The following is a 55,727-nucleotide window of genomic DNA, read 5'->3' as shown; positions in this document are numbered from 1 at the left end:
TCAGGCGCACCGGCACGCTCGCGGCGTCGAAGTTGGCGAACACGAAGGCGTCGAGCACTTCCCCCGAGGGGCCGGCGTAGTAGCGCTTGGTGTAGCGGCTGTATTCGTGATCCGTGTAGCTCGGGATCGCCGCGAACGGCGCATTCGGGTTGGACTCGCTGTTGTCGCCGTAGGCCGCGTCGTACCACGCCGCGCCGCTCACGCGAAAGCCGGTCGTGCCTTTGTACACCACGTCGAGCTCGGACAGCAGGTCGAGGCGGTTGGCGACCAGATCGCCCCGGTCGAAGCTGTACGTGCCCTCGTCGGTGAGCGCCGAGTTGCCGATCTTGCGGTCGCGGCTCTCCACCCGCGTCGCAAGGTTGTAGCGCACCGTGTTGTCCCAGCGCACCTGCAGGTCGGCGTTGCCGGTGTCAATCTCGAACGCCTGCACGCCGCTGCTCAGCGACAGCAACGCCACCGCCACCGCCACCGCCGTCTGCCTGCGTGCGAATACGCCCCCTTGTCTCCTCGTCTCCATCGTCTTCAGCCCCTCTTTTTTGGTTGGCTTGATCAATTCCGCTCGTTCGGCACCTGCACACCGGACGCAATTCATTCTGCGCATTGAGGGCTGCACTTTCACCCCCCTGCGAGGAGTGGTGAAAAGCGCCAACAGAGGTCACACGCTTTCGCGGCCGCCTCTTTTTGATCTGTGAAGCCGCTGAGGGGGATTGATGCACCGGGCCCGACGCATTCACCGTCGGGCACGCGCAATCTTTATTCTTGGAGTGAAGGGACTAGTCTTTGGTTATAGTCGCAGGTACGAATCGGCGTTGCGGGACGATGTCCAATCCACGGGATTCGCACTACGCGCCAAGGCACCGCCAGATTACTGCATTGCGCGGACGGATCGAAAGGACCTGCACCAGATCGTGGGCCAAACAATCATGAAACCTCGGGCAACACCCCGGCGCCTGAACCGTTCCCACCCCGCACCAATCCCCCCGTCGGCCGACGCCTGCTCCCCCATGCTCGCGCGAACCGTCCGCGCGCTGCGGACCTTGAGCGCCGGAAACCGGACACTGCTGCGCGCGAACGACGAGGCGGAACTCCTGCACGAAATGTGCAGGGTGATCGTCGAAGATGGCGGCTACCGGGTTGCAACCGTGTGCTACGCCGAACACGACGAACAGAAAACCATCCGCCTGATGGCCTGCGTCGGCATCGACCGCGCGCATCTCGAACGCTTGCCCCTCACCTGGGCCGACAGCGGATTCGGTGAATGGGCGGTTGCCACCGCAATCCGCACCGGCGAACCGTCGGTCGGAAGACACCTTCTCACCGAACCCGCCTACGCCTCGATTCGCGATTACGCGCAGAAGGCCGGCTATGCCGCTGCCACCGCCTTACCCCTTCGTATCGACGGCGAGATCATCGGTGCGTTGAGCATGCTGGCCGCGGACCCCGACGCCTTCGACGAGGCCGAGATGCGGCTGCTCTGCGAGTTGGCTGACGATCTTGCCTACGGGATTTCGAATCTGCGCACCCGCGTCAAGCACCGCGAGGCCGAGAAGACCATCGAGCGCATGGCCTACTGCGACCCGCTGACCGGACTGCCCAACCGGCTCTCGCTCTGCGCCCAGCTGAGCCAGGCCCTCGAAGGCGCGAGACAGGAATTCAATCCGCTCGCCCTGCTTGTGCTGAAGATGGGCCAGTTGCAGGAAATCAACGAAACCCTCGGCTACCGCGAGGGCGAGCGCTTCCTCCGGACAATTCACACCCGTCTGCTTCCCTTTGCCGACCAAGCGAAGATGGTGGCCCGCGTGGGTGAAGACGAGTTCGCCGTATTGCTCACCGATGCGGGCTCGGAACACGCCACCCTGGCCGCGCAAAGCCTGCTGAAGACCCTTCGCGAGCCGGTCGAACTGACGGAATTCGCGGTGGATTCGCGCGCCAGCATCGGTATTGCGCTGTTTCCCGGCCACGGCACCGATGCCGACGACCTGCTCCGCCGCGCGACCGTCGCGGCTGGCCAGGCACGGCACACCGCCTCGGGTCACGCGCTTTATCGGGGCAGTCCCGACCGTGAATTCACGCGGCGGCTGTCGCTGATGGGCGAATTGCGACACGCCATCGCGAACAATCAACTGCTTCTATACTGCCAGCCCAAGGTCCACCTCGGATCCGAGCGTGTCTGCGGGGCCGAAGCGCTGGTGCGCTGGCAGCATCCCAAGCAAGGCATGCTGTCGACCGGCGAGTTCATCAAGATTGCGGAGCATGCCGGACTGATCACCCCGCTCACCCAATGGGTGCTGGAAGCGGCGTTCCGGCAAAGCTACGCGTGGGCCGAGGCCGGCATGGATCTGCCGATGTCGGTGAATCTGTCCGCGCACGATTTGCGCGACCCGCGCCTGCTCGATCGCATCAAGGGGCTGTTCGACACCTGGGGAACCAAGCCGGAACTGATCCAGTTCGAACTCACCGAAAGCGCGCTGATGGAGGAGCCCATTGGCGCGCTGGAAATCCTCACCCGGCTCAAGGACCTGGGCGTCGAACTGCTGATCGACGACTACGGAACCGGCTACTCCAGTCTCACCTATCTGCAGCAGCTTCCCGTCGACACCCTGAAGATCGACCAGTCCTTCGTCGGAAACATGCTTGCCAACGATGACTCGGAAATCATCGTGCGCTCGACGATCGAGTTGGGGCATAACCTGGGCCTCAAGGTCGTCGCGGAAGGGGTCGAGAGCAAGGCCGTGTGGGAGCGTCTCGCGGTTCTCGGCTGCGATTCGGCACAAGGCTATTTCATCAGCAGGCCGATTCCTGCAGGAGAGTTCCCGGAATGGGAAAAACACTCCTGCTGGCATCCGCAAATCTAAGCCCGGAAGGCTTGATCGGTGGCCGGTCCCGTACTTGCGGTCGCCGCCCACCCCCCTTCGCGGAGGGGGTGGCGGGGCATTCCGACGGGATTAGAATCGGCTGCGAATCCTCTCCCGTCGATAAAGGGCTGGATGCGTTCCCGGATAGCAGACGGCGCACCCAAGCTCGTCTGAAACGGGTACGCCACAAGAGCCCGATTCGCCCAGCTTCCAGGAGCCACCATGTATCGCCACCTGCTCGTGCCCATCGACGGAACCGACCTCTCGACAGAAATCTGCAGCAACGCGGTTGAATTCGCCCGCACCCTCGGCGCACGCATCACCTTTTTTCACGCGCAACCGGACTACGCGGCAGCGCTGGACGGCGAGGCCGAAATCGTTCGCCTCACGTCCCCGGCGAAGTTCGCTTATGCCTTCGAGGGTCGCGTGCGCGAACTCCTCGCGAAAGCCGAAGCCGCCGCACGCGCATTCGGTATTCCCTGCGGCTCGGCGACGGCGGTCAGCGATTCGCCGGCACGTGCGATCATCGCCGCGGCGCGGGAGGCCGACTGCGATCTCATCTACATGGCCTCGCACGGCCGGCGAAGCAACATCGGCATGATGCTGGGATCACAGACCCTGAAGGTCCTGGTCAATGCCGGCATGCCGGTGCTCGTCGCCACCACGACCAACCCACCCGCACTGTCGCAGGCGACGGACGCCATTCGCGACGATCACCGCTCGCTCGCAGCCACCCTCCATGCGCTGCTGAACCTGCTCGACAGCGGACGGGAATTGCGCGAGCCCCCACACGCCGAACTCCTGCGCACGATGATCCACTACGTCACGACGTTTTCGGCAACCCATCATCGGCCGAAGGAAGAGGAATACCTGCTGCCCCGGCTGCACGAGCGGTCGTCGCGTTACGACGCGGAACTCGCCGAACTGTGCCGGCGCTACCGGGAGAATGACGGCCTCGTCGAAGAACTCGCGGCGTCCATCGAACGCTATCTCGGCGGCAAGGGCGATCTTGCGGCGATGAGGGACGCGGCCAGCCGCTGCGAACGATCCGTACGGGAACACATGGAACGCGTCGAGCGTGTCATTCTCCCCGCAGCGCAGTGCCATCTGACCCCCGAGGACTGGGACTGGATCAACGCGGCGTTCTCCGAAGACGGCGATCCGCGTTTCAGCCACAACAGCAAGACCGAATTCCGTCGCATCTTCTCGCGCATCGTGAATCTCGCTGCAGATTCCAGATACTCGTGACCACCCGTTCCAATGGACTTGATCACCGAATCCGATTCTTCTCGATCGGTCAGTCCGGCAACATGACCGAGAGAGCGGCATAACGACCCACAAGAGACGATCACCCGAAAGCATGCAGAATGACCGCGTACGGCGGCGAAGCTGCCAACGGTGACTCTGTCCTGCTGGGGCAACAACCCGGCCTTACGTCGATATTCACGCAAGACGCCCCACGTGGGCATCGCAATGCTCTCGGCGATCGCCGCCGCAAACGTTTCTCGCTCGTTTACACCGTTTTTATTGGCGCCGCAGCACAATTAACTCGGCCACCAACCCCGGCCTCCAACCCGTCGTGACGAGTGCCCCGTCACCTGCGGGCGAGGATTCAAAGGCCGAACATGCAAAACGACGAGAGGAAGCGTCTGCCGCCGATCACAAGCCATCTGCTCGCGCTTGCCGCCTGCGGCCTTGCAGTGGCGATCTGTCTGCCGTTACGCGACGTGCTGGAGCTAACCAACATTGCGATGCTGCTGTTGGTGACAGTCGTCTTCATCGCGGCGATGCTTGGACGGTCGCAGGCCATCCTCGCCAGTTTCGTCAGCGTCGCGGCGTTCGACTTCTTTTTCGTCCCGCCCCACCTCTCGTTCCTCGTCAGCGACGTGCAGTATCTCGTCACGTTCGCCGTGATGCTGGCAGTGTCGTTGATCACCAGCCACCTCACGACCAGGCTGCAGGCGAGCGTGCGCGAAGCCCTGGCGCGCGAACGACGCTCGCACGCCCTTTATGCGCTTGCCAAGGCCCTGGCCGGGGCAATGAGCATCGAGCAGGTCGTGGAGCGGGTGGGCGCCTTCGTGCGTGAGCAGGCCGACGGCGACGCCCGCTTCTTCCTGACCGATGCGGCGCAGGCGCTGCACGAGTTTCCGCACCCCGGAGTGCCGCTCGGACTGGATGAGTCGATCGCGGTCCGGGCGGTATTCCAGAGCGCCAGCGGGGACGGGTCCTGCTGCATCGCCAGCCCGAATGGATTGGACATGATGTTTCCGCTCGCCGGCGCGACGCACCGGCACGGAGTCCTGTTTGTCCGGGCGGATGCCGGCGATCAGCCCGATCTGCTGCGGCCGATGCTCGAGGGCGTCGCGTCGCTGACCGCCATCGCACTCGAACGCCTGCACTTTGTCGAGATTGCGGAGGCGAGCCGGCTCGAGACCGAAGCTGAGCGATTGCGAAGCTCGATCCTGTCGTCGATTTCCCACGACATCCGGACGCCCCTCACGGTGCTGTTCGGGCAGGCCGATTCGCTGACGCTCACCGGCGGTAACGTGACCGAGGAAGAGCGCGATGCCGTCCGGGCGATTCGAGACCAGGCCGGCCGCCTGAACCAGATGGTGGAGAAGCTTCTCGACATGGCACGGCTGCAGGCCGGGCAAGTGCACCTGCGCAAGGAATGGCAAGCAATCGACGAGGTGATCGGCGCCAGCATTCAGTTGCTCGACGACGCGCTGCGTGAGCATCCGGTGAAGGTCACGCTGGCGCCGGACCTGCCGCTCGTCGCCGTCGACGCCGTGCTGATGGAGCGCGTCTTCTGCAACCTGATCGAGAATGCGGCGAAGTATTCGCCGGCCGGCGCGGCGATCGCAGTAAACGTCGCAGGCGATGCCGGCGGGCTGGTCATCGAGGTGTGCGACCGCGGCCCCGGCTTTCCGCCGGGGAGTCTGCCGCGCCTCTTCGAGCCGTTCGAGCGGGGCGCTGCGGAGTCGGCAATCGTCGGCGTCGGCCTGGGGCTGGCGATCTGCCGGGCGATCGTCGAAGCGCACGGCGGGCAGATCGGCGCTTCGAACGCGGGCGACGGCGACGGCGACGGCGGCGCCTGCGTCCGCTTCACGCTGCCGTCGGACGGCGAGCCGCCGCGCGTCGAGCCGGAGCTTGCCGACCCGGCCGGAGTCGGGTCATGACCGAGCTTCGAACCAGCATCCTTGTCGTCGAGGACGAACTGCAGATTCGCCGCTTCATCCGGCAGACGCTGGAGCGCACCGCCTATCGGGTATTCGAGGCCGGGACGGTCGAGCAGGCGCTCGCCGACGCCGCCTCGGGCAAGCCCGACCTGGTGATCCTCGACCTGGGTCTGCCCGACGGCGACGGCGCGCAGTTCGTGCACGCCCTGCGCGACTGGTCGCGGGTGCCGGTACTGATTCTTTCGGCGCGCTCCGACGAGGCGGACAAGATCACGGCGCTCGATGCGGGCGCCGACGACTACCTCACCAAACCCTTCTCGGTCGGCGAATTGCTCGCCCGCGTGCGGGCACTGCTCCGACGAGCCGACGGCGGCAACGAGGCGGGCGAGGCGCTCGTGCGTTTCGGTGACGTCGAGGTCGATCTCGCCCACCGCACGGTAACGCGCGCCGGGGAGCATGTGCACCTCACCGCCCGCGAGTATCGCCTGCTCGTCGTCCTGCTCGCCAATGCCGGCAAAGTCCTGACCCACCGCCATCTGCTGCGCGAAGTCTGGGGGCCGGCCTACGTGGACAGCACCCACTATCTGCGCATCTACGTCGGTCATCTGCGGCAAAAGCTGGAGGCGGACCCAACGCAACCGGCGCATCTGCGCACCGAAATCGGTGTCGGCTATCGCTTTAAGGCCTGACGACCGCTTCGGCTCGCCCTTTTTCGAGGAATCACCATGTCTGCAACACAGGATCGTTCGCACAGCAGTCTGGGCGGGCTCGCGCTCGCGGCGCTCGGCATCGTTTATGGCGATATCGGAACCAGCCCGCTGTATGCGTTCAAGGAGGCATTTCACGGCTCGCACGCGCTGGCCGTCAGCGAGACCAACGTGCTGGCGGCGCTTTCCGCCTTCTTCTGGGCAATGATGCTGATCATCTCGCTCAAGTACGTCTGGATCGTTCTGAGATACGACAACGACGGCGAGGGCGGCGTGCTGGCACTGACCGCGCTGGCCCATCGCACCGCGTCGCACGCGCCGCGGCTCGCGACGCTGGTGATCGGGGCCGGCGTCTTCGCCGCCGCGTTGTTCTACGGCGATGCGATCATCACTCCGGCAATCTCGGTACTCTCGGCGGTGGAAGGCCTCGCGGTCGCCGCGCCACAGTTCGAACAATTGATCGTGCCGATCACGATCGGAATTCTGGTCCCCCTGTTCTTGATCCAGAAGCACGGCACGAGCCGGGTCGGCACGCTCTTCGGACCCGTCACGCTGATCTGGTTCGCGACGCTTGCCGTGTTGGGGCTGCAATCGATCATCCAGACGCCGCAGGTGCTCGCGGCGATCGACCCCCGCCACGCGGTGAGCTTCGCGCTGGACCATCCGCACGCGGCCTTCCTGCTGCTGTCGGCGGTATTCCTGGCGCTCACCGGGGGCGAGGCGCTGTATGCCGACATGGGCCACTTCGGCGCGAGGGCGGTGCGCGTTGCGTGGTACGGGCTGGTGTGCCCGGCGCTGCTGATCAATTACTTCGGCCAAGGGGCGCTGGTACTGCGCGACCCGACCGCGGCCGAAAATCCGTTCTACCTGCTTGCGCCGGACTGGTTCGTCTTCCCGCTCATCGGCCTCGCGACCGCGGCGACGGTGATCGCCTCGCAGGCAACGATCTCCGGCGCGTACTCGATGACCCTGCAGGCCTCGCGCCTCGGTTACCTGCCGCGCGTGCGAATTCTGCATACCTCCGACCGCGAACGCGGCCAGATCTACATCCCCAGCGTCAATTGGCTGATGCTGCTGTCGGTGGTCCTGCTGGTGCTGGAGTTCCGGTCGTCGACCGCGCTGGCGGCCGCCTACGGTATCGCGGTCTCCGGCACGATGATCATCACCACCGTGCTCACGATCTTCGTCACGCTCGCCGCCGCCGCTCGCTTCCGGCTGCCGATCGTGGCCGGCCTGGGACTATTCGCGCTGCTGGAGTGCGCCTTCTTCGGCTCGAATCTGACCAAGATCGCCGCCGGCGGCTGGTTTCCGATGCTGCTCGGCGCGCTCATCTTCATCGCCCTCACCAGTTGGAAGGAAGGCAGCCATCTGGTTGCCGAGCAGCGGCGGAAGATCGACGTGCCGATGGACGGATTCCTCCACGGCCCGCATCCGGATGTGCCGCGAGTGGCCGGTACCGCGGTCTACCTCACCTCGGACACCACCATCGTCCCCAGCGCGCTGTTCCACAACCTCAAGCACTACAAAGTCATGCACGAGCAGACGGTGTTCCTGCATGTCATCAATGAGGAGATTCCCTACGTGTCCGATGTCGATCACCTGCGGCTGACCCCGCTCGCGCCCGACACCTATCAGCTCGACGTGCATTTCGGTTTCCGCGAGGAGCCGGATCTGCCGAAGGCGCTGGAAGGGGTCGTCAGATTCGGCCTCACGTTCGATCCGATGTTGACGACCTACTTCGTAGCGCGCTCGGTGATCGTCGATGGTCCCGGCTCGCTGCCTCGCTGGCGCTGCGCGCTGTTTTCGTGGATGACCCGGCAGGCGGAGGGCGCGGCGACCTATTTCCGCCTACCCGCGAATCAGGTGGTCGAACTGGGGACTCAGGTCTTGCTATAGCAGGGCGGCAGGTCATTGCCCACGTCGTGCCGCCGGCATCGTTCGTGAGGCAGCACCGTAGCACTCCATGTGCTCTTGCAAACGTCCGCTGTTTGGGGTGGTGCCGACGTCCATCTGTCTAGCCGGATTTCCTCGGGCGAAGTGTCACGAACGTGCTGCCTGCCGTGAGGCTACGCGGCGCCCGAGCGTTGGTCGTCCTGAAATGCATCGACCGACGGAGCCGCAGAAATTGCATGCGACCCGTCTGCGTGACCGCAGCCTCGCCTGTTCCGAATCGCAGCCAGCGATAGCCCCCCTCTCGCTAGGTGGTGTCCGATTCCGACGACTACACGTTAACCTCTTCCTATGTCGGCAAACCCGGACATGCTTAGGAGGCAGCCCATGCTCAAGGGACTCATGCAGGACGTCCCCCTGCTCGTTTCTTCTCTGATCGAACATGCGGCGAGGTGCCACCCCGAGGCGGAAGTCGTCTCCCGCACGGCGGAGGGGACGATCAATCGCAGCACCTATCGGGACATCGCGCGACGCTCGAAGGGACTGGCCAGGGCGCTGCTCGCCCTCGGGGTGAAGCCCGGCGAACGAATCGGCACGCTGGCCTGGAACGGCTATCGCCACATGGAGATGTACTACGGCGTTTCCGGCATCGGCGCCGTTCTCCACACCATCCACCCGCGACAGTTTCCCGAGCAGCTCGAATACGTCATCAATGACGCCGAAGACCAGCATCTATTCTTCGACGTCACCTTTGCACCGCTGGTCGAACGCCTGGCGCCGATGCTCCGGACGGTGAAGCACTTCGTGGCCATGACGGACCGCAGGAACCTTCCGCTGAGCGACATTCCGAATCTGCTGTGCTATGAAGACCTGATCGCCGGGACCGACGAAGACTTCACCTGGCCGGCCTTCGATGAAACCACGGCTTCGTCGTTGTGCTACACGGCAGGCACGACGGGAACGCCCAAAGGCGTCCTGTACTCGCACCGCTCGACCGTGTTGCACACGTTCGCGATATGCGCAGCCGACAGCATGGCGCTTTCAGCGAACGAGGCCGCGCTGCTGGCAGCGCCGATGTTTCACGTCAATGCCTGGGGCGTGCCCTACGCCGCGGCGATGTGCGGCATGAAACTCGTGCTGCCCGGGCCGGCCAACGACGGCAGGAGCCTGTACGAGCTGATGCGCGATGAACGGGTCACGCTCGCGCTCGGCGGACCCAACGTCTGGGCACCGATATTCACCCATGCGGAAGCCACGCATCGCAATCCCCGGAAGGATCTCCGTCTGCGCCGCGTGGTCATCGGCGGAGCCGTGCCGGGCGGCAAGCTCACCGAACGGTTCGCCTCGCAGTTCGGGGCCACCGTCACGCAGGTCTGGGGGATGACGGAGAGTTCGCCGATCGGCGCGGTGGGCGTTCCCCTTTCCGGGCACGGCGAAGTGGAGGACGGGTCGACGACGGCGCCGGGGGCCAGACAGGGCCGTGCGCCGTTCGGGGTCGAATTGCGCCTCGTCGACGACGCCGGCCGGCGCGTGCCGCACGACGGACATACGCGCGGGCACCTGCGCCTGCGCGGCCCCTGGGTCGCCGCCGCCTATTTCAAAGCGACGGGGGCATCGCCGCTCGACGCGGACGGATTCTTCGCAACCGGGGATATCGCGACGATCGACGGGAAGGGTTGGCTACGGGTCACCGACCGGGCGGCGGACGCGATCAAGAGTGGTGGGGAATGGAAGTCCTCGGGCGAACTCGAAGCAGTCGCAGTCGGTCACCCCGGCGTTTTCGAAGCTGCACTGATCGCGCTTCCCGGCACACAATCGCGCGCCCGCCGGCTCCTGGTCGTCTTGAGGCGCAACAGCTGCGAGGTGAGCCGGGAGGAACTGCTCGACTACCTCGTACAAAGACTGGACCAGCGCTGGTTGCCGGACGACGTGGCGTTTGTCGAGCACATTCCGCATACCGCCACCGGAAAGGTGCGCAAGGGGCAGTTACGGGAAATGTTCGCCGCGCACCCCTGGCCGGCGGAGGCCGCCGCTCCCGTCGTCTGATCGGCCGCTCAGTACGGATCGTTGAGGATACCCAGCATCCGCGCGCGGTCGACCACGTGCCGTCGCGAGCCCGCATTGAATTTGACGAACAGATTCTTGACGTGCCACTTGACGGTCTCGTCGCTGATGCTCAAGGCGCTCGCGATCTGCTTGTTCGACAGATTGCGCCCGAGCAACTGAAGAATCTCTTCTTCCTTCGCGGTCAGTAGCCCGCCCGTCCTGACGACCGTCGCATAGGAGGGGGGAACCGCTGTCCGCCGCTGCGGAACAGGCGGACGTTCCGGCACGAGTTCGTCGCCGGCCACTTCCCCGCTCTCCCACTCGCCGACCAACGGCTTCAGATAGTTGAGCGCGCGCCGCATCCCGAAGATATCGGCGAGGCCAACTGCCTCGTCCAGCCGGGTCTTCCATTCCAGGCCACGATGCCTGCACGCAAGCGCGATGAGGAATTTGGTCTCCACGCCTTCCCGCCCGCGACGCAGCTTTTCCGTTTCGTCGTGCAGGGGTTCGAGGATCGCCAGGGCCTTTTCCCAATCGCCGCTCGCGATCGCACCGTAACCGCGGGCCAGGCCCATGCGCAGCAGCAGCAGGCGCCCAAGGAGGGTGTTCGTCTCCAATTCGGGCGCCATCTCTTCGAGGCGCTCACATGCCTCGAGACAGGATCGCGCGCGTCCCTGCATCATGTGCATGCGCGCCTGTTCGAACAGGCTCGCGACGCAGTAACGCGGCATATTGCGGACTTCGCCGAGGGCGAAGAGATTGTCCAGCAGATCGAGCGCACGTCGATGCTGCCCCTTCATTCGCGCAAGCCGGGCGGCAACCTGGTATCCCATGACGATCGCTTCAGGCGCCGAGACGTGCTCCAGCACGTCCAGCCGTCCCACCAGCACGTCTTCCGCCGCATCCGTGTCGCCGAGCTCCCAGTGGGCCATCGCCAATGCCGAGGCCAGCATCGCGCTCACGCCATTGCGGCGGCCGATCGCGTCGTCCGCGCGCCGCGAAGGTTCGGCGAGCCACTCCTGCGCGAGCTGCACCTGCCCCTCCCACATATAACTGAAGCCGATCCCCCACTCGGCCCAGCCGCGCACCGCATGCAGTCCGGCGGGCACGTCGACGTACGCCGCCCGGATCAGATGTCTCGCACGCTCTGGATTGCCGCGGTAGATCTGGGCAACCGCCGTGCAATTGGCGTAGATCGCCTTGAGGGTCGGCGGCGACGAACCCTCGTGCCCCTTCCATGGGGCGAGAATATTCTCCATCGCGTCGATCCGGTCGGCGAAATAGGCCGCCGCGCCACTGATCAAAGCGCTCTCGAAACGTTCTTCCACCGGAGCAGCGGAAATTCCGCGCACCTTCTCGATCAGCCGGGTCGCCTCGTGGTGCCGCTCGCTCAAGGCAAGCACCCAGGCGGCACCGAGCAGCGTGCGTGGATGGCGCTCGAGCTCTTCGGGCGGCATGCGCTCCAGCCAGTACATCAGACGGACATGGTCGCCTTCGAGTGCGGCACCGTATATGCATTCACTGATCAGGCCGTATGCCAGTGCATCCTCGCCCGCCGCGAGAGCCTGGTCCGCCGCCGCCTCGCGCATGCCATGGTCGGCCAACCAGCGCGCCGCTCGCCCGTGCAGCGCCTGCCGCTCGCCGTCGGGACGCTTGCGCAGCTGCCCGAAGAGAAACTCGCGCACCATGGGGTGAAACCGGATCCAGTCCGTCGTGAGCCCGTCGGCGAAGATCGGCAGCGAATCACGCACGCGCGCCAGCACTTCGGGAGCATCCTCGTAGCCGGAGACAAATGCGCACAGATCGACCTGCAAGGCGTCGAGGAGCGAGATGCGGACGAGGAATTCGACGATGCGCGGCTCCAGATCGCGCAGCAGGCCCTCGAGGAAATAGCGTTCGAGATCACCCGTCGCGGCATCCATCGTCGCGATCGCCGCGTTCAGATCGGCTTGGCGTTCAATGACCACCATCGCCAGCTGGAGCCCCAGCGGCCAGCCGGCCGCCTTTTCGTGCAGGCGCATGCAGGATTCGGCGTCGATCCGATCCTTGAATCGCGCCTTCAGGATCTCGACCGTTTCCTGGCGAGTGAAGCGCAGCCGGTCCGCACCGACGGAGGCATACAGGCCCCGCGCCAGGAAACCCGAAAGCGGCAGCCGCAGCGCCTTGCGGGAAGCGAGGACGACGCGGAGATTCGGCGGCGCGTTGAGGATCAGATAGAGCAGCGATTGCTGAACGGCATCCGAAGCTGCCTGCGCCTCGTCGAGGATCAGTACCGTCTCGGCGCCGAGATTCGCGACTTCGGCAAGCCACGCGGTCAGGCCTTCGAAGTCGCTGCTGCCCTGGCGGATCAGCTGTGCGACGGCCCGCTCGAACGTCGGCCGTCCGCTCGCCACCCTCATCGAATACGCGAGCCCGCCGGTAAAGCGGGCAACGTCGTCCCGGTCGTCGAGCGTCAGCCACGCGACGAGCGCACCGAGATTCAGTGCCTCGCGTCGCCACTGGCCGAGAAGCGATGTCTTGCCGAAGCCAGCCGGGGCGATGACTTCGATGATCGTCTTGTGCCGGAGATCCTCGCCGTCCCAGCTGAGACGGCCTCGCAGCAGTTGGTCCTTGGGCACGCGCGGCGGCGTGCTCTTGAGTACGAATTCGGGATTCGCCGTTTCGGTTGTCATTCCGCAGGTACGCGCAGAGGCTCTTCGGACAGGTGTGGTAGAGACTATCGCAGTCGGTGACGAAACGGAATCACACGTACATTCGCGGCACGGGACCGGTGACGCGGCGCACGGGAGTTGATGCTCCGGTCCCGGTCCCTGCGCGCTACCCGTCCCGGGTCAGCAAACCTCGAACAGCCCCGCAGCCCCCATGCCGCCGCCGACGCACATCGTGACAACAACGTAATTCACACCGCGTCGCTTGCCTTCTATCAGCGCATGGCCGACCAGACGTGAGCCGGTCATGCCATAGGGGTGGCCAACGGAGATCCCGCCGCCGTTGACGTTGTATTTCGCCGGATCGATGTCGAGATGGTCCCGGCAATACAGGGCCTGGCACGCGAAGGCCTCGTTGAGCTCCCACAGGCCGATATCGCCCACCTTCAGACCGTGCTGCTTGAGCAGTTTGGGGATGGCGTAGATCGGACCGATGCCCATTTCCTCCGGGGCGTTGCCGGCCACCGCGATACCCCGGTAGATGCCCAGCGGGGTCAGGCCGCGGCGTTCGGCGAGCTTGCGCTCCATGACGATGCAGGCCGAGGCGCCGTCAGACAGCTGGCTCGCATTGCCGCCCGTGATGCACCCGCCCTCGACCACGGGTTTCAGGCTGGCAAGCCCTTCCAGGGTGGTGTCGGCGCGATTGCCCTCGTCCCTGGCGAGCGTCGCTTCCTTGTACGAGACTTCCTTCGTCTCCTTGTTCACCACTGCCATCATGGTCGTCAGCGGCACGATTTCCTGGTCGAAACGGCCCGCCTCCTGGGCGGCGGCCGTGCGCTGCTGCGATGACAGGGCGTACAGGTCCTGCACCTCGCGGGAGATGCCGAATTTCTTCGCGACGTTCTCGGCGGTCAGAAGCATCGGCATGTAGGCATGGGGCGCGAACTTTTCGACGTTCGGATCCTTGTCCTTGGCCGCCCATTCGAAATAGCCCGCCTGGACCGCCGAGATATTGTCCTGCCCCCCCGCCGCCACGACTTCCATGCCGTCGACGATGATCTGCTTGGCGGCCATGCCGATCGCCATCAAACCGGAAGAGCACTGACGATCGACGGTCTGTGCCCCGGCCGTGACCGGAATTCCTGCGGCAAGCGCCGCATTGCGCGCGATGTTCATGCCGGCAGTACCGGCCGCCAGGACCGTGCCGACGATCACGTCTTCGATCTCGGCCGCGTCGATGCCGGCACGCTGCACCGCATGATTCAGGGCGTGGCCCATCAGCGTCGGCGACTTGGTGTTGTTGAAGGCACCGCGGAAGGCCCGGCCGATCGGGGTCCGCGCAGTGGAAACGATGACAGCTTCTTTCATGATTCAGATCCCAGAACAGGTTGTTGGATGATTCATTCGATACGCCGGGCGGGTCACGCCGGCACGGACGCCCGGGGCATGGACTCACTCGACAGGGGCGGCAACGGGCGCGGCCGGCGCTCGTCGTCCACGGCCACATAGGTGAGCGTGGCCTCCGTCACCTTCACGATCACGTTCTCGGAGAAGTAACGCTGCGCGTACACCTCCACCTCGACCGTCACCGACGTATGCCCCACCCGCACGATCTGCGCGTACAGGCTGACGATATCGCCCACGAACACCGGTTGCTTGAAGGCGAAGGAATTCACCGCCACGGTCGCGGCGCGCCCGCCGGCACGGCGGATGGCGAGGATGCCGCCGGCGATATCGACCTGCGACATGATCCAGCCGCCGAATATGTCCCCGGTGTAATTGACATCCGCCGGCGAGGGCATCACCCGCAGCGTCGGCTCCCGCCCTGCGGGCAGCTCCGTCATTGGCTCTCTTTGCGGCATGGTCATGGCTACTTTCCTCCCACTTGTTTTCCGGGGCCTGCGACCCCTTGTCCGCGGCCGCCCCTCGCCGGGGAGTCGACCGTGCCGCGGGAGCCGTTCCAGCGCTGTCGCCTCCTCGGCACCCCGACGATCCCGCGCCTCAAGCGTCACCGAACTCTCGCTCGGCGACCGCCAGATCCCCCACGAGCCCGGCCACGGTCCAGTAGCCGTAGGCGTTGCCGCGCTGGCCGGCATAGTGTTCGAGGCATGCCACGATCTGCTCGAGGCCGATGACATTGGCGGCATGCATGGGCCCGCCCTTCAGCGCCGGGAAGCCGTAACCGTTGAGCCACACGATGTCGATGTCGCCCGCACGGTAGGCGATCCCTTCCTCGAGGATCTTTGCCCCTTCGTTGATCAGCGGGTACAGACAACGCTCCACGATTTCCTCGTCGCTGACGTCGTTGCGGCGGGCGATGCCGTATTGCTTGGCGAGCCCCTCCATGATCCGATCGACCTCGGCGTCATGCACGGGCGTGCGCCCCTCGTACCGGTAATATCCGGCACCGGTCTTCTGGCCATGGCGACCGAGTTCGAACAACATCTGACATGCAACCCGATAGCCCGGATCGGCCGGAAGCGCCCCATCCTTGCGGCGTTCGAGCACGACTTTGGCGGCCACATCGACGCCCGCCATGTCGATCATGCGGCACGGCCCCATCGCCATCCCGAAGGCCTCGATGGCGCGATCGATCTGCGTCGGCGTTGCACCTTCCAGCAGCAGAGCCTCGCATTCGCGCAGGTAAGGTTCGAGCATGCGGTTGCCGATGAAGCCGAAACAGACGCCTGAAACGACGGCCACCTTCTTGATCTTCCGGGCCAAGGTCATCACCGTCGCCAGCACCGCGGGATCCGTGTCGCGACCGCGCACCACCTCGAGCAGGCGCATCACATTGGCAGGGCTGAAGAAGTGCATGCCGACCACATCCGCCGCGCGGCCACTGGCTGCGGCCAGCACGTCAACGTCGAGCGTCGAGGTGTTGGTGGCGATGATCGCGCCGGGCTTGCAGACCTCGCCCAGGCGGGCCATCACGGCCTTCTTGACGTCCATGCTCTCGAACACGGCCTCGATGACGAGATCGCAGTCGTGCAGGTCCACATAGTCGAGCGAACCGCTGCACAGCGCCATGCGCTGCTCGACCTGTTCGAGCGTCATTCGACCCTTGTTCGCTGTCGCCTCGTAGTTCTTGCGAACGATGCCCAGGCCGCGCTCCAGCGCATCGGGCTTCACTTCCAGCAGGATGACGGGAATACCGGCATTGAGGAAATTCATGGCGATGCCGCCGCCCATCGTCCCGGCACCGACGATCCCGACCTTCCTGATCGGCCGCAGCGGCACATCCTTGGCGATGCCGGGAATCTTGCTAGCATCGCGCTCGGCGAAGAACGCATGACGCAGTGCGGCCGATTGCGGCGAGTTCATGCACTCCACGAAGAGGTCGCGCTCGTACTTGAGTCCGTCGGCGAAAGGCATGGTTATCGCAGCCTCGACGCAGTCCACGATCCGTGCCGGCGCGATGGCGCCTCGGGCCTTCTTCGCCAGCGCGGCTCGCGTATCGGCAAACAGTGTCGGCGAGACACTGGCCCGATCGACCTCCCCCTCACTCGCCAGACGAAGCGGTGCGCGCGTGGCGATCAGTTCCCCCACGAAACGCTGCGCGGCTTCGAGCAGGTTGCCTTCGACGATCACGTCGATGAGATCCTTGTCGAGTGCGGTCTGGGCCGACACCGGAGCGCCGGAGAGCATCATGTCCAACGCATCGGCAGCGCCGATCAGACGGGGCAAACGCTGAGTCCCGCCCCCGCCCGGCAACAGACCGAGCGTGACTTCCGGCAAACCCAGTTTGGCGGTCGGCGTGGCGACGCGGTAATGACAGGCGAGAGCGAGTTCCATGCCACCGCCGAGCGTCGTGCCGTGCAGTGCACAAACGACCGGAATATTCAGGTTTTCAATGGCAGCATGGACGTCGTTCGGATCCGCCTCGGAAAAGGCGTCGGTGCCGAACTCGGAGATCTCAGCCCCCGCGACGAAAGTGCGTCCGGCACAGGCGAGAACCGCGCCCGCAACGCTCGGGTCGCCGGCGAGTTCCTCGAAGGCGTTCAGCAAACCGCGGCGCACATCGGCAGAGAGCGCGTTGACCGGCGGGCGGTCGATGGTGACGACGGCGATGGCGCCGTTCCTGGTCAAGGTAACAACGGGTGAATCCATAAGATTCCCTCTTTCAATCGATCGAACCGGAATGCGCGGCGGCCGGGGGCCCTGTTGCGCCCCCTCCCCGCCGCGGCCTTGAAACTACGCGTCAGCGGGTGGATTTCCCCACGACTGTTCTTCGGAATAGACGCGAACGGGAATGCCGCGCAACTGCACCGAACCGGTCGCCGGACAGTTGGCCCCATCGCCTTCGGTGAGGATGTTGATGTTGTATTTGCGCCAGTCGTATTCGTTGTTTTCCGCCTCGGTATCCCACCACCCGAAAGCAGCAACGATGACGTTAGGGTGCACGTGCTCGGAGATCTTCAGGCGCTGCTGGATGCGCCCCTTGCGCGATTCGATCCAGATCATCTCGCCTTCCTTGAGCCCGTACCGGGACGCGGTCCGCGGATTCAACTCGCAGATCGCCTCGGCGCTGTACTTCTTCATGCCCTCGATGTGCCGGTAGCCGGAGGAGAAATACGCCCCTTCCTTGCCGTTGGTCAGGTGCAGCGGATAGCGCTCCCACTGCTCCTTGCTGAAGCGCTGCGCCGAGACTTCCTTGAACGTGGGCAAGGGGCTGATGCCCAGTTGGGTCATCTGCTGCGAATAGAACTCGAACTTGCGCGACGGCGTCTTGAAGTAGCCGTCCGGGTTGTCCTTGAGGTAATGCTTGGTCGGATGGATGACGCGTTTGTCGGGCGCGCAGAACTCTTTGAAGGTCATGCCCGAGTCGGCCATCATGATGTCGAGGCACTCTTCCCAGTCTTCGAAGAAGTGTTCGCGCATGCCCATGCGTTTGGCCAGTTCGTTGATCATCTTGGCGTCCGGCCAGGCTTCTCCGGGCGGCTCGACGGCTTTGGGCTGGGCACGGATGTGGCCCAGCCAGGCCGGCCAGTAGGCGAGCGAGTTGTGCTCCAGCGGCAAGGCCGCCGGCAGCACGATGTCGGCGATCGCAGTGGTCGAGGTCGGGAAGATCTCGGCGACGACGAGGAACGGCACCTTCATGAAGGCTTCGTAGGTGGCCACCGAATCCGGATAGGTCAGCAGCGGATTGGTGACGTGGCACATCGCCATCTTCACCGGGTAGGGATCCTCGGAAAGGATCGTCTGCACCAGCGACTGCGTCGGCACGTAGGCCGCGCCCATCGCGATGGGGAATTCCTTGCCGATCGACTTGTGGGTCGGACGGGGATGACTGCGGTCGAAATAGAAGCGGCCCGGGCGGCCGAATTTCGCCGGCGTGTTGATCAGCTCGCCGCCTTCGACCCCGACGTTGCCCGTCAGGCCGCGCAGCATGCTGACGGCGCGGCAGATCTGCAGCGCCGCGATCGAGTTCTCCAGCGCGTTGCCCCACATGATCAGGCCGGGCTTGGCGGTGGCGTAGGTACGCGCGACCGTGCGGATCGTCTCGATGTCGATCCAGGTCTCATCGGCCACGTCCTGCAACGTGAAGTTCGCGACCTCTTTCTTCAGTTCCTCGAAGCCGACCGTGTAGTTGGCGACGTAATCCTTGTCGTACAGATCTTCGTCGATGATCACCTTGGCCATGCCCATGGCCAGCGATCCATCGGAACCGGGCTTGAGACGCAGCCAGTGATCGGCCTTCTCGCAATAGCGGTTCTTGCCCGGCTCCATCATGATCAGCTTGGCGCCGTTCTTCATCGCCCGCGCCACATCCTTCTGGGTGAAGCAACGGAAGTTGCTGCCGGTGTTCTGCGGGTTGGAGCCCCAGATGATGATGCATTTCGGGTCATACCCGGTGTCCCCGAGGACGTGCATCGTGCCGATGGAGAACTGATCGGCGTGGCCGGTCTGCACGCCGCAATAGTTGCCCGGCGTGATGACGTTGGGGGTTTCCAGGAAGGTCGCGAAGCGCTGCGCGAACGCGTAGTCCATGCTCTTGGGTTCACCCAGGACCATGGCGATGCTCTCGGGGCCGTAGGTCGCCTTGTAGTGCTTCATCTTCTCGGCGATGGTGTCGAGCGCCTCGTCCCAGGTGATCCGGATCCACCTGTTTTCGCCGCGCTCACCCGCCCGCTTCATGGGGAACTGCAGGCGCTTGCCGTGGCTATGCGCTTCGGGAATGGTGATAGGCCCCTTCCGGCAGTCGCAGATGTCGACATGCTGTCCGCTACCCGCGTCGGCAACGACCTTTATCATCTTGCCGTTTTCGTCGAAAGTGGCTTTTAGCGCACAGTGACTGGGGCAAACGAAGCAATAAATGTCTTTCTTTGTCTCCATGACCGTCGTCCTCTGGAACATTTGATGGAACTGTTCATGCACGATCGGGATTGAGCGGCACCGCCGTCCAACCCCGATCCATGCCTCAACGCACGCCGCTTGGGCTCATGTCCCTCACGACAGCATCTCGACGAAGGCCCGGACGCGGGTCAGCAACTGCCCGGACGGCGCCCCCACCTGCCAGCTGCCTTCCAGGAAGGAGCTCGGCACACCCTTCTGGTGGAAATGGTTGCGGAACAGTTCGACGTGCATGCCGCCATACGGGCAGCCGATGTAGGTGTAGAACAACATCCCCTTCGAACCGGTCTCCTCGATCATCTTCTCGATGTACTTGATCTGGTTCACCGGCGATCCGGTGACGAAGTAGTCGAGGATGAAGCGGGCCATGGACTCGAGGGGCGGAATCTCCTCGTTCCACACGCGGTCGTAGGGGTTCGGGGTGAACCAGCTGAGCAGCGCGCCGCCCATGTCGTCCACCGCCTTGAAGACCCCGAATTCCAGACCCCGGGCGCCGACCCAGGTGAGCGGCACGATTTTTCCGAGGGGAGACTCGACGTAGGGGGCGGTCTTGAGTTCCTCGATCAGCTGATCGAGCATGGCCTCGTACTCGTCCGGCTTGCCGAAGTAGTGGGCCGACCCCATCAGCAGGAAGAGCACGGGCAGGCTCTTGATGTAGAGCGGGTTGCTGACACGCAGCTGGATGATCTCGCGGAATTTGGCCATCAGGCGGTTGAGACGCTTGATCTCGAAGCGCATCTTCTCCTCATCCACCGGCTTGCCGGTCAGGAAGACCGCCACGTCTTCCAGTTCGCTGGCGAGGAACTTGACCATCTGCTCCAGGCGCTCGTCCCCGCCATGGACCGGCCGGATCACCTGCTCGACGCGGTGTATGTCGAAGCCGAACTCCTTGATCATCTCGTAGCCCATGTTGAGGGGCTCGCAGACCGTGGACAGGGCCACCACCTTCTTCATCGAGTTGTCCTTGCGCAGGTACCACTCGCCAAGCAGTGCGGAAACCATGGAACAAGTTTCCTTGGGCATGTCGAAGAGTTCCTCCGCCCTTTCCGCCGCACCCTCCGCCGCGGAGAGGCGCCCGAGGTCGTACACCGCCACCGGAATCGTGTCGCAGGCGTACAGCAGGGGGGCTTCCATCAGGCCGGTGGACCATACGGCCGGCTTGCCTTCCTGGTTGCCCTTTTCGGCGTCCGGCATATAGGAGAGCGCCAGATCGTAGAGCTTCTGGATGCCCTTGGAATAGCCGTGGGCCTGCCGGCTCTGCTCGATGTACTCAAGCTGGTTGCGCGGTTCGTTGGGGACGCTGGGGGCTTTTTCCATCGCGGAAGCCTTTTCCATTACTGCTTGCATGCTTGCTCTCCTTTAGCTTCTTTGAGAACTTCGACGAAGGCCTCGAGGCGGGTCTTGATCTGGCCGGTGTCGCCTTGCGAATAGTCGGTGTCCAGCTCCAGAGCAGGTAGTCCGATCTCGTGGAAGCGGCGCATGAAGAGGCCCTTGGTCTGGGAGAAGGACGGGCAGAACTTGAGGGTGTAGTAAATGACCGCGTCCACCTTGTATTCCTGGGCCAGGTTGCCGGCGAAGTCGATGCGCTTGGTGAGCGGCGACTGGCGGGCGCAGGGGGCCTGATCCAGGTAGGCGTTGGCGAGGTCGCGGTAGGGATCGTCGGTTTCCTCGATGTCGTAGTAGAACGGGGAGAGGCCGGTGCAGTGATCCTCGACCACCACATTGACGCCGATGTCCTTTTCCAGCAGGTCCATCAGCCGCCGGTCGCCGTCGGCCATGATGCCGCCGCAGATCATGATGCGCAGACGGGGCGTGTCGTCGTCGGGAACGTCCGCCAGGCGGTTGTGCAGATCCTCGAGGATCGGCAGCTGCTCTTGGGCCGGAAGACTGCGGTAGGCGCGGGTGATTTCCAGGAAATCGCTGCCTGAAAGCGGCGGACGGTTGCGCTTGCGCAGATCCGAGATCTTGTGGATGGTCTGGCGCAGTTTCCGGTGCAGCTGGATCGCCTCGCGGATCTTGGCTTCTTCGACCGGCTTGCCGGTCAGCTTCTCCAGATCGTTCTTGAAGGCGATCATTTCGCCCCGGAAAAAGTCCCGTGCGCTGGGCTTGTCACCCGTCCGCGGCACCACGTAGCCGTAGGACGGCTTGAAGTAATGGTTGATCGCGTTGGAAGTCGCGCGCATCGTGTCGCAGGTGTAGAAGGTGACCACCTGGTCGAGGGCGTCGTGGAAGGGGTCCTTGGTGCGGAAGTGGCCGATGACGCTCTTGGCCATGTCACAGAACACGCTCTTGACGATCACTTCGCCTTCGGCCACCACCGAGGGCGTGCCGCACTTGTCGATGCGCCCGTAGGCGACGCCGGCGGCGGTCAAGAGCTCGGGCGGCGTGTAGGTGCAAAGGTAGCCGACCTTCTTGACGTCCTTGCGCTCGATCAGGGAGACCTCGGCATCCTCGATGCGGCGGGTCAGGTCCGACACGTCGAACTTCTCGGCCACCATGGCCACTTTTGCCCCGCGTTTCTCGATGGCTAGGCGCTGGGCATACACCGCGGCGCCCAGGCAGCCGGCGAAGACCATGTCGAGCTTGGGCTGCACGATCTTCTGGCCCAGCAGACGCTCCAGGGCGTGCTTCATGCCGACGTTGTTGGACACCCCGCCGGTGAAGACAATGTCGGACTCCAGCGGAATGGCGCGCAACAGGCCGACGACGCGCTTGGCGGAGGCCAGGTGCACCCCGGCGGAAATGTCGGCCGACGTCTCGCCCTTGGCGCGGTGGGAAATCACCTCGGATTCGGCGAAGACGACGCACTGGGCGCTGACTTCCAGGTCCTTGGTGTACTTCATGGACTCGGGCCCCACGTCGAACATCGTGAGGTCCAGCAGGGTCGCTGCCTTTTCGAGGAAGCGCCCGGTGCCCGCCGCGCACTTGTCGTTCATGCGGAACTTGACCACCTTGCCGGTTTCCGGATCCACCTGGATGGCCTTGGCGTCCTGGCCGCCGATGTCGATGATGGTGCGGGTGCCGGCGTTCAGGTAGTGGGCGCCCATGGCGTGGCAGGAGATCTCGGTGAGGATCTCGCTGGGCACCGTGTCGAATTTCAGCGCGATCCGGCCGTAGCCCGTGCCGACGATGAAATCGATGTCTTCCATCGTGATATTGGCGTTTTCGTACAGCTCTTCCAGCAGTTCCTTGGCCGTATCCTGCATGTCGAGGCCGGTGGGCAGCAGGGCGGTGTAGAGGCGGCCCTCGTGCAGCAGCACCGCCTTCGAGTTGCGCGACCCGATGTCGATGCCCATCGAGGTGACCCCGGTCAGCTCATGAACCAGCTTCGGGTCGATGATGTCGGCAAAGGCCAGGCTGCGCTCTGCCGAAACGTTTTCGTGAAGCGTGCTCATGCCTCCACCTCCATTTCCTGCGGGGTTGTATCGAACTGGGCCGTGCCGCAAATCTTTTGCTGGGCGATCACGGCCGCCCCCAGGCATCCGGCGAACACGGCATTGAGCCGCGGCGTGACGAAGGGGCGATTCAAGAGGCTTTCAAGCGCATGCTTGACGCCGATGTTGTTGGCGACCCCGCCGGAGAAGGCTAGCTCCGGGTCGAGGCCGATCCGGTTGACCAGGTTGCAGACCCGGCGGGCAATGGCGAAATGGACGCCGGCCGCGATGTCCTCGCCCTTCTCGTTCTTGGCCTTGAGGGAAACGATTTCCGACTCGGCAAAGACGACACACTGGCTGCTCATCTGGATCTCCTTGGTGGAGGCCATGGCGCGAGTGCCGAGCTCGTGCAGCTGATAGCCAAGCATCTCGGCGGTCTTCTCCAGGAAGCGGCCGGAACCGGCGGCGCACTTGTCGTTCATGGCGAACTCGGTGACGCGGCCGTTGCTGGTGTCGAGCTTGATGGCCTTGCAGTCCTGGCCGCCGATGTCGATGATGGTGCGGGTGTCGGCGTTGAGATAGTGGGCCCCCATCGCGTGACAGGTGATCTCGGTGATCACTTCGGCGGGGATGCCCTCGAACTGCAGGGCGATCCGGCCATAGCCGGTGCCGGTGATCATGGCGATGTCGCTGCGCTCCCGCCCCGACGCCTTGAGCAGCTTGTCGACCAGGCGCTTCGCCGTCTCCGCGGGATGGACGCCGCTGGCGGTAATGGCGGTATGAATATAGTCGCCGCTAATCATCACCGCCTTGGATTGCCGGGAACCGATGTCGATGCCGACGGTGGTCACCGGCTGCACCTCGGGTATTTTCCTCGGGTCAATTACGTCGGCGATCCTGAAGCTGCTCTCGCTCATAATTCGCTCCTCCAACAAAAATTTTTGATTTGGTCTGCGTGGTGCCACATTAAGGACTTCGGGCCCCGCGGGATTGACCTGCAAAGACAGCAACTTGACATTTGGTGACACGCAGATAGAGTTAAATCTGCGTTATTCCTTTCGCGGGCGAATTCAGTAATGGCCATGAAAAAGCTTCATCGCAGTGCGGGCCTGACCAATTACGTCGAGCTGGCGCAATCGCTGAATATTTCGCCGCTGGAGGAATTGCGCCGGGTCAATATCAGCCCGGCATGCCTGTCGAACCCCGACACGAAGATTCCGTTTTCTGCCTATGTACAGTTGCTGGAAAACTCGGCGACGGCAGCCGGGGTGGAGAATTTTGGTCTGCGCCTGGCGGAGGGGCGCCAGCTCTCGAATCTCGGGCCGCTGGGCATCGTCCTGAAGAGCCAACCGACGATGCGCAAGGCGCTCGAGGCGATACGCAACTACTGCCACCTGCAAGCCGAGGCGGCGATGTTCCTGTTCGAGGAGGCCGACGGTGTTCTGATCATCCGCGAAGAGTTGATGCCGGATCGACCGGAACCAATTCGCCAGGCAACCGAACTATCGCTTGGCGTGCTGTACCGAACACTGCGCGTCTTGCTGGGCAACGAATGGCATCCGAATGCCGTGTGTTTTCGCCATTCCGCGCCGAGCGACCTGCGCGTGCATCACCGTGTGTTTGATACGCGGGTCCAGTTCAACAGCAATATCGACGGAATAATCTGCCGCGCGGCGATTCTCGATGATCCACTGCCGACCTACGATCCGGAAACGGCGCGCTACATGCAGAAGTTGCTCGAGGTCATCAACACGGAACCGGCGCAGTCACCCGCGGAAAACGTGCGGCAACTTGTGTGGCTGCTGCTGCCGACGGGTCGATGCTCGGTCGAAGTGGTCTCCCAGCACCTCGGGCTCGATCGCCGCACGCTGCATCGTCATCTGCAAAGAAGTGGACAAACCTTCTCCGAAATCCTCGACGGTGCGCGGCGCGATCTGGCCGTCAAATACTTGAGCAACTCCCAGCGCCCGCTCAAGGATCTGGCGGAATTGCTGGGATTCTCGGAGCCGTCGGCCTTCTCGAGATGGTTTTCCAGCCGCTTCGGCTGCACCGCCACGATCTGGCGCCAAACGCACCTGAGCGACAGACCTGAAGCGATCTAGCTTTCGGCAGACGCACCAATAGCATTCAGTACGCCGGCGTTCGGCCGGCGCCCCTCACTGCTGTTGCTCACCGCCAGCCGTCGAACCAACGACTCGCGGCAAGCCGATCTCGTAGCGGTCGGCGCTCAGGCGCCTGCCCCCCGCTGTCACGGATTGTCAAGTCGATGACCTTGAGCGTCAAACGCTCTTGAGACGCCCACGCGCTAAATACCGCTCACGAGCATCAAGCCGAAAACGTCTCACCGCGGCCACGAGGCATCGGGGACACACGAGGAGGAAGACATGGCACTACTGATCAATTCTGACTGCATCAATTGCGGCATGTGCGAAATGGAGTGCCCGAACGAGGCAATCGCTCCGGGCGAAGACATTTTCGTGATCGATCCGACCAAATGCACGGAGTGCGTCGGACATTTCGCGAAGTCGCAATGCATGGAAGTCTGCCTTTCGGACTGTATTTTTCCTGACCCGAACCATCGCGAAAGCAAAGATCAATTGCAGGAAAAGTCCGTCCGATTGGCCGCCTAGGCCCAAGCGCCCTGCGCTACCCCGAGCGCACCGCCGCGACTCCGCGGGAAGGACGTAAGAAGCGGGGTAACCGACATCGTCAAACTCGCCGAACCGTCGTGATCTCAGCGTCACGATGGACAGGAGGTTTCTTGTCCATGCAAATCGATATCTCTCGGAAAGACCCGGATTGCGGCATCACGTGTGCGGCAATCCGGCTGCTCCTGACGGCCCTCGGTTGCGCTGGCTGGGTGGCCGTCTGGACGGTCGTTTATCGCTCCGCCCTGGGACTCTAATCAGCCCACCTCACCTGGGGGGGTGACCAATCAAATCGGATGCCTGATATTTAGGTCGCAACTTAAGAATCGGAAAAGAGCGAAATCCAATTCAGGACCCAGCCAAGTTAATTGTTCCATTGGCAAATAAGCAGGGCTTCGATGTGTTGGGGAAGGCAAAGACCGAATTCAATTCCAATTGATCGCGATTTCGCCTTTATCGCCATAGACATTGGCAGGACCAATTTTCTAATCCAGCGCGGTGATATATATGTTTGCATTTGACAGAATCCCGAACCCCACGCTCGGCATGGCCGGCCTCGAAGCCCAACTCTCCGAGGAAGAGCGCGCCATCCAGGAGGTCGCACACCGTTTTGCCGAAGAGGTGATGCGCCCGATCGGCCGCAAGCTCGACCACATGACACCGGACGAGGTCGTGGCGGCCGGTTCCCCGCTGTGGGATTACGTCAGGCAGATGAAGGAGATCGGCCTGCTCGACCTGCAGGCGGTCGGCGCGATGAGCTCGGAGCAGAAGGCGCGCATGCTGCCGCTGATCTTCGAGGAACTGGGCTGGGGCGACCCGGGTCTCGCAATCTTCTCGCTCGCCACGGCCTTCCCGGCCTTCGCCGCCTACATGTCGGGCGACGCCGAACTCATCGACCGTTTCGGCAACGGCATCGGTTGCTGGGTCGGCACGCAACCCGACCGCGGCAGCGACTTGGGCGACATCCAGGCCACCCAGGTCCATCCGGGCACCAAACAGGGTCGCGGCAACCTGTTCGCCAAGGTCGTCGGCGACGAGGTCGTGATCACCGGTCAATGTTCCGCGTGGGTCAGCGGCGCCCCGGTGGCCGACACCGGCTTCGTCTTCTGCCAGTGCGACTATGGCGACGGCCTGTGGAACGACCAGGGCGGTCTCAACTACATCGCCGCGCTGGTGCCCTTCGACAAGGGCGTCACCAAGGGCAAGCCGCTGGACAAGATCGGCCAGCGCCCCCTGCCCCAGGGCGAGATCTACTTCAACGACGTGGTGATCCCGAAGAAATACGTGATCGCGGGCAAGGACACCGCGCACGGCGCGTTCTTCGGCGCCCTCACCTTCGCCAACATGGAAATGGCGCTCACTTTCACCGGCGTGGCACGGGCCGCCTTCGAGCACGCCCTGGCCTATGCCCACGAGCGCAAGCAGGGCGGCACGCAGATCATCAACCATCAAAGCGTGCGCGCCCGCCTGTTCGACATGTGGCGCAAGGTGGAGAGCGCGCGCGCCATGGCCCACCGCGTCGTCAACTACAACTACGGCCCCAACGGCCCCCACGTCCTCGGCTCCATCACCAGCAAGACCTACGTCACCCAGGCCGCCTTCGAAGTCGCCAGCGAGGCGCTGCAGATGTTCGGCGGCAACGGCCTGACGAAGGAATACCCGGTGGAGAAGATCTTCCGCGATGCCCGCGCGGCGCTGATCGAGGATGGCGAGAACAACCTGCTCAGCCTCGTCGGCGGCAGCTGGCTCAGCACTTGGTACAAGCAGCAGCACGGACTGTAAGCGCGCCGATCAACCAATTCGAAAAGGAAACAGGGAATGACCCAAGTCGTGATTGCCGGCGTCGGCATGATTCCGTTCAAGAAGCCCGGGAAGAGCGAATCCTACGATGTCATGGGCGCTCAAGCGGCGCGCGGGGCGCTCAAGGACGCAGGCATCGTCTACGACCAGGTGCAGCAGGCCTATGCCAGCTACGTCTATGGCGATTCCTGCTCCGGACAGGCGGCGCTCTACAACGTGGGCATCAACGGCGTGCCCATCGTCAACGTCAACAACAACTGCTCGAGCGGCTCGACGGCCTTCGCGCTGGCGTCGCAGGCCGTCAAGGGCGGCCAGGTCGATTGCGCACTGGCCGTCGGCTTCGAGCAGATGGTGCCCGGCGCCCTCGATTTCATCTTCCCCGATCGCATCAACCCGATCCATCGGCACAACGGTGCGGTCGCCAATCTGATGCACTACACCGACGAAGAGCGCAAGTTGCCGCCGGCCATCCAGCTTTTCGGTGCCCAGGTGGATGCCATCAAGGAACGCTATGGCGTGACCGACCGGGCGCTGGCCCGCGTGGCGGTCAAGGCGCGCCGGCATGCCGCCGCCAGCCCGTTTGCCATCTTCCGTGATCCGTTGACGGAAGCCGACGTACTCGAATCGCCGCAGATCTACCGCGGCCTGCGCAAGCTCTACGCCTGCCCGCCCAGCTGCGGCGCCGCGGCGGTCATCGTCTGCAGCGAGGCCTTCGCCAAAAAGCACGGCATCCGCAGCGATATACGTCTCGTGGGTCAGGGCTGGCGCAGCGACCGGCAGGAATACTTCGACAGCGACAATCCGCTCGACGTGATCTTCCGCGGCGTGAGCCGGGAGACCGCCCAACTGGCCTACGAAAGCGCCGGTGTGGGACCGGAAGATATCGACGTCGTCGAACTGCACGACTGCTTCACCAGCAACGAAATCATCACCTACGCCGCGCTCGGCCTGTGCAGGGACGAAGACATGCAGTCTTTTGTGATGGACGACCAGAACACCTACGGCGGGCGCTACGTCGTCAATCCCTCCGGCGGCCTGCTCTCCAAGGGACACCCGCTCGGCGCCACCGGCCTCGCGCAGATCACCGAGCTCGTCTGGCAGTTGCGCGGCGAAGCCGGCGCCCGCCAAGTGGAAGGTGCGCGCACCGCGCTGCAGCACAACGGCGGGCTCGGCAGCGCGGGCTTTGTGCACATCTTCCAGAAGCAATAACAACGGATTCACACCTGAGTTGGAGACCTCCATGAGCAAGAAACCCGTCGTCGTCTACGGCGCCAGCGGCTACACCGGCCAACTGACCTGCGAATTCCTGCGCCACTACCAGATTCCCTTCATCGCCGCGGGTCGCAACCGCGAGCGACTGGAGGAAGCGATGAAGCGCGTGCCGGGGATCGAGACCGCCGACTATGAACTGGCGGTCGTCGAGCACGACGTCGCCGCGCTGACCAAGCTGTTTTCGGGCGCCAAGGTCGTGTGCAACGTCGTCGGCCCCTTCCTGCTGTACGGCGAAACCGTCGTCCAGGCTGCCCTCGAAGCTGGTTGCCACTATCTCGACACGACCGGCGAACAGGCCTTCATGCTGGACATGCGCGACAAGTACAGCGCCGGGTTCGCCAAGCGCGGCCTCTATTTCGGTCCCTGCACCGCCTACCAGAACGCGGTGATGGACATCGCCTGCCACGCCTGCGCCGAGCATGAGGACATCGACACCATCGAGGCCGTCACGATTCCGGCCGTCACGCCGACGGTCGGCTCGGCCCACACCCTGGTGCAGATGGCGCGCGCGAAGGAATACTTCCTGGAGAACGGCCAGCTGACCGCGTGGCCGCCGGCCTACAGCGCCGAGATGACCGCGCCCTTCACCACCCGCACCGTGCTCGGCATCCCCGGTGCCGGGCTGGCGCCCCCGCTGTGGTTCACCAGCCACCCGCGCATCCGCAACCTCAAGGCCCTGTGCGCCTTCGGCAACCGCCAACTGGCCGAGCAGATCATCGGCATCAACAAGCTGTACCACAACGAGCTTAAGAACCTGCCGGAAGAAGAGCAGATCAAGGCGCTGGCCAAGATCGCCGACGGTGTGCAGAGCGGCATGCCGCCGCGCGAGAACCCGCTGACCGCGCGCAACTGGGACACCGCCACCGGCACCGGTCTCACCGGGCGCGTCCAATACACGATCTACAGCCACAGCGGCTACCAGCAGACCGGCCTGCTGCAGGCCTTCGTCGCCAGTTGCCTGCTGCGCATGACGACGCCCCCCGTCGGTTTCCACAGCCCGTCGCAGGCCTTCGGCTACAAGAACGTGCTGGCCACGCTGGAGCGCTTCGGCTACGCGAAGATGGTGAAGGAAATTTAAGCCATGGCAATCATCGACTTCTTCGATCGCGGCTGCAGCATCGACCCGGACGCCGACTACCTGATCTTCGGCGAGCAGCGTACAACCTACGGCGAAGCCCGGCTCTTCACCAATCGTGTCGCCAACGGGCTGCTGGGCCTGGGCTGCCGCAAGGAGGCCAAGGCCGCGGTTTGGTCCGCCAACGATCCGACGGGCTGGCTGTGTACGCTGGCGATCTGGCGCGCCGGCATGGCCTGGATGCCGATCAACCCGCGCAACGGCGCGGAGGAAAATGCCTACGTGCTGGACACCTTCGACTGCGAGGTGTTGTTCTTCCAGTCGGCCTTTGCCGCCCAGGTGGTCGCGCTGCGTCCGCAGCTGACGAAGGTGCGCCACTTCATCTGCATCGACGGCGACGCACCCGACGCGCTGTCCCTGCCCAAATGGGCCGCGGCGCAGTCGGAAGCGTGCCCCGATGTGCAGTCCGACAACGACGACGTCTGCGCGCTGATGAGCACCGGGGGCACCACCGGCAAACCCAAGGGCGTCATGACGACCCACCGTGCGCTGCAGACCATGGTGGCCAACTACCTGTCGGCGCTCAACTATCCCGCGGACGAGAAGCCCGTCAACCTGGCCGCGGCCCCGCTCACCCACACCGCCGGCGTGTTCTCGCTGATGGCGACGCTGCGCGGCGGCAAGGTCGTGATACTGCCAAGGCCCGAACCGACCCTGCTCCTCGATGCCATCGAAAAGCACCGCGTCACCGAATTCTTCCTGCCGCCGACGGTGATCTACGTGCTGCTCGACCTGCCGGGCATCGCCGAGCGCGACTTCTCCTCGCTGCGCTACTTCCTCTATGGCGCGGCGCCAATGTCCCCGGAGAAGCTGCGCCGGGCGCTGAAGACCTTCGGCCCGGTGATGATCCAGGCCTTCGGCCAGACCGAGGCGGCCGCCAGCATCAGCTGCCTGCGTCCCGAAGAGCATTTCGTCAACGGCGACATCGCGCCCGAAGCACGGCTGTCGTCCTGCGGGCGTCCCTTCCCCTTCCTGCGCGTCACCATCCGTGACGACGACAACAAGGCACTACCCGACGGTCAGGTCGGCGAGATCTGCGTCGCCGGCGACAACGTGATGGAGGGTTATTACCAGGACGCGGCGAAGACAGCCGAAACCGTCATTGGCGGCTGGCTGCATACCGGCGACGTGGGCTACCTGGACACGGAAGGCTTCCTGCACATCACCGATCGCAAGAAGGACATGATCATCACCGGCGGCTTCAACGTGTACTCGTCCGAAGTCGAAGGCGTGATCAACAGTCTGCCGGCGGTGCAGGACTGCGCCGTGGTGGGCATCCCCGACGACAAGTGGGGCGAAGCCGTCAAGGCGGTGGTCGAGCTCAGTCCGGGCAAGCAGGCCAGCGCAGAGGAAATCATCGCGCTGTGCAAAGGCAAACTCGGCAGCGTGAAGACGCCGAAATCGGTGGACTTCATCGATCGACTGCCGCGCAGCGCCAACGGCAAGGTGCAGAAGCGCGATCTGCGCGACAAGTACTGGCAGGGCGCGACGCGGCAAATCTGACAGTCGGACCCTGTCATGAGCTACGCGCCTGCGGGCGCCCTGCACTTCGAAAAGACATCGATAGAGGAAGAAAGGACCATGAGCGTAAAGAATCTGTTTGACCTCACCGGCAAGGTTGCCCTGATCACCGGCGGCTCGCGCGGACTCGGCTTGCGCATGGCCGAGGCTCTGGGCGAGATGGGCGCAAAGGTTGCGATCACGGCACGCAAGGCCGACGAACTGAAGGAAGCCGAGGTCCATCTGAAGACCCTGGGCATCGAGGTCATGACGATTTCCAACGACCTGTCGAAGTTCGAGCTGATCCCCAACATGGTGGATCAGGTGATCGACCGCTTCGGCACCATCGACATCCTCGTGAACAATGCCGGCGCCACCTGGGGCGCGCCGGCCGAGGACTACACGGCGGACGCGTGGAACAAGGTCATGAATCTCAACATCAATGGCCTGTTCTTCCTCACGCAGGAAGTCGGCCGACGCTGCATGATTCCCCGCAAATCGGGCAAGGTCGTCAACATCGCGTCCGTCACCGGACTGGCGGGCGGTCCGGTCGGCACCACCACGATCGCCTACAACACCAGCAAGGGAGCGGTGGTCAATTTCACGCGGGCGCTCGCCTCCGAATGGGGCAAGTACAACATCAACGTGAATGCCATCTGCCCGGGCTACTTCCCGACCAAGATGTCCGCGCGCCATCTCGAAAAGATCGGCGAAGCGCTCATCGCCAGCACGCCCCTGCACCGCCTCGGGGCCGAAGAGGACATCCAGGGAACCGCGCTGTTCCTCGCCACCGAGGCCTCGCGCCACATCACCGGGCAATACGTCGTGGTCGACGGCGGAGCCGGCATCGCCTGCTGATTTACCTTGCCGAGGAGCCGCGCGATGAACACCGACGCATCGATGGCACCGCTCTCGGCCGACGACGTCCGCCGTCTGGCGGAGGAAGCTTCGGCGTCGGGACTGTATTGTGCCGAAGCGGTGCTGACCGCGCTGGCCAAAGCCCAAGGCCTCGAATCGGAACTGATCCCGAAGATGGCGACCGCCTTCTGCGGCGGCATGTCGCGCACCTGCGGGCCTTGCGGGGCCCTCACCGGTGCCATCATGGGCCTCGGTCTGTCGCTGGGTCGCAGCAGTGCGGAACAAACCGCGGATGCCGCCTATTCGGCAACCCGGGAGCTTGTCCGCGCGTTCGAAGCGGAGTTCGGCGCACGCAATTGCGACCAGCTGCTCGGTTGCGATATCGGCACCCCCGAAGGCCAGGCCGTTTTCCGCGATCGCCAATTGCACCGTCGCTGTGCGCGTTACACTTCCCGGGCGGCAGAGATCGCCGCCACCTTGCTGGCCAAGGATGGAACCTGACGAACGCCGAGGGGTTCAGATGCGCAATCCAGATCGACTTCGACGCGTGTAAGGAGGCGCCTAAACCATGCTCGCACTGCCCTCCAAACCGTGGAAGAAAGTGAGAATCGAGGTGTTGGCAGACCAAGGCTACCGTGTCGTCTTCGTCAGCGAAATGGCGTCCGAGGCGGAGTTCCTCGAGACAGTCGAGGAGGACATCGCGGACATCCTTGGTGCAAACGATGAAATCGGACAACCGGACTGGCCGACGCGCAGCTTCACGCTCACCACGTCCGACCTTCCCGGATTCAAGCGCAATCTGGTCTTCGCCTGCATCATGGTCGAACTCGAATGAACGACCGGTCCTGCCAGCCTCCGTCCGACCCGGCCGCGCCAGGCGCAAGCACCCGTATCGACATCCGCGGTGGGCTGCGCTTCGGCCATGACGTCATGAGCATGTGCCCCGAATGCCTGACAAGCATCCCGGGCAGGGTGTCGTCGAGCCCGGCCGGCGTCGTCATGCGCAAGACCTGCCCCGAGCACGGCGCGTTCGAGAGCCTCATCGCGACCGATATCGCCAGCTACGAACGCATGCGCCGTTCGCCGCGTTTCGTCAAACGCCCGGCACGCGTGAGCATGCCCGAAGCGAAGGGCTGCCCGGACGATTGCGGCCTGTGTCCCGCGCACGACCAGCACACCTGCCTGGCGATCGTCGAGATCACGCAGCGCTGCAACCTCCCCTGCCCCGTGTGCCTGGCCGATGCCAAGGCAAAGGGTGCCGAGTTGAGCCGCGAGCAGGTCCTCGGCGCGCTGCAGAGCCTGCTCGACACCGAGGGCCAACCGGTTCCCCTGCAGTTTGCCGGCGGCGAGCCCACTGTCCATCCCGATCTGGTGGAAATCGTCCGTGGCGCCCACGCCCTGGGCTTCACGAAAATGGAAATCGACAGCAACGGGCTGGTACTCGCCCGTAATCCGGGCCTGGCAGTCGAGTTGCGCGCTGCGGGACTCACGGGCGTGTACCTGCAGTTCGACGGCCTCGAGGCGGGCGAAAGCGAATTCATCCGCGGTCGCGACCTGCGCGCCGAAAAGCTGCAAGCCATCGAGCACTGCCGCGCCGCAGGCCTGCAAGTGGTGCTCGCCGTGACCGTGGTACCCGGCATCAACGACCAGGCGCTGTGGCCCCTGATACGGTTCGCCGCCGAACAACGCCTCACCGGCATCAATTTCCAGTCGGTGGTGCTGTCCGGCCGCTATCCCCGCGAACTCGCGCAGAGCCACCGACGCTTTACCGCCACCCACTTCCTGCATGCGATCGAAACGCAGAGCGAAGGCCGATTGCGCGCTGGCGACCTCCTGCCGATGTCCTGTCCCGACCCGCGCTGCGGCTTACTCGCCTATGTCGTCATCGACAAGGACGGGCAACTTCTGCCGCTCAGCCGACTGGTCGGCGACGAGCGTCTGCGCCAGCACGTGGCGGATTTCAGCGACTGGGATACCCTGCTGCGGCAACTCGGTTGCGACAGCGCCGGCTGCGGATGCGGCGACGGCAGCGGCGATGCCCGCCAACGGCTCGCCGAAGCGCTCGAGGGCGCCGACTTCTTCGCGGTGGGCTTTCACGGCATGATGGACGCGCACTGCTTCGACCAGGAACGCGCGCGCCGCTGCTGCGTGCACAAGCTCACCGCAGAGGGCAAGCTGATGCCCTTCTGCCTCTACAACATCAAGTATCGGCGCGCGGAAGGCCAATCGGCCGACTGCGCCAGGGACTCGTGAGCGGCGCCATGGCGACCGATGCCCTGCGTCCGCTGGTGCGCAAGGCCTACGCGGATGCCGCGACCAAGGCGGCTGCGGTGGTTCCCGGCAAAAGGCCACTGGCCTGCACCCCACACAGCGGCCTCGGCTGCGGCAGTCCCACCACGATTGCCGGCCTTACGCCGGGCGACTGGGTCCTCGACCTCGGGTGTGGCGCCGGCTTCGACTGCCTCGCTGCGGCCGTCGAGGTCGGCCGTCGCGGACGCGTGGTCGGCGTCGACATGACGCCCGAGATGGTCCGCCTGGCCTCCCGGCACGCGCGCGATGCGGACGTCCCGACCGTGAGCTTCGTCCAGGCCGAGATCGAATCCCTCCCCTTTCCCGATGCCAGCTTCGATGTCGTGATGTCGAACTGCGTCATCAATCTCTGCGCCGACAAGCAACGCATCTTCGCGGAGGCCTGGCGGGTGCTGAAACCGGGGGGGCGTCTTGCGGTGGCAGACATTGTCGCCGTGGCGCTGCTACCGGTCGAGTTGCACGGAGAGCTGGCGCTCCACACCGGCTGTGTTGCCGGCGCGACCGCATTGGAGGGGCTCGCCGCGATGCTTCGCGAAGCCGGCTTCGCATCCGCGGAAATCGCCATTGCACAACACGGCCGCTCCGTCATCGATTCCTGGGCTCCCGGCCGGGCAATACAGCACTTCGTCGCTGCGGCGAACATCACTGCAACAAAGCAGGCGCGCGACATTTCCCGTTGAGCGTTCGCGCTCCGCCATCGAATATCAGGCCGCCAGGCTGATGCCCGATTCACTGGCCCTCCCTCCCCGCACCCTCCCCTCTTTGGGGGGCGAAAGTCTTGCTGCGCTGGCGTAACTTGACCCTGTGCAAGCCATCCAGGAGGAGACGATCATGTTCAAACGGAACAACCGCTCACGGCATATCGTCCCGCTGGCGCTTGCGCTAGCCCTGCTGGCTACATCGCTCGCCGGGATCCCGACCCAGGGTACGCTCACCCTCGCGTATGGCGATGCCCGCGACACGACGCGAACCGCCCCGGATTTGGCCGTTCCGCATTACTCCCCTGAGGCCTTTCCGGTTTCCCAGTCCGGTCTCGAATTAATCGCGAACCATCTGCGCTGACTTTGGCGGAGTGTGTCACGGGTCTTGCCCCTGACCTTACCCGGACTCTCCTTGTGGTGAATTCACCAGGCCGTCAGCATGACGGTCCTTTTTTTTATGGTTCCGGGAGCGAGATGACTACCCTGCCTTTGCTGAAACCTCTCTTCGAACGGATGAAGCACGAGATGCAAGCCGGCAGCCCGCTGCGGGAGTCCTTCGTCGAGGCGCTGAAGCAGCGCGGAACCGCCTCGGTGTTCACCGCCGTGACGATGACGGCATCGATCGCGACCTGGGCCTTCTCCCCACTCAAGTTCCAGGCCGACATGGGTATCCTGCTGGCCTTCATGTTCCTCGTGAACGTCTTTGGCGCGATCCTGCTGCTACCGGCCCTGGCCGCGTTCCTGATCCGCGAACCGCAGGCCGGGACGAGGAAGTGAGCATGGCCATGCAGAATCGGAATGCCGACGAAAACCTGCCATCGCCCGCAGCGCTCGTCCTGCTGCTGGCTTTCATGACGCTGCTGAATTCCTTTAGCACGGACATGCTCATTCCGGCCTTGCCGGCGATGAGCACCGATCTCGGCATCAGCAGTTGGCAGACTCAGCAGACGATATCGCTGTTCTTCGTGGCCTGCGCCTTCGCGTCCCTCTGGTACGGCGCCATCGCCGACGCCTGGGGGCGGCGGCCGACCCTTTTCGCCTCGCTGTTCCTGCTCGGCGTGGCGGCAGCCGCCTGCGTCTTTGCCACCGGCATCGAACAACTCTGGGGCCTGCGCATCCTCCAGGGACTGGCCGCCGGGGCGGGCCTGGTCCTCAGCCGTTCCATCCTTCATGATCTGCACCAGGGCCCCGACGCCCAGCGCCTTCTCAGCCGAATCACCCTGATCCAGACCGCGAGCCTCTTGGTGACGCCTTCCCTGGGCGCCTGGCTGAGCGCGCACTACGGCTGGCGCATGGTGTTCGCTGCCTTGGCCGCCATCGTCCTGATCCTTGCCACGGCCTACTGGCGCTGGCTGCCGGAAACGCTGCCACGGGCCAGGCGCCTGAGCCTGAAGCCGGCTACACTGGGGCGGGTCTATCTGGCGGTACTGCGGACCCCACGCTTCATCCGTCTGTCCCTGGCCCACGTCGCGAACTGGACCAGCATGGCCCTGTATGTCGTTTCAGCACCAGCCATCGTCGTCGGGCTGCTGGGACGAAACGGAACCGACATCTACATGGTCTACGGGCCGATCACCCTCGGCCTGACGGCCGGCTTCTGGCTATTCCCCCGTCTGCTCCGCCACTGGCAGGCGGGCGGCACGCTGGCGGCGGCCTATCTCATCCTGGGCACCTCCACGGTCCTGAACCTGGCGGCGGCCTGGGCATGGCCCGCCGGTTTCATCCATTTGGTGCCCCTCTTCACCTACTCCTTCGGCCTGGCCGTCGCCCTGCCCATCCTGATCAGCGGCGCCATGGAGCCGCTGCGCCAGAGCGCCGGCGTGGCCGCCTCGTGCCAGACCTTCCTGCAGTACGGCATGACCGCCGTGGCGGCCGGGCTGCTCGCCCCCCTGTTGTGGGACTCCCTGTTTTCCCTGGCGCTCGGGATCGGGGTCCTGACGCTGATAGGCGGTCTCGCCGTGCTCCTGGAAGGACGGGCAAAGCGCCGACCGATTCCTGAATCCAGACCCTGTTCGGAAACATCATGAGCCCTGTCCTGCACATCGAAGTCCATTTCGACCTGATCTGCCCCTGGTGCCTGATCGGCAAGCGCCATCTGGGCACCGCCCTGGCGGCCTTGCACCGCCTGCGGCCAGACATCCGGACCGAAATCATCTGGCGCTCCCATCAACTGCTGCCTGACACGCCGCCCGAGGGTCTGCCCTATCAGGCGTTCTACCTGCACCGCCTGGGCAGCCCGGCTGCGGTGGCCGCGCGTCGGGCCCAGGTGCAGGAAGCCGCCCGCTCCGCGGGGATCGCCTTCGCCTTCGACCGCATTCAGTTGCTGCCGAACACCCGTCTGGCCCATAGGCTGATCGCCCTCGCGTCCCGCCAGGGCTATGCAGAACGGTCAGCGGCCCTCATCGACCGTCTGTTCTGCGCCTACTTCATGGAGGGCGAGAACATCGGCGACCAAGGGGTTTTGCTGCGCATCGGTAGCGACTGTGGATTGGATTCGGCGGCGCTCGCGACCGCCCAATCCGCGACCGACGACTGTGACCGAGACCAGGAGCTCACCGCGGAAGATCCCCGCGAGGTGCCGGCTGTTCCATTCTTCATCTTCAATGGTCACTTACCCGTGTCCGGCGCGCGCCCGCCGGATGCGCTGCTGGAAGTGATGCTGCAGGCGGTCCCGCTCGTGCCACCGGCGGAATCTGTCGTTTCCTGATTCCTGATGAACCGCCCTTCCCGGCCGCTTACTAGCGGTGCGGCGAAAGCGCCTCCCGCAAGAGTCCCGAGAATGCTCGTCCCCACCATACCGGCGACGACGAGCCGCTTCAGCTAATTCATTAGAAATCTCCAGAAATCATTTGAACCCGCGAGCGTCTTCCTTTGCGAGCGGTATCCAATGCAGGAAACCGAAAAGCACGGTGAGGAAGACGCTTACGATGATCGACCCCTTGTAGAGCTTGATGCTCTTGAAAGCGAACAGGACTTCGAGCACATGGGCACCCAGCAGAAGCAGCGCCGCATATGCGACGGTTGTGCCCGTTTGGAACGGGAGTTCGACAATGAGGCCGACGGCCGCCACTGCGTAAATGACGAGGCAAGCGCCCTTCAACAAGGTATTCATGAGCCCGCGTAAATCAGCAAAAGTGTCGCAACGGGATGAAGTGAATGCTTCATGGTTTGTCGCCTCCCTGGTTATTGTCATCACGGAAATCACCGACCGTCGGCTGAACGTTGCCGTCCGGATCAGTCGATGGTCCAGGTGTCGCCGCTGTTGAACAGTTTCTCGAGCGCACCCTGCCCCTTGTTCGCGCGCGCGTCGGCGGCGAGTTGCTGGTTGAGCGTTTCATAGACGGGCGAGTCGACCGCACGGAACACGCCCAGCGGGACCGGCAGCGGTGCAGCGAACTGCGACAGGAAGAAGGCCAGGCCACCGTTCGCAGCCGTCTCGTCATGGACCATGAGATCGGCCTCGGTAATGCCGTTTTCGCCCACCGTCACGACTTCGGGCTCGAAACCGCGCATGCGGATGCCCTTGTTGCCGTCCTTCCCGAACAGCATCGGTTTGCCGTGTTCGAGCAGGATGCGTGCATCGGCACGACTCTCCCGGTCGCTCAGTGCGTTGTAGGCACCGTCGTTGAAGACGACGCAGTTCTGCAGCACCTCGACGAAGGCAGTGCCGGGATGTTCGGCCGCGCGCTTCAGCGTCTCCAGCAGGTGCGGATGGTCACTATCGACCGTGCGCGCGACGAAGGTCGCGCCGGCGCCGAGCGCCACCGACACGGGGCTGAACGGACGATCGATACTGCCCAGCGGCGTGGTCTTGGTCTTCTTGCCGAATTCCGAGGTCGGCGAGTACTGGCCCTTCGTGAGACCGTAGATGCGGTTGTTCAGCAGGATCATCTTGAGACCGATGTTGCGCCGCATCGCATGGATGAAATGATTGCCGCCGATCGCGAGCGAGTCGCCGTCACCCGACACCACCCATACCGACAGGTCGGGCCGTGCGAGCTTCAGACCGCTCGCGATGGCCGGCGCGCGCCCGTGGATGCTGTGCATCCCGTAGGTTTCCATGTAGTACGGAAACCGGCTGGAACAGCCGATGCCGGAGATGAAGGCGAAGTTCTCGCGCGGGATCCCCAACGTCGGCAACAATTTCTGGACCTGGGCCAGCAGGGCGTAGTCACCGCAGCCCGGGCACCAGCGCACATCCTGATCGGACTCGAAGTCCTTCCTGGTCAGCGGCTTGATTTCTGTCATCTGGTTCATGGTCGGTTCCTCAGCACAGTTCCAGGATGCGATAGTGGATTTCGGAGACTTTGAACATCTTGCCCTGCATCTTCGACATGACGATCACATCGCGCAGGTAGCGTTCGCGCAGCAGCTTCGAGAGCTGGCCGAGATTGAGTTCGGGGACGAGGACGGCCTTGTAGCGGGACATGATCTCGCCGAGGTCGTCGGGCAGCGGGTTGAGGTGGCGCAGATGCACGTGCGCGACCGACTTGCCGGCCAGTACTGCCTGCTCGCGCGCCTGGACGATCGAGCCGTAGGTGCTGCCCCAGCCGACGATCAGCAGATCGCCGCTGTCCGGCCCTTCCACCGTGAGCGCCGGAATGTCCTTGGCGATACCGGCCACCTTGGCCGCGCGCACGGCGACCATGCGCTCATGGTTGATCGGGTTGTGGGAGATGTTGCCGGTCAGGAAATCCTTTTCCAGACCGCCGACGCGATGCTCCATGCCCGGCGTACCGGGCCGTACCCAGGCGCGCGCGAGGTTCTCGTCGCGCGCATAGGGCTGGAAGCCCTCCGGATCGGTGCGGAACTTCACGTCGAGCCGCGGCAGGCTCGCCGGGTCCGGAATCCGCCAGGGCTCGGCTGCATTGCCGATACCGCCGTCGGACAGGAAGATCACCGGCGTCATGTACTTGACGGCAAGGCGGAAGGCTTCGATCGCGCAGTCGAAACAGTCGGCCGGCGAGCGGGAGGCGATCACCGGAATCGGGCATTCGCCGTTGCGACCGTATACCGCCTGCAACAGATCCGACTGCTCGACCTTGGTCGGCAGACCGGTCGACGGGCCACCGCGTTGCACGTTAACGATCACGAGTGGCAGTTCCAGCATCACGGCCAGACCGAGCGCCTCGGTCTTCAAGGCCATGCCGGGGCCGGACGTGGTGGTCAGCCCCAGCACGCCGCCGTAGGCCGCACCGATCGCGGAGCAGATGCCCGCGATCTCGTCTTCGGCCTGGAACGTGGTGATGTTGAAATGCTTGAGTGCGGACAACTCCTGCAGGATGTCCGTGGCCGGCGTAATCGGATAGGAACCGAGGAACAAGGGCACCTTGGACAGTTCGGAAGCGGCGGCGAACCCCAACGCGGCGGCGTGATTGCCGGTGAGGCTGCGGTAGCGGCCCGGCGCAATGTCGGCTGCGCGCACTTGATAGGTGCTGACAAACATCTCGGTCGATTCGGCGTACGCGTAGCCCGCGCGCAGCGCAATCACGTTCGCTTCCGCGATCTCGGGCTTCTTCGCGAATTTCGCGCGAATGTTCCCTTCCTCGGACTCCAGCGGACGGCTGTAGAGGCACAGCATCAGACCGAGTGCGTAGTAATTCTTGCAGCGGCCGATTTCCTTCTTCGCAATCCCCGTGTCCTTCAGGGCCTGCGTCGTGAACTCCGAGATATCGATGCTGTAGAGACGAAAATCGGTCAGCGTCCCGTCTTCCAGCGGATTGCTCTGATAACCCGCTTTCGTCAGGTTCACCTTGTTGAAGGCCCCGCTGTTCGCGATGATCATCCCACCGTGCTTGACGTCCGACAGATTGGTCTTCAGCGCCGCCGGATTCATCGCGACCAGCACATCGGGGGCGTCGCCGGAGGTGAACACCTGTCCGGATGAGAACTGGATCTGATAGCCGGAGACACCGAACAGCGTCCCGGTCGGGGCGCGAATTTCGGAGGGGTAGTCCGGGTGGGTGGCGAAGTCGTGGCCGGCACGGGCGATCGCCTTCGAGAATTCGTTGCCGGTGAGTTGCATGCCGTCGCCGGAGTCCCCAACGAAGCGGATGACGACGCTTTTGATTTCCTCTATCGGCCGGTTCTTTTGCATACCCCGGCTGCTCGCCTTGGGCGCATCCACCGTCATGGTTTCAGTATTCATACAAGCACCTGATATCCGTTGTTGTAGTGAGGCAACCGAAGACCGCCGTAACTGCCGATGAATTGCCAGCCACGCAATGCACAGGCCATCCACACCTCGATTTGCGGAATCGATTAGGCGCTTGGCAAGAGACCACGAGATTGACGGGGAGCGTCAATTTCTTGACTTTACGTCTCAGCTGAAAATCGACGCACAAAGCCCCGGCAAGCCGATCGCAACTCGATTCCGTCGGTCCTGATTCGCCCGCCAGCTATACGGTTTGCACCGACTTCGCGGGTCCGGTGAAGCACATTTTGGGGATTCGGTCGGCGCTCCTCCCCCCCCAGGATGGTGGGTTCTAACGGCGCCGGCCGGCGTGCGGATTGGCCCCATTCCACGCGCTGTGGCAATCGGGTGCCAACCACGAAATGTCAAGCCGATGTCCCCGTTGGTCAATCACGCGCCGGGCAAAGTGCTTAACTTGATCACACATAAAAAGTAAGTATTTGACGGAGGAGACCCGCCATGAGCACGAACGGCCTTAGGACCGGGACGGCGCACGTGCCTGGGAATTCTTCCGACCTACAGCACCTGTAACGATCGGCGGAATTCGACATGAGCTCACTTGAACAGCGTTTCCCGAACAAACGGATCCTGATCACTGGCGCGACCAGCGGATTGGGCAAGGCCTTTGCGCTTGAATTTGCCCGACGCGGCTGGAGGATTGCCGTGACCGGCCTCGACGCGGCGGAAATCATGGAGACAGCCGAGGCCGTCCGCTCGGCCGGCGGCGAAGCACTCGAAATGGTCCTCGACGTGACGCGCTGCGAGCACTTCGAGGCGGCGGCGCAACGTGTCACACAAGCCTGGCACGGCCTCGACGTACTCATCAATAACGCCGGCGTCTCGGACGCGGGGCGCATGGACGGCGAACTGACGCTGGATAACTGGCGCCTGCTGATGGACGTGAACGTCTGGAGCGTGGTCTATGGCTGCCGGACCTTCATCCCCGTCCTGAAGAAGGTCGGCGGCGGTCATATCCTGAATGTGGCGTCGGGTGCCGGCCTGGGCTGCCTGCCCGAAATGGCGAGTTACAACGCCACCAAGGCGGCCGTCGTCGCGATTTCCGCGACGCTCAAGACCGAACTGATCACCGACGACATCGACGTCACCTGCGCCTGCCCCACGGCGTTCCGCTCGAACATCGCGAACAACGATCGCGTACGGCAATGCACCAGCGTCGCCGGCAAGGGAATCATGGAAGAGATCAAGCGGACGAAGGTGACCGCCGAATCGGTCGCGCAATACATCATTCGCTCGATGGAGAAGGGAAAGCTCTTTTCTCTGCCGCAGGCCGACGCCCGTGCCATGTGGGCCGCCTCCCGCTGGATGCCCGAGAAGTACCGCAACCTGCTTACCTATCTGTTCAACAAGCGCATGTGGCTCTTTGCCCCGGGCAAGTAAGCGCCCCACGCACCGGCAGAAGGTACGGAAGTCGATATCAGGCGGTTACGAACCGCCTCCCAATCAGGAAATGCGGGAGAACCGAGCATGACAACCAGACGTGAATTCTTTACCAGGAGCGGGATCATCGCGGGCGGACTGGCGGCCGCGGGCGCGCTGGCCGTGCCCGTTTCCGCACGCGGCGAATTCGATAAGCCGCATCCGGACGTCAAGGAGAATCAGGTCACGCTGCCCCCGAATGGCAAGAGCGTCGTGGTCGTGGGCGGAGGCTTGGCGGGGATGCAGGCCGGTGTCGAACTCGCCGCACGGGGATTCAAGGTCACCGTGCTCGAGAAAGCCGCCAACCCCGGCGGCAAGTTGCGTTCGTGGCGCGACAAGACCTGGGGACCTGCAGACGACGATCCGTCATTCCCCGGCTACATTCGCGAGCACGCCGTGCATGGCGTCTGGGGCTACTACCATAATTTGCGCGAATTCCTCGGGCGGTACGGCTGGCAACTGGCCGACACCATCGACGGGACCATCTACAACTACACGGACAAGACGCTCGGGACGGCGAAGATCCCCATGCCGACCTGGCCCGCCCCCTATGACCGCCTCCAGCTTCTTCACTCGATGTCCGAATTCGGACTGCTGTCCGCCGAGGACAAGAAGAATCTGACGACCGTCGTCGGGAAACTCGCCAGCTACGACTACAACGATCCCAAGCAGACGGCCTATCTCGACGGCATCTCCTTCGAGAACTACCTGAAAGGGATGAACTGCTACTCGCCGGGTATCGCCGCATTCTTCACCTCGTTCTGCGAGCTCGGCTATTACGAGGGCATCGACAAGGCGTCCGCGCTGACCCTGGCGCGCGAGACGATCCTGTTCGTGGGCAGCCCGAACGACCTGAAAATGAACTTCTACCGCAATCCGACGGCGGAAAGCTTTCTCAAGCCGATGGCGGATTACATCCGGGCGCATGGCGGCGAGGTCCGCTACTTCACCGACGTGGATGGCGTCGAGGTCACGAATGGCCAGGTGACGGCGGTCAAGGCACTGCCGATATCGCGCCAGGTGATCAAGCGCTGCTCGGTGTGCGGCAACCTGATCTTCGACGGCATGGAAGTCGGGCACGAGTGCCCCTACTGCGGCGCCAATGCCGACATGCTGCGGAGCATTGCGGAGCACGAACGCGCGGAGCGGAGATTCGAGGCGGATTACTTCGTCTGCGCCCTGGATGGGCCAGGTTTGAACAGTTTTCTCGGCAGGAATCTCGAGGCCTTCGGTAACCACGAGTATTTCCGCAGGGCCTCCGACATCAAATCCAAGTCGGTGTATGTCTGCAACATGTGGTTCGAGGGCAAGGGGTATTGGGAAAAGGCCCTCAAGAAGATGCAACAGGGTCCAAGCCCCGTGCTGGTCACCACCGGCTACGAAAACATCAGCGTCATGATCAACCGCTCCATGCGCGCGCGGACCACCGACGGCAAGCAGTGGGCATGGTCCGACGAATACCTCGACAAGGACGTGACCGTCATCGAGGTTCATCTGCCGCGGGCGGAAAAGGTGTCGGCCTCCAACAGCAAGGACATCGCCACCCTGTGCTACCAGGACATCAAGCACTTCATCCCGGATCTGCCCGAGTTCAAGGGCTGGTATGTCAACCGCTGGAATACCTACATGAATTGCGAGGTTGGCGAAGAGGCGAAGCGGCCGGCAGTGCAATCGCCCATCGACAATCTGATGTTCATCGGGGACATCGTGTCCGTTCCGCACACCTGTCAGTGGATGGAAAAGACCAACGTCACGGCGAAATGGGCAACCAATCTGATTCTGGACAAGGCCGGCCAGAAGGAAGGACGCATCACGATCCTGCCTTCGGCAATTCTGGGCCTGCCGACCAGGGCATTGACGGCCGGTAAATCGGTTTATCTCCCCGCCCATGAGCGCGCATAGACGGGGAGCGCGAACGGAAGAACGGGAACTGCAATACAGGCATGCGCGGCGCTCACGGCGTCCTTTGTGGCAAGACCAGATTCTGATTTTCAGGAGATTCTCATGTTGATGGACCGCCGCCCGTTCTTCTCCCAGGCTCATTGCGAGCCGGTCGTCGCAGGCACCGTGCTGGACCACAATGGCCAGCCACAGCCGACGCAAATGCCCGGCGAGCGAGCCTTGACGATCTATCTCGACAAACGCGAGATCGTCACCCTGATGACCCTGGGGCAGAACCCCGAGGCGCTGGTACTCGGCTACCTGCGCAACCAGCGCCTCATCGACGATCTGCACGACATCGGGGAGATCCAGGTGAGCTGGGAGGTTAGCGCCGCCGCCGTCACCACGCGCCGGGGCGATGCGGGAGAGCGCTGCGAAGAACTGCTGCGCCGGCGCACGGTAACCTCTGGCTGCGGTCAGGGCACGCTGTTCGGCAATGCCCTCGAACGCCTGCAGACGCTGGGCGGCGACTTCAAGGTGGCCCGCTCGACCATCTTCGAACTGCTCGCCAGCGTTCGCCAGCTCGACACGGTCTATAAGCGCTCCGGCGCGGTGCATGGCTGTGTGCTCGCCGACGGTGCTGAGATCCTGCACCACGTCGAGGACATCGGCCGCCACAACGCCGTCGATTCGATCTCCGGCCTGATGTGGATGCGGGGCGAACAGGGCTGCGACAAGCTTTTCTACACGACCGGACGCCTGACTTCCGAAATGGTCATCAAGGGTGCCGAGATGGGCATCCCGGTCCTGATCTCGCGCTCGGGGACCACCGAAATGGCGCTCGACGTTGCTCGCCATTGCGGCATAACGCTGATCGGCCGCGCGAAGCACGACCGCTTTCTGGTCTTCAGCGGCAGCGAGCGCATCGAGTTCAATCAATAAGGAGCCGGAGTCATGACGACGAAGAAGGTCATCCCCATCAGCCAAGCCCGACCCTACACTCCGGAGGACATCGACGCCTTGCACGACCGACTGGAAGGCGCCGGCTACATGCGCATGATGCAGATCGGCGAGCCGCGGCTTTCCGAGCTGGTCACGAAGTACAAGGGCAAGGGTTACGAGGTCGAGGTCGTGCCCTTCGTGGACGATGGCGATGACGGTCAGCGCGTACCGACCGGCGGCGGCTGCGGACCGGGCTCGTGCAGCTCCGGCGGCAGCGCCAATGGCAGTTCCGGCGGCTGCTCGTCGGGCGGCTGCGGCTCGGGCGCCTCCCAGGCGAATGAATCGACTGCCGGCTCTCCGGTCCGCGACGCCCGAACACGCACGGTGGTTCCCGGCGTAGGCACCATCTACGTACGCATGCCGGCCCGCCCCGCCGAAGCGCAGACGGCGTCCTGAATCCGCCCCCGAAAGCCAGCACCGGGGTTGTACCCCCACTCCCCTGTCGCGCTAACGCCGATTGCCGCCCTGACCCTGCGGCAACCGGCGCGCCGTGGCTCGTCCGTGTGGCACCGGACAGGCCGGTACCGGCACCACGCGCGGCGAGCTGCCCCCCACCGGTGAGGGGTGCATCCCGCCGCGGACCGCCGTAGGATATATCTCAGTCTCGGGACGGAACGTGGCGGGCGAACACCCCGCAACCGGACACCCCGATACCGCGGAGGCGGATGCGTCGTCATCTCCTTTCGCACCTTCAACTATAAGGAAGCCGGAGGCCGGTTCCCCACTTGTGGAGCCCGGTCGACCAGGCAAATCCGGAGGGGACAACCGTGGCAACGCACGTCGCTGACGCGAGCGTGAACATTCCATATACACAGACCGTGTCGCGTTCTTTCGCGTGGATTGTTTTCGCACTGACTTTTGGCCTTTTGATTTCCGACTACATGTCGCGGCAGGTGTTGAATGCCGTGTTTCCGGTGCTCAAGGCCGAATGGGGCCTGTCCGATACGCAGCTCGGATCCTTGAACAGCATCGTCGCCCTGCTCGTCGGGCTCCTGAGCTTCCCGCTGTCGGTACTGGCCGACCGCTGGGGGCGGGTTCGCAGCATCGTCCTGATGGCGGGCCTGTGGAGCCTTGCCACAATGGCCTGTGCCTTGGCCGAAGGGTACGGCCAGATGTTCGCCGCGCGCTTCTTCGTCGGGGTAGGCGAAGCGGCCTACGGCAGCGTAGGCATCGCGCTGATACTGAGTGTCTTTCCTCCACATTTGCGCTCTTCGCTGACCGGCGCCTTCATGGCAGGCGGCGCGGTTGGCTCCGTCATGGGCATGGCGCTGGGCGGCGTGGTATCGACGCATCTGGGCTGGCGCTGGGCCTTCGGCGCAATGGCCTTGTTCGGACTCGCCCTCGTCATCCTCTATGCGGTCATCGTCACCGAAACCCGCCTGTCCGCCGGAAAGACAGGGCGCACCGCGGCGAACAAGGCCGGGGCCGCAGGGCGCTCCGCCCCCCCATCGTTGCGCAGCCTGTTCTCGGCACTGTTTTCGTCGGTGTCGGTCATCTGCGCCTATGTCGGCAGCGGGCTGCAGCTCTTCACGATGGCGTCGATGATCGCCTGGCTGCCGAGCTACGCCAATCGCTACTACGGTCTGCCGCCGGACAAGGCGGGGCTCGCCGCCGCGGCCTTCGTCCTCATCGGCGCGGTCGGCATGACCAGCTGCGGCATCATCACGGACCGCCTCAGCCGCGATTATGCTGTCCGCAAATGGCTGATCGCGATTGTCTATTCGATCACCTCCTGCATCCTGTTGGTCGCGGGTTTCCTGTTGCCACCGGGCCCGCTGCAATTCGTCGTGATCGGTTTCGGCATGTTCTTCGTGGCGGGGACCACGGGGCCTGCGGGTGCGATGGTCGCCAACCTCACGCACACTTCGATCCATGCAACCGCCTTTGCCACGCTGACCCTCGCGAACAACCTCCTCGGACTGGCACCGGGCCCGTTCATCACAGGGGTACTCGCCGATCGCATCGGCTTGCTTGCCGCAATGCAATTGATACCGCTGGTCGCACTAACCGCTTCCGTCGCCTTCGCAATCGGTTATTGTCATTACGGGGCCGACCTCATGCGAATTCGCGCACGGCATGCCCTGATCCCGCAGTGAGCGATCGAAGCGTGAAAATCGTGGCTGACGGGCACGTGCATCCGGGTCTGATCCTGGGGCGACGGGTGGCGCCCCTGATCACGGGCCACGCGCTACAGCAGGGGCGCGCCCCGTGATCACCGGGATCACGGGGCGCGCCATGAATTTCAAGGCCGCGGCGGCGCTCTGAAGGATCCGGCCCTAGGGGCCGCATTTCCCGCATGCGCTGACCACCCACGGCAGACCGTCGAAGCGCCAGCCATTGACTTCGCCGCGTCGCAGGCTCGGCCCGACGTCTCCCTCGAAACCGTACATGACGGTGGCGACGTTCGAGAAACCCGCGTCCTCCAGCGCTCCGCCCGCCTCCACCGAGCGGTCCCCTGCCCGGCAGATCAACACCACGGGGCGGTCGTGTCTGCCGTCGGCCGACTCGGGAAGGCTCAGAGTTCCGTCGCGGCCGTCAAACCCTCGACGACCGTCGCCGCCAGACCTTCGGCCTGCGTCGCGACATGCGCCATGTAGAAAGCGGCCTGCGAGATCTGCGCGCGATGGAAGGCTGCATCGCCCTCGCCCTCCCCGAGCTTGCGATGGGCGGCGAGTGCAGCCTTGCCCCACATCCACGCCCCGCACGCGACCCCGGCCAACGTCAGGAAGGGCACGGCCACCCACAGACCCGCGCCGACATCGCTCCGTGCTCGGTCGATCAGCTTCCACGCTGCATTCTCGAAGACACTTATGCAGGCGGCCAGGCGCGGCACGAAGGCAGCGATGGCTTTGTCGTCGATGGCCTTCAGACTCTCCACGTCGTCGTGCATGCCGGCCAGCAGCAGCATGAGACGCTCCCCGCCATCGCGCATGAGCTTGCGCATCAGCAGGTCGTTGGCCTGGATGCCGGTCGTGCCTTCGTAGATCGTCAGGATGCGGGCATCGCGCAGGTGCTGCGCTGCGCCGGTTTCCTCGATGAAGCCCATGCCGCCGTGGATCTGTACGCCGAGGTGCGTCGAATCGTTGCCGACTTCGGTGCTCCAGCCCTTCACGATCGGGATCAGGAGGTCGACCACCTGGCGCGCGCGTTCGCGCCGCAGGGCATCGGGATGCGCATGGGCGACGTCGAACTGGCCGGCCACCCAATACGCGAGCATGCGCGCGGCCTGCGTGCGCGTCTGCATCAACAGCAGCATGCGACGAACGTCGGGGTGCGCGGAGATCGGGACGTTGTCCGCGCCGGTCACCGCGTCGCGCCCCTGCACGCGCTCGTTGGCGTAGGCTTGCGCCTGCTGGAAGGCGCGCTCGGCGATCGCGATGCCCTGCATGCCGACGCCGAAGCGAGCCTCGTTCATCATGATGAACATGTATTCGAGACCGCGGTTCGGCAGACCGACGAGATACCCGGTCGCCCCGCCCTGGTCGCCGAAGGCCATCACGCAGGTCGGGCTGCCGTGGATGCCCAGCTTGTGCTCGAGGGACACGCAGCGCACGTCGTTGCGCTCGCCGAGCGAGCCGTCATCATTGACGAGGAACTTCGGCACGACGAAGAGCGAGATGCCCTTCACCCCCGCGGGTGCGTCGGGCAGGCGGGCGAGCACGAGGTGGATGATGTTCTCGGCGAGCTCGTGCTCGCCGTAGGTGATGAAGATCTTCTGCCCGACAACGCGGTAGCTGCCGTCATCGGCCGGCTCGGCGCGCGTACGGATCGCCGCGATGTCCGAACCGGCCTGCGGCTCGGTGAGGTTCATCGTACCGCTCCACTCGCCGGAAATCATCTTCGGCAGGTACTTCTGCTTCAGTTCGGCGGACGCGGCGGTCAGCAGCGCGGCCGAGGCGCCATCGGTGAGTACCGGCAGCAGCGAGAAGGCAAGGTTCGACGACTGCACCATCTCGGTGACCGCCGTCGCCAGCAGCTTGGGCATGTTCTGCCCGCCGAATTCGGCCGGCGCGCCGATGGTGCTCCAGCCCCCCTCGCAGAAGGCGCGGTAGGCCTCGCGCCAGCCGTCGGGCGTGCGGACGACACCGTCCTCGACGCTGCAACCCTGGACGTCGCCCACCCGGTTCAGCGGGGCGATCACCTCTTGCGCAAACTTGGCCGCCTCGTCGAGGATCGCTGCGGCGAGGTCCGGCGTTGCCTCCTCGAAGCCGGGCAACCCGGCGATGTTTTCGAGGCCGACGAGGTCTTCGATGATGAAACGCATTGTCTGGGTCGGTGCGACGTACTGGCTCATGGGAATTCTCCTTGGGGTGTCTCGTAATGATTTCGCCAGGTCACAGCACTTCGAAGATGCCGGCGGCGCCCATGCCGGTGCCGATGCACATCGTGACCATGCCGTAGCGCTTGCCCGTGCGGCGCATGCCGTGCACGAGCGTGGCGGTGCGGATCGCACCGGTGGCGCCCAGCGGGTGGCCCAGTGCGATCGCGCCGCCCTGCGGGTTGACCTTCGCCGGGTCGATGTCGAGGCTGCGCATCACGGCGAGCGCCTGCGCAGCGAAGGCCTCGTTGAGCTCGAACCAGTCGATGTCGGCGAGCGTGAGGCCGGCCGCCTTCAGCGCACGCGGGATCGCCTCGACCGGGCCGATGCCCATCACCTCGGGCGGCACGCCGGCCACCGCGAAGCTCACGAAGCGCGCGAGTGGTTGAACGTCATAGCGCTTCAGCGCCGCCTCGCTCATCAGCACCACCGACCCGGCCCCGTCCGACATCTGCGAGGCGTTGCCGGCAGTGACCGAGCCCTTCGCGGCGAACACCGGACGCAGCTTTCCGAGTTGCTCGGGGGTCGTGCCGACGCGCGGCCCTTCGTCGCTGCGGCACAGGCGCTCGACGCGCTTCACGAGGCCGTCGGCGCCAGGCAGATGATCGGTCACGGCATATGGCGTGATCTCGGCATCGAAATGCCCCGCCGCCATCGCAGCCAGCGCCTTGGCGTGGCTCGCAGCGGCGAAGGCGTCCTGGTCGGCGCCCGACACCTGCCAGCGCTCGGCCACGCGCTCGGCGGTGAGGCCCATCCCATAGGCGAGTGCGACGTGCTCGTCCTGCATCCACTTCGGGTTGGCGGCGTAGCCCTTGCCGAACATCTGCGGCATCACGCTCATCGACTCGACGCCGGCGCCGATCGCCACCTCGGCCTCTCCCAGACGGATGCGGTCGGCGGCCATCGCCACGGCGTTGAGCCCGGACGAGCAGAAGCGGTTGATCGTGATCGCGGGCACGCTGTCGGGCAGGCCAGCCATCAGCACACCGAGGCGCGCCACGTTCATGCCCTGCTCGGCTTCGGGGATCGCACAGCCGACGTACACGTCGCCGATCTCGCGCGGATCGAGGGCCGGCACCTGCGCAACGCTCGCCTGCAGCACATGGGCCAGCAGGTCGTCCGGGCGGACATTGCGGAACATGCCGTTGCGGCGGGCGACCGGCGTACGGGTGGCGGCCACCAGATAGGCGTCCTGGAGTTTCAAAGTCATGGCGATGCGTCTCCGATCAATTGCGCAGGGGCTTGCCGCTGTCCAGCATGTGCCGGATGCGCGCCTGGGTTTCCGCGCTGCGGGCGAGCGCGACGAATTGCTGGCGTTCGATGTCGAGCAGCCACTGCTCGTCGACCAGCGAGCCGGCATCGACTTCGCCACCGCACAGGGCGACCGCGGCCGCACGCGCGACGCGGTAGTCGTGGGCCGAGATGAAGCCGCCGTCGCGCAGGTTCACAAGCCCGGCTTCCAGGGTTGCGATGCCGCCGCGCCCGGCGACCTTCACGCCGCGCGGACGCGGCGGCGGGTAGTGCCCGGCGTCCGCAAGCGCGCGCGCCTTGCAGATTGCCACGTACAGCAGTTCGTGCGGATTGAAGAGGATGGTGTCGGCAGGCTGCAGGAAGCCCATGTCGCGCGCCTCCTGCGCGCCCTTCGAAACCTTGGCCTTCGAGATCTGTGCGAAGGACGCATAGAGCGCGGCGTTCGGTTCACCGTACTGCTGGCGCGCGGCGATGCCGGCAGCCTGCAGCGCGAGCTCCTTGCACCCGCCGCCCGCGGGAATCAGTCCGACACTGGCTTCCACGAGTCCCAGGTATGACTCGACCGCGGCGACGCGTGCGGTGCAGTGCATCGCGAACTCGCAGCCGCCGCCGAGCGCCATGCCCTGCACCGCCGCGACGGTCGGCACGGCGCTGTAGCGCAGCGCGAGCGCGGTGCGCTGGAACTCGCGCACATGACGGTCGAGGGCATCGAAATCGCCCGCTTGGGCGAGGTCCAGCACTTCCTGGAGGCTGGCCCCGGCGGCGAACGGCGCCTCGTTCCACATCACAAGGCCGGCGTAGCCGTGTTCGGCGCGCGCAAGTCCCTCGTGGAGTCCCTCCAGCACCGGCTTCGCGAGCACGTGCATCTTCGTCTTGAGGCTGGCGATGAGGATGCCAGCGTCGACCGCGGGCAGCGTCCACACGCGCAGTCCCTCGTTCTCCCATACCGTCTCGCCCTGCTCCCCGGCCTCCCCGAGCACGCGCTCCGGAAAGAGCTGGCGTTGATACACCGGCAGCGTCGAACGCGGTTTCAATCGGCGCTCGGATGCCGACCACGAACCTTCGGCTGCATGCACGCCGTCGCGCCCGTCGACCCATGCCGGCAGCGCCACCGAGCCCATCGCCTCACCGGCCGCGATGTCCTCGCGGAGCATCTGCGCGACCTGCGCCCATCCTGCCTCCTGCCACATCTCGAACGGCCCCCGGCGCCAGCCGTAGCCCCAGCGCAGCGCGAGATCGACGTCGCGCGCGTTGTCGGCGATGTCTTCAAGCGTCACCGCGCAGTAATGGAAGAGATCGCGCAGGCAGGACCACAGGAGCTGTGCCTGCGGATGCGGGCAGTCACGCAGTTGCTGCAGGCGCCGGCCGGCATCGCGAATCCTGAGGATCTCGTCGACCTCGGGCGCGACGCGGCCCGCCGCCGGGCGGTATTCGCCCGAGACCGGGTCGAGCACCGTGATGTCGCGTCCCTGCTTGCGATACACCCCGCCGCCTGTCTTCTGACCGAGCATGCCCTTGTCGATCAGCGCCGAGATCCAACCCGGCACGGCGTAGTGGCGCTGCCACGGGTCGTCCGGCAGGGCGCTGCGCAGGCCGTCGATGACGTGGCCGAAGGTATCGAGGCCGACGACGTCGAGCAGGCGGTAGGTGGCGCTCTTGGGTAGGCCGATCGCGGGGCCGGTGAGCGCATCGACCTCGTCGAAGGCAAGGCCGAGTCGTTCGGTGTGATGTGCGACCGTCAGCAGCCACATCACGCCGATGCGGTTGGCGACAAAGCTGGGGGTGTCCTTCGCACGAACGACGCCCTTGCCCAGGCGCGAGACGAGCCACGGCTCGAGCCGGTCGAGCACGCCGTGGCGCGTCGCCGGAGCCGGGATCAGTTCGACGAGCGGCATGTAGCGCGGCGGATTGAAGAAATGCACGCCGCAGAAGTCCGCGCGCAGGGATTCGGGCAGCACCGCGGAGAGCTTCGCGAGCGACAGGCCGGAGGTGTTGCTGGCGATGATGGCGCCCGGTGCGAGGTGGGGTGCGATCTTGGCGTACAGGCTTTCCTTCCACTCGAGATTCTCGGCGATCGCCTCGATCACGAGGTCGCACTCGCGCAGCAGGTCGAGGTGCTGGTCGTAGTTGGCAACGTCGATGTAATTCACGCGGTCGCGCGTCACGAAGGGCGCAGGTTCGAGCTTCTGCAGCCCCTTCAGCGCCTTCGTGACGATGCCGTTCGGGTCGCCGGACGGCGCCGCGAGGTCGAACACCACCACCGGCACCCCGGCGTTTGCCAGATGCGCGGCGATCTGCGCGCCCATCACGCCCGCGCCGAGTACGGCGACTTTACGGAAAGTTGAATCGTTCAATGCCTGGGTCTCCTGTTCGAAGGTTCAAGCTGCGATCCACAACGGGCCGCGAATAAAAAGGGAGGTGTCCTGATCCCGGAGAGGAGGGAGAGGAGAAGCACAGGTGGCCTTGTGGACACCCCCCGCAAAAACGATCGCTGCTCGATGAGTTGGCTGGGGCGCAAGGTGGCCCCGCACGCATCAGCCGAGATTCATCGTCTTCAGCTCGTCCGAAACCGCAAAGCGCGCCTTCGTCTTCGCCCTGACGTCTTCCACCGTGGCCCCCGGCGCGTGCTCGATCAGCACGAATTCACCGTGCGTAATGCGGAACACCGCGAGTTCGGTGATGACCATCGCCACCCGCCCCTTGGCTGTCAGCGGCAGGGTGCAGCGGTCGAGGATGCGCGGCTCGCCTTCCTTCGTGCAGTGCTCCATCGCGACGATGACCTTGCGCGCGCCGGTGACGAGATCCATCGCACCGCCCATGCCCGGCACCATCTTGCCGGGCACCATCCAGTTCGCGAGATTGCCCTCCTCATCCACCTGCAGCCCGCCCAGCACGGTGACGTCGACGTGACCGCCACGGATCAGTGCGAACGACATCGCGCTGTCGAACATCGCCGCGCCGGGCATCAGCCCGCAGGGCTGGCCACCGGCATTGACGACGCCGGGCAGCGGCTCACCTTCGAGCGGCGCGAGTCCGAGGAACCCGTTTTCCGACTGCAGGGTGATGAACATCCCCGCCGGCAGATAGCGCGGGACCAGGGTGGGCAGACCGATGCCCAAGTTAACGACGTAGCCATCCTGGAACTCCTGGGCGACGCGTCGTGCGATCACTTCCTTTGCCTGCATGTTTACTGCCTCCGCGCCAGGACGATCTTGTCGACCAGCGCCGCCGGGGTCATCACGTGGTCGGGGTCGATCTCGCCGATGTCGACGATCTCATCGACTTCCGCGATCACCAGATCCGCGGCCAGCGCCATGATCGGGTTGAAGTTCCGCGCCGCGCGCTCGTACACCAGGTTGCCGGCGCGGTCTGCCCGTTTCGCCTTCAGGATCGCGACATCGGCCCGCAGCGGCAGCTCGACGAGGAAGGTCTTGCCATCCACTACCATCTTCGCCTTCCCCTCCTCCACGACGGTGCCGACACCGGTCGGCGTCAGCACGCCACCGAGTCCGGCCCCGCCGCAGCGGATGCGCTCCGCGAGCGTGCCTTGCGGAACGAGGTCGACGTCCAGCTCGCCTGCGATCATCTTCTTGCCCGTGACCGGATTCGTGCCGATGTGCGAGACGATGACCTTCTTCACATGACCATCGGAGATCAGCGGCCCGATGCCCGTCTCCGGCGCAGCCGTGTCGTTGCCGATGAGAGTCAGGTTCTTCGTGCCCTGCTCGCGCAGCACGGACACCAAGCCGTCGGGCGTGCCCACCCCCATGAAGCCACCGAACATCACGCTGATGCCGTCACGGAAGAGCGGCCCCACGTCGGACCAATCCACTTGTTTGTCCAAAGCCATCTGCCTATTCCTCTTGAATGCGGACGGGCGCAGCCCTCCCGGCCCGTCTTGCGGGCCCGGAATCGTCACCGTCTGCGTGTAATTGCCTAGGGTTGTGCCGCGTCCCGGCTCAGCGCATCCACAGCAGCCCGCCGAGGATGAGCGCGGCCAGAAACACCGTGTTCGCCGCGAGCATCGCCACCGGTCGCCAGCCCACCGCAGCCAGCTGCTGGAACGAGGTCTTGACTCCGAGCGCCGAGATCGCCACGACGAGGCACCAGCGCGAGAGGCTGGAGGCGGCCTCGGTGACCGGCTGCGGGATGAGTCCCAGGCTGTTCACGACCACCAGCACCGCGAAGCCGACGAGGAAGCCCGGCAGCACCGGCGGCTTCTTGCCCGCCGGCGCGCCATTGCGGAACAGCACCGACACCACCGCCACCACCGGCAACAGCATCGCGACGCGGAAGAGCTTGACGAAGGTCGCGCCGTCGCCCACTGCCGGCGAGATGATGTAGCCCGCCGCCACGACCTGCGCGACG

The 55,727-nt window shown here is 64.5% G+C and carries 45 protein-coding genes; 26 read left to right on the top strand and 19 right to left on the bottom strand.

Annotation, left to right across the window (positions count from 1 at the left end):
- Positions 1-517: DUF1302 domain-containing protein (locus tag GPA25_RS17005; RefSeq protein WP_169261597.1), on the bottom strand; the 517-nt coding region annotated here is incomplete at its 3' end.
- 487 nt (positions 518-1,004) lie between these two features.
- Here GPA25_RS17005 and GPA25_RS17000 point away from each other — a divergent pair.
- From GPA25_RS17000 to GPA25_RS16975, 6 genes are all read left to right on the top strand, one after another.
- Positions 1,005-2,855 (top strand): putative bifunctional diguanylate cyclase/phosphodiesterase, encoded by a 1,851-nt coding sequence (locus GPA25_RS17000; protein WP_169261596.1) that lies wholly within the window; start codon positions 1,005-1,007, stop codon positions 2,853-2,855.
- Positions 2,856-3,077: 222 nt separating this feature from the next.
- Positions 3,078-4,103 carry a universal stress protein gene (locus GPA25_RS16995; RefSeq protein WP_169261595.1) on the top strand — a complete coding sequence of 342 codons (1,026 nt, stop codon included), beginning with the start codon at positions 3,078-3,080 and terminating at the stop codon, positions 4,101-4,103.
- 377 nt (positions 4,104-4,480) lie between these two features.
- Positions 4,481-6,034: a DUF4118 domain-containing protein gene (locus GPA25_RS16990; RefSeq protein ID WP_169261594.1), complete on the top strand. Its 1,554-nt coding sequence runs from the start codon at positions 4,481-4,483 to the stop codon at positions 6,032-6,034.
- The gene (gene kdpE / locus GPA25_RS16985; RefSeq protein WP_169261593.1) at positions 6,031-6,723 is read left to right on the top strand and encodes a two-component system response regulator KdpE; all 693 of its coding nucleotides are present in this window, start codon (positions 6,031-6,033) and stop codon (positions 6,721-6,723) included. The genes GPA25_RS16990 and kdpE overlap by 4 nt, the downstream gene beginning before the upstream one ends.
- A gap of 36 nt (positions 6,724-6,759) precedes the next feature.
- Positions 6,760-8,637: a potassium transporter Kup gene (locus tag GPA25_RS16980; RefSeq protein WP_169261592.1), complete on the top strand. Its 1,878-nt coding sequence runs from the start codon at positions 6,760-6,762 to the stop codon at positions 8,635-8,637.
- 381 nt (positions 8,638-9,018) lie between these two features.
- Positions 9,019-10,677: an AMP-binding protein gene (locus GPA25_RS16975; protein WP_169261591.1), complete on the top strand. Its 1,659-nt coding sequence runs from the start codon at positions 9,019-9,021 to the stop codon at positions 10,675-10,677.
- Positions 10,678-10,685: 8 nt separating this feature from the next.
- On the opposite strand, the gene GPA25_RS16970 is transcribed toward GPA25_RS16975, so the two are convergent.
- From GPA25_RS16970 to GPA25_RS16935, 8 genes are all read right to left on the bottom strand, one after another.
- On the bottom strand, positions 10,686-13,349 hold the full coding sequence (locus GPA25_RS16970; RefSeq protein WP_169261590.1) for a winged helix-turn-helix domain-containing protein: 2,664 nt from the start codon (positions 13,347-13,349) through the stop codon (positions 10,686-10,688).
- 159 nt (positions 13,350-13,508) lie between these two features.
- Positions 13,509-14,693, bottom strand: coding sequence for an acetyl-CoA C-acyltransferase (locus tag GPA25_RS16965; RefSeq protein WP_169261589.1), 1,185 nt, complete (start codon positions 14,691-14,693; stop codon positions 13,509-13,511).
- Positions 14,694-14,746: 53 nt separating this feature from the next.
- On the bottom strand, positions 14,747-15,193 hold the full coding sequence (locus tag GPA25_RS16960) for an acyl-CoA thioesterase (RefSeq protein WP_169261588.1): 447 nt from the start codon (positions 15,191-15,193) through the stop codon (positions 14,747-14,749).
- 133 nt (positions 15,194-15,326) lie between these two features.
- Positions 15,327-17,435 (bottom strand): 3-hydroxyacyl-CoA dehydrogenase NAD-binding domain-containing protein, encoded by a 2,109-nt coding sequence (locus GPA25_RS16955; protein WP_169261587.1) that lies wholly within the window; start codon positions 17,433-17,435, stop codon positions 15,327-15,329.
- 84 nt (positions 17,436-17,519) lie between these two features.
- Complete coding sequence (locus GPA25_RS16950) at positions 17,520-19,580, bottom strand: molybdopterin-containing oxidoreductase family protein (protein ID WP_169261586.1); 2,061 nt, start codon at positions 19,578-19,580, stop codon at positions 17,520-17,522.
- Between the two features lie 195 nt (positions 19,581-19,775).
- Complete coding sequence (locus tag GPA25_RS16945; protein WP_169261585.1) at positions 19,776-21,026, bottom strand: 2-hydroxyacyl-CoA dehydratase family protein; 1,251 nt, start codon at positions 21,024-21,026, stop codon at positions 19,776-19,778.
- On the bottom strand, positions 21,014-23,074 hold the full coding sequence (locus GPA25_RS16940) for a 2-hydroxyacyl-CoA dehydratase (protein ID WP_169261584.1): 2,061 nt from the start codon (positions 23,072-23,074) through the stop codon (positions 21,014-21,016). Before GPA25_RS16940 ends, GPA25_RS16945 begins: the two co-directional genes overlap by 13 nt.
- Entirely contained in the window at positions 23,071-23,970 is a 900-nt protein-coding gene (locus tag GPA25_RS16935; RefSeq protein ID WP_169261583.1) for an acyl-CoA dehydratase activase, read from the bottom strand. Before GPA25_RS16935 ends, GPA25_RS16940 begins: the two co-directional genes overlap by 4 nt.
- 165 nt (positions 23,971-24,135) lie before the next feature.
- On the opposite strand from GPA25_RS16935, the gene GPA25_RS16930 reads away from it, so the two are divergent.
- From GPA25_RS16930 to GPA25_RS16860, 15 genes are all read left to right on the top strand, one after another.
- Positions 24,136-25,155: an AraC family transcriptional regulator gene (locus GPA25_RS16930; RefSeq protein ID WP_169261582.1), complete on the top strand. Its 1,020-nt coding sequence runs from the start codon at positions 24,136-24,138 to the stop codon at positions 25,153-25,155.
- A 282-nt stretch (positions 25,156-25,437) separates the two neighbouring features.
- Entirely contained in the window at positions 25,438-25,683 is a 246-nt protein-coding gene (locus GPA25_RS16925) for a YfhL family 4Fe-4S dicluster ferredoxin (RefSeq protein WP_169261581.1), read from the top strand.
- Positions 25,684-26,208: 525 nt separating this feature from the next.
- Positions 26,209-27,483, top strand: coding sequence for an acyl-CoA dehydrogenase family protein (locus tag GPA25_RS16920; protein ID WP_169261580.1), 1,275 nt, complete (start codon positions 26,209-26,211; stop codon positions 27,481-27,483).
- Between the two features lie 36 nt (positions 27,484-27,519).
- On the top strand, positions 27,520-28,710 hold the full coding sequence (locus tag GPA25_RS16915) for a thiolase C-terminal domain-containing protein (RefSeq protein WP_169261579.1): 1,191 nt from the start codon (positions 27,520-27,522) through the stop codon (positions 28,708-28,710).
- Between the two features lie 31 nt (positions 28,711-28,741).
- Entirely contained in the window at positions 28,742-29,851 is a 1,110-nt protein-coding gene (locus GPA25_RS16910) for a saccharopine dehydrogenase family protein (RefSeq protein ID WP_169261578.1), read from the top strand.
- Positions 29,852-29,854: 3 nt separating this feature from the next.
- The gene (locus GPA25_RS16905; protein ID WP_169261577.1) at positions 29,855-31,411 is read left to right on the top strand and encodes an acyl-CoA synthetase; all 1,557 of its coding nucleotides are present in this window, start codon (positions 29,855-29,857) and stop codon (positions 31,409-31,411) included.
- 78 nt (positions 31,412-31,489) lie between these two features.
- Complete coding sequence (locus GPA25_RS16900; RefSeq protein WP_169261576.1) at positions 31,490-32,266, top strand: SDR family oxidoreductase; 777 nt, start codon at positions 31,490-31,492, stop codon at positions 32,264-32,266.
- Positions 32,267-32,290: 24 nt separating this feature from the next.
- A complete protein-coding gene (locus GPA25_RS16895) occupies positions 32,291-32,767 on the top strand; it encodes a C-GCAxxG-C-C family protein (RefSeq protein ID WP_246265785.1) in 477 nt (158 codons plus the stop codon).
- A 67-nt stretch (positions 32,768-32,834) separates the two neighbouring features.
- Positions 32,835-33,101 (top strand): hypothetical protein, encoded by a 267-nt coding sequence (locus tag GPA25_RS16890; RefSeq protein ID WP_169261575.1) that lies wholly within the window; start codon positions 32,835-32,837, stop codon positions 33,099-33,101.
- Positions 33,098-34,519 carry a radical SAM protein gene (locus GPA25_RS16885; RefSeq protein ID WP_169261574.1) on the top strand — a complete coding sequence of 474 codons (1,422 nt, stop codon included), beginning with the start codon at positions 33,098-33,100 and terminating at the stop codon, positions 34,517-34,519. Before GPA25_RS16890 ends, GPA25_RS16885 begins: the two co-directional genes overlap by 4 nt.
- Before the next feature lie 8 nt (positions 34,520-34,527).
- Complete coding sequence (locus GPA25_RS16880) at positions 34,528-35,256, top strand: methyltransferase domain-containing protein (RefSeq protein ID WP_169261573.1); 729 nt, start codon at positions 34,528-34,530, stop codon at positions 35,254-35,256.
- Between the two features lie 151 nt (positions 35,257-35,407).
- Complete coding sequence (locus tag GPA25_RS16875; RefSeq protein WP_169261572.1) at positions 35,408-35,638, top strand: hypothetical protein; 231 nt, start codon at positions 35,408-35,410, stop codon at positions 35,636-35,638.
- Positions 35,639-35,751: 113 nt separating this feature from the next.
- On the top strand, positions 35,752-36,054 hold the full coding sequence (locus tag GPA25_RS16870; protein ID WP_211163187.1) for an MMPL family transporter: 303 nt from the start codon (positions 35,752-35,754) through the stop codon (positions 36,052-36,054).
- A 2-nt stretch (positions 36,055-36,056) separates the two neighbouring features.
- On the top strand, positions 36,057-37,304 hold the full coding sequence (locus GPA25_RS16865) for a multidrug effflux MFS transporter (protein WP_169261571.1): 1,248 nt from the start codon (positions 36,057-36,059) through the stop codon (positions 37,302-37,304).
- Complete coding sequence (locus GPA25_RS16860; protein ID WP_169261570.1) at positions 37,301-37,984, top strand: DsbA family oxidoreductase; 684 nt, start codon at positions 37,301-37,303, stop codon at positions 37,982-37,984. The genes GPA25_RS16865 and GPA25_RS16860 overlap by 4 nt, the downstream gene beginning before the upstream one ends.
- A 138-nt stretch (positions 37,985-38,122) precedes the next feature.
- Here the strand turns inward: GPA25_RS16860 and GPA25_RS16855 are convergent, their stop codons facing one another.
- From GPA25_RS16855 to GPA25_RS16845, 3 genes are read right to left on the bottom strand one after another with little or no spacing between them, the layout of a single operon-like run.
- Positions 38,123-38,473 (bottom strand): hypothetical protein, encoded by a 351-nt coding sequence (locus tag GPA25_RS16855; protein WP_246265784.1) that lies wholly within the window; start codon positions 38,471-38,473, stop codon positions 38,123-38,125.
- A gap of 38 nt (positions 38,474-38,511) precedes the next feature.
- Positions 38,512-39,534: a 2-oxoacid:ferredoxin oxidoreductase subunit beta gene (locus tag GPA25_RS16850; protein WP_169261569.1), complete on the bottom strand. Its 1,023-nt coding sequence runs from the start codon at positions 39,532-39,534 to the stop codon at positions 38,512-38,514.
- Between the two features lie 10 nt (positions 39,535-39,544).
- Positions 39,545-41,425, bottom strand: a complete 1,881-nt coding sequence (locus tag GPA25_RS16845; RefSeq protein ID WP_211163186.1) for a 2-oxoacid:acceptor oxidoreductase subunit alpha — start codon at positions 41,423-41,425, stop codon at positions 39,545-39,547.
- A gap of 594 nt (positions 41,426-42,019) precedes the next feature.
- Here GPA25_RS16845 and GPA25_RS16840 point away from each other — a divergent pair.
- From GPA25_RS16840 to GPA25_RS16820, 5 genes are all read left to right on the top strand, one after another.
- Complete coding sequence (locus GPA25_RS16840) at positions 42,020-42,868, top strand: SDR family NAD(P)-dependent oxidoreductase (RefSeq protein ID WP_169261568.1); 849 nt, start codon at positions 42,020-42,022, stop codon at positions 42,866-42,868.
- A gap of 87 nt (positions 42,869-42,955) precedes the next feature.
- Positions 42,956-44,809 (top strand): FAD-dependent oxidoreductase, encoded by a 1,854-nt coding sequence (locus GPA25_RS16835; protein ID WP_169261567.1) that lies wholly within the window; start codon positions 42,956-42,958, stop codon positions 44,807-44,809.
- Positions 44,810-44,911: 102 nt separating this feature from the next.
- Positions 44,912-45,730 (top strand): formate dehydrogenase accessory sulfurtransferase FdhD, encoded by an 819-nt coding sequence (locus GPA25_RS16830; protein WP_211163185.1) that lies wholly within the window; start codon positions 44,912-44,914, stop codon positions 45,728-45,730.
- A 12-nt stretch (positions 45,731-45,742) separates the two neighbouring features.
- Complete coding sequence (locus GPA25_RS16825; protein WP_169261566.1) at positions 45,743-46,186, top strand: hypothetical protein; 444 nt, start codon at positions 45,743-45,745, stop codon at positions 46,184-46,186.
- A gap of 371 nt (positions 46,187-46,557) precedes the next feature.
- The gene (locus GPA25_RS16820; RefSeq protein ID WP_169261565.1) at positions 46,558-47,886 is read left to right on the top strand and encodes an MFS transporter; all 1,329 of its coding nucleotides are present in this window, start codon (positions 46,558-46,560) and stop codon (positions 47,884-47,886) included.
- A 180-nt stretch (positions 47,887-48,066) separates the two neighbouring features.
- Here the strand turns inward: GPA25_RS16820 and GPA25_RS16815 are convergent, their stop codons facing one another.
- The 7 genes from GPA25_RS16815 to GPA25_RS16785 all read right to left on the bottom strand — a co-directional run.
- Entirely contained in the window at positions 48,067-48,267 is a 201-nt protein-coding gene (locus GPA25_RS16815; RefSeq protein WP_169261564.1) for a rhodanese-like domain-containing protein, read from the bottom strand.
- 38 nt (positions 48,268-48,305) lie between these two features.
- Positions 48,306-50,084 carry an acyl-CoA dehydrogenase gene (locus GPA25_RS16810; RefSeq protein WP_169261563.1) on the bottom strand — a complete coding sequence of 593 codons (1,779 nt, stop codon included), beginning with the start codon at positions 50,082-50,084 and terminating at the stop codon, positions 48,306-48,308.
- Between the two features lie 40 nt (positions 50,085-50,124).
- Complete coding sequence (locus tag GPA25_RS16805; RefSeq protein ID WP_169261562.1) at positions 50,125-51,318, bottom strand: acetyl-CoA C-acyltransferase; 1,194 nt, start codon at positions 51,316-51,318, stop codon at positions 50,125-50,127.
- Between the two features lie 16 nt (positions 51,319-51,334).
- Positions 51,335-53,713 carry a 3-hydroxyacyl-CoA dehydrogenase/enoyl-CoA hydratase family protein gene (locus GPA25_RS16800; RefSeq protein WP_169261561.1) on the bottom strand — a complete coding sequence of 793 codons (2,379 nt, stop codon included), beginning with the start codon at positions 53,711-53,713 and terminating at the stop codon, positions 51,335-51,337.
- Between the two features lie 180 nt (positions 53,714-53,893).
- A complete protein-coding gene (locus GPA25_RS16795; protein ID WP_169261560.1) occupies positions 53,894-54,544 on the bottom strand; it encodes a 3-oxoacid CoA-transferase subunit B in 651 nt (216 codons plus the stop codon).
- A gap of 2 nt (positions 54,545-54,546) precedes the next feature.
- Entirely contained in the window at positions 54,547-55,209 is a 663-nt protein-coding gene (gene atoD, locus GPA25_RS16790; RefSeq protein WP_169261559.1) for an acetate CoA-transferase subunit alpha, read from the bottom strand.
- Positions 55,210-55,318: 109 nt separating this feature from the next.
- On the bottom strand, positions 55,319-55,727 hold a 409-nt coding region (locus tag GPA25_RS16785), incomplete at its 5' end, for a putative sulfate exporter family transporter (protein WP_169261558.1).

This window comes from Aromatoleum diolicum (assembly GCF_012910955.1).
Lineage (GTDB): Bacteria > Pseudomonadota > Gammaproteobacteria > Burkholderiales > Rhodocyclaceae > Aromatoleum > Aromatoleum diolicum.
Note: the sequence above shows the minus strand (reverse complement) of the source record. Positions and strands in the feature narration are given on the sequence as shown.

Coding starts and splice junctions, on each gene's coding strand:
- GPA25_RS16875 (WP_169261572.1), top strand. CDS start 35,408: ATGTTCAAACGGAACAACCGCTCACGGCATATCGTCCCGCTGGCGCTT.
- GPA25_RS16920 (WP_169261580.1), top strand. CDS start 26,209: ATGTTTGCATTTGACAGAATCCCGAACCCCACGCTCGGCATGGCCGGC.
- GPA25_RS16870 (WP_211163187.1), top strand. CDS start 35,752: ATGACTACCCTGCCTTTGCTGAAACCTCTCTTCGAACGGATGAAGCAC.
- GPA25_RS16900 (WP_169261576.1), top strand. CDS start 31,490: ATGAGCGTAAAGAATCTGTTTGACCTCACCGGCAAGGTTGCCCTGATC.
- GPA25_RS16795 (WP_169261560.1), bottom strand. CDS start 54,544: ATGCAGGCAAAGGAAGTGATCGCACGACGCGTCGCCCAGGAGTTCCAG.
- GPA25_RS16835 (WP_169261567.1), top strand. CDS start 42,956: ATGACAACCAGACGTGAATTCTTTACCAGGAGCGGGATCATCGCGGGC.
- GPA25_RS16830 (WP_211163185.1), top strand. CDS start 44,912: ATGTTGATGGACCGCCGCCCGTTCTTCTCCCAGGCTCATTGCGAGCCG.
- GPA25_RS16905 (WP_169261577.1), top strand. CDS start 29,855: ATGGCAATCATCGACTTCTTCGATCGCGGCTGCAGCATCGACCCGGAC.
- GPA25_RS16980 (WP_169261592.1), top strand. CDS start 6,760: ATGTCTGCAACACAGGATCGTTCGCACAGCAGTCTGGGCGGGCTCGCG.
- GPA25_RS16865 (WP_169261571.1), top strand. CDS start 36,057: ATGGCCATGCAGAATCGGAATGCCGACGAAAACCTGCCATCGCCCGCA.
- GPA25_RS16810 (WP_169261563.1), bottom strand. CDS start 50,084: ATGAGCCAGTACGTCGCACCGACCCAGACAATGCGTTTCATCATCGAA.
- GPA25_RS16965 (WP_169261589.1), bottom strand. CDS start 14,693: ATGAAAGAAGCTGTCATCGTTTCCACTGCGCGGACCCCGATCGGCCGG.
- GPA25_RS16860 (WP_169261570.1), top strand. CDS start 37,301: ATGAGCCCTGTCCTGCACATCGAAGTCCATTTCGACCTGATCTGCCCC.
- GPA25_RS16840 (WP_169261568.1), top strand. CDS start 42,020: ATGAGCTCACTTGAACAGCGTTTCCCGAACAAACGGATCCTGATCACT.
- atoD (WP_169261559.1), bottom strand. CDS start 55,209: ATGGCTTTGGACAAACAAGTGGATTGGTCCGACGTGGGGCCGCTCTTC.
- GPA25_RS16950 (WP_169261586.1), bottom strand. CDS start 19,580: ATGATAAAGGTCGTTGCCGACGCGGGTAGCGGACAGCATGTCGACATC.
- GPA25_RS16850 (WP_169261569.1), bottom strand. CDS start 39,534: ATGAACCAGATGACAGAAATCAAGCCGCTGACCAGGAAGGACTTCGAG.
- GPA25_RS16990 (WP_169261594.1), top strand. CDS start 4,481: ATGCAAAACGACGAGAGGAAGCGTCTGCCGCCGATCACAAGCCATCTG.
- GPA25_RS16925 (WP_169261581.1), top strand. CDS start 25,438: ATGGCACTACTGATCAATTCTGACTGCATCAATTGCGGCATGTGCGAA.
- GPA25_RS16940 (WP_169261584.1), bottom strand. CDS start 23,074: ATGAGCACGCTTCACGAAAACGTTTCGGCAGAGCGCAGCCTGGCCTTT.
- GPA25_RS16880 (WP_169261573.1), top strand. CDS start 34,528: ATGGCGACCGATGCCCTGCGTCCGCTGGTGCGCAAGGCCTACGCGGAT.
- GPA25_RS16975 (WP_169261591.1), top strand. CDS start 9,019: ATGCTCAAGGGACTCATGCAGGACGTCCCCCTGCTCGTTTCTTCTCTG.
- GPA25_RS16960 (WP_169261588.1), bottom strand. CDS start 15,193: ATGACCATGCCGCAAAGAGAGCCAATGACGGAGCTGCCCGCAGGGCGG.
- GPA25_RS16890 (WP_169261575.1), top strand. CDS start 32,835: ATGCTCGCACTGCCCTCCAAACCGTGGAAGAAAGTGAGAATCGAGGTG.
- GPA25_RS16945 (WP_169261585.1), bottom strand. CDS start 21,026: ATGCAAGCAGTAATGGAAAAGGCTTCCGCGATGGAAAAAGCCCCCAGC.
- GPA25_RS16825 (WP_169261566.1), top strand. CDS start 45,743: ATGACGACGAAGAAGGTCATCCCCATCAGCCAAGCCCGACCCTACACT.
- GPA25_RS16930 (WP_169261582.1), top strand. CDS start 24,136: ATGAAAAAGCTTCATCGCAGTGCGGGCCTGACCAATTACGTCGAGCTG.
- kdpE (WP_169261593.1), top strand. CDS start 6,031: ATGACCGAGCTTCGAACCAGCATCCTTGTCGTCGAGGACGAACTGCAG.
- GPA25_RS17000 (WP_169261596.1), top strand. CDS start 1,005: ATGCTCGCGCGAACCGTCCGCGCGCTGCGGACCTTGAGCGCCGGAAAC.
- GPA25_RS16885 (WP_169261574.1), top strand. CDS start 33,098: ATGAACGACCGGTCCTGCCAGCCTCCGTCCGACCCGGCCGCGCCAGGC.
- GPA25_RS16805 (WP_169261562.1), bottom strand. CDS start 51,318: ATGACTTTGAAACTCCAGGACGCCTATCTGGTGGCCGCCACCCGTACG.
- GPA25_RS16995 (WP_169261595.1), top strand. CDS start 3,078: ATGTATCGCCACCTGCTCGTGCCCATCGACGGAACCGACCTCTCGACA.
- GPA25_RS16970 (WP_169261590.1), bottom strand. CDS start 13,349: ATGACAACCGAAACGGCGAATCCCGAATTCGTACTCAAGAGCACGCCG.
- GPA25_RS16845 (WP_211163186.1), bottom strand. CDS start 41,425: ATGAATACTGAAACCATGACGGTGGATGCGCCCAAGGCGAGCAGCCGG.
- GPA25_RS16915 (WP_169261579.1), top strand. CDS start 27,520: ATGACCCAAGTCGTGATTGCCGGCGTCGGCATGATTCCGTTCAAGAAG.
- GPA25_RS16910 (WP_169261578.1), top strand. CDS start 28,742: ATGAGCAAGAAACCCGTCGTCGTCTACGGCGCCAGCGGCTACACCGGC.
- GPA25_RS16935 (WP_169261583.1), bottom strand. CDS start 23,970: ATGAGCGAGAGCAGCTTCAGGATCGCCGACGTAATTGACCCGAGGAAA.
- GPA25_RS16955 (WP_169261587.1), bottom strand. CDS start 17,435: ATGGATTCACCCGTTGTTACCTTGACCAGGAACGGCGCCATCGCCGTC.
- GPA25_RS16895 (WP_246265785.1), top strand. CDS start 32,291: ATGAACACCGACGCATCGATGGCACCGCTCTCGGCCGACGACGTCCGC.